Raw genomic sequence first — 55,622 nt, forward strand, 5'->3', positions numbered from 1 at the left:
CCCTGCATGATATGCTGCAAGTCCAGCGGGCAGACGTCGGGGCAATAGCTGTAGCCGAAATAGACCAGCCGGTACTTGCCCTTGAAATCGTCCCACCGCACCTTCTTCCCATCCTGGTCGGTCAGGGTGAAAGGCGCACCGATGCGCGCTCCGGCCAGATCACCGCGCATGCTCTCCGCCTCGCCTGATGCGTTGCCGCCGCCACCCATATTGCAGGCGGCCAGCAGCGCTATGAGCGGCAGGATGAGGGGACGGATCGCTTTGTTCATGGCGCCGCCAGCCATGCCCTGCTATGGGCGCCATTGCAAATGCCAACGGGGCTCAAGGACGATGATGAAGGCTTTTCCGGCTTGGATGGGTGCGGCTCGCGCTGCTGCCCTGGCGCTGACGTTGCTCTCGCCGGTCGCGGCGCAGGCGCAATTTTCGGACGCCTATAATTTTCTGAAGGCGGTGAAGGACGCCGATGGGCAGAAAGTCACCGACCTGATCCAGAAGCCGGGATCGACCGTCATCAACAGCCGCGATGTCACCAGCGGAGAGACCGCGCTGCATCTCGTCATCGCCCGGCGCGATAATACATGGCTGTCCTTCCTCCTCGCTAAGGGCGCCAATCCCAATCTTGCCGACAATCGCGGCAACACGCCGCTCATGAATGCGGTGCAGGCCCGTTTCGAGGATGGCGTCCGCACGCTGCTCGGCAACGGCGCGCAGATCGACAAGACCAATGGCAGCGGCGAAACCCCGCTGATCCGCGCGGTGCAGCTACGCGACATCGGGATGGTCCGCCTGCTCGTCGCGCAGGGAGCGAATGCCGACAAGCGCGACACGATCGCTGGCATGTCCGCGCGTGATTATGCTGAACGGGACGCCCGCACTTCGGGAATCGTCGAAGCACTGGCAGCTGCCAAGCCGAAGGCCACGCCATCGGGTCCGGTCCAGGGTCCGACTTTTTAAAGTTGCCAAGCCCGCGGTCTACAACGGACGCGCTAGTCTAAGTCTCCCGTCCACTTTTCGCCCTGAGCCTGTCGAAAGGTCTTACTTCCTTCAAGAAAGGAAAAGGGCTTCGACAAGCTCAGCCCGAACCGCCTTGTCTCCGGCCCCGCGCCTTCCCATCTTCTCTCCATAATCCTGAAAGCCTGGAGAGGCCGGTCATGGAGCGCAAGAACGATATCGAAAAAGCCTGGGAACAGGCACTCGGCAATATATTCCAGCCCTATACGCATGCCCCCCATGACATGAAGAAGGCGCTGGACTCATTTCATGGCAGCCTGACCAACAGCAGCTACGACATCCGCCGCCACATGGCCCGAACTGCGGCCCGGCAGGGTTCCACTGCGCTCAACCGATTCCTGGCCGACGAATATTGGGGCACGCGCCCTCGATAAGGATGAAGGTGGTGGCGGCTAACGCTCACCACCCCAATTCCGCAGCATGGTCCGGGTCCGCCAGCGCGGTCAGCCGCCGCGCTGCTCGCCGCGCAAAGCGCAGCGTCTCGGCCTTCCGCCGCGCAGCCGCAAGCGGCTCCACCGGCGCAGGCCGCAGCAATTCCGCATCATATTGATCCGCCACGATCAGGCCGGTGCGCGCGGGCCACAGCGCCTCGCTGTCGAAGAGCGACAAGTCGAAGCCGGAAGGCACCGCCCAAAAGAAGCGGTCGCAATAATCGAGATAATCGGGCCATTTCATGTCGCCCAGCAAATCTGCGCGGCTGCATTTGATTTCGACGATGGTGATGCGTCCCGCGCTATCCAGCGCCATGATGTCGGCACGGCGGCCGTTGGGCAGCGGCACTTCCAATATTCCGCTCATGTCGTGCCGAAAGAACAGCCGCAGGGTCCCGCGCGCGACGGCCAAGGCGGTGCCGTCAGTGAGTGGAGAGCAGCCCTCATCAGGCGCGGGCAGGGAAGAAGCCGGACTCATGGCTCAGCTTTTAGAACAGGAAGGGAACAAAAGAAAAGGCCGATTCAGTTTCCTGAACCGGCCCGCTGTCCTTGTGATGTGGGACCCGAGGATCAGCGATAGAAGATATGATTGTCGATCGCGGCGAGCTGGCGCTTGCCCCAGCCCGGCGAAACCCGGCGGGCATGGAAGAACAGGGCGCCTTCCGCCTTGCTGTTCCAGCTGTCCTGCATGGCGATCTGGGCAATCGCAACCGCCTCGCGCCAGCTTTCGCTCGCCATCGGAATGGCGGGCATACCGCGTCCACGCACGAAGCTGAACTGGCCCGGCTGATAGACGACACCGCACAGGCTGCTGGCGAAACGGCCCGACTTCGCCCGGTTGATGATCACGCGAGCGACGGCCAGCTGGCCTTCCAGGCTTTCGCCCTTGGATTCGAAATAGACCGCGCCAGCCAGGCACTTCATGTCACCATCGACGCTTTCGGCTTCGCCGTGCGAGGCGACCAGGGCAGACAGATTGTCGGCGCGCACATCGGCGCTGTCGGAAAGATTGGCCAGCGGCTGAGCGACTTCGCGCGGCGCGGCGAAAACAACAGCGGGCTTGGAAGCCGCCGGAGCTGCATTCAGCTCTTGATTTCCCGGAAGGGAGACGACCGATGGAGCGACTTCGCTAGCGCTCGACATGTCGGCCGCAGTTACCGCGACGGTGGCGGTCAGGGCAAATGCCGCGGCAGTCGCGGCCTTCAAACGAAAACTCATTACAACTCAGAAACATGCGGTTCTTGGCCAGGGACGTCAGGAAAAACCCTACACAACTATCGACGTCAGGCCGCCCCCCGTCTGCGTGTTTACCTCCCCCGCCCCCCACGGGCGAATTTGGCAACCTGCGCGTTAAGCGTTGGGAGGGGCCAGTGCCTTTGACCAGCCGGGGAGTCAACGATTAGCAGATCGTTTCAGCGGCGAACCGTTCCGCATCCGCGATATCGAGTTCGATTACCCACAGATCGGGGTCCGAACGTCTCCGCCTCGCTAGATATTGATTGAGGGAATCGGTTCCCTCTTCCGCCGCAGGCCCGCACCGTTCCATCCTGTACCCGCCGGCAAAGTCTGACACCCGTTCGAACAGCCCCGCAAACTGCCCTTTTTCCGCCGCTTCGATCAGGATCACACCGCTGATCTCGTCGCCCTTGACCAGCACCGTGGCGAAGCCCCCTGCCGCCGCTGCGCGCCTTACCAGCACGCCGATCAGCATCGCGCTGGTCAGCCGGTCAGCCTGCATAACCGGGCAATGACGACAGCGGGATGTGCGACCGCATGAAAGTGCCCGTTCCCCGGCCGACCTCTTCGCCGTCCATATCGACCAGGCTGGCTTCGGCGACGAACACGCGCCGCTTGCCGCTGATCCAACGGCCTTCCGCACGGATTCGCCCTGGTCCGATGGGCCGGGTGAACAACAGGTTGAACGCGGTCGTCAGCAGAAAACGATCGCTGACCAGGCTGTTCGCCGCATAGAAGGCCGCATCGTCCATCATCTTGAAATAGACGGTGCCATGGACAGCGCCTGCCGCATGGAACTGTTCTTCATCGACATCGAATTCGATGATGGAACGGCCGGGTTCGGCAATCGTCAGTTCCGACCGGAACATCCGGTTGATCGGTGCGGAGCGGTAGAGATTCTCCAGCGCACGAAAATGCGCTGTCTCGCCGCTCGGCACATCGGCCATGTCAGGCGGCGTCACGCGCTTCGCCGCCAGCCAGCAGCGCATGCAGCGCCTCGGCCGATTTCGCCCCCCGCAGCCGCGCGACATGTCCCTCGTCACGCAAATAGCGCGACACGCGGGCCAATGTCTTCAGATGCTCCGCCCCGCTGTCCACAGGGGAAAGCAAGGCGAAGACGATGTCCACCGGCGCGTCATCGACCGAATCGAAGGCGAGCGGTGGATTGAGCTGCACCACGACGCCGCTCATCCGTTCCAGGCCGGGAATCTTCGCGTGCGGAATGGCAACGCCGCCGCCAAAGCCAGTCGATCCAAGCCGCTCCCGTTCGAACAGAGCATCCGATACCGCGGCCGCATCCAGCCCGTAAGCGGAAGCGGCGAGTTGCGCGATCTTCTGGAACAGCGGCTTTTTGCCGTTAGCCGAAACGTCCGTTGCAAGTGCTTGTGGCGCGACGATGTCGTTGAAATGAACCATGACCAACCTGGAACAGCCGGGCGCGCGCCACGCCCCTTTTGATCACGCGTGCCCGGGGATATAAAGCCCGGCCCCATAAGCCGCCTGCCGCTTCGGGTCAATGGCGGCCCGGGACCGGGCCCGATGGTCAGGCGCGTGCTTGCTCCCGTGGTTCCACCCAGCCGATCGTTCCATCCTGACGGCGATAGACCATGTTATAGGCCGATGTGCCCGCGTTCAGGAACAGCAGCGCGTTGGTGTTGCGCAGGTCGAGCATCATCACCGCGTCAGAAACGCTCGCTTCGGGAATATCGACCCGCGTTTCCGCCACGATCAACGGTGCGTCAGCCGGTTCCTCTTCCTCTGGCGACGAAGCGAAAATGGTATAGCCCGCGCCATCCAATCCGTTGAGGTCATAGCCATTGGCCCGCTGCGCCTCGGCCGCGACGGCCTGGGGATGACGGTCCTTCAGGCGGCGCATGTAGCGCCGCAGCTGCCGCTCGATCTTTTCTGCCGCCTGGTCGAAGGCCGGATGCGCTTCCTGCGCCTCGCCCGCTCCTTTGAGGATCAGGCCGGTCATCACATGGCAGACAATATCACAGTGGAAAGCCCCGTGGGGCGCAGGCCGGAACGTGACCTGGGCGGAAATCGTGCGCGAAAAATATTTCTCGGCCATCGCCTCCAACCGGGTCGCCACATGCTCTTTTAGAGCGTCGCCCGTATCGACCTGATGCCCGGAAACACGAATATCCATATGCCTTCTCCTTGTTCTTGCCGGGCTGCGGGAGGCAGTCCGGTTGGGCGAAGCGTGAAGGGCAGCATGTCAAACCAGCCTTCAAGCCTCCTCCAGCCAGAGCGGCTTTTCCAGCGTCGCGACAAACGCTGCATGCCTCTCCAGCTCCATCGCGCTGGCCGTGAAAACCCGCGCGGGACGAACAGGGCGAACCGCGATATTGGCCGCAAGTTCCACCCGAATGGCGTCTTTCTCTTCCTCCTGTGCAAGACCAAGGCCGATCTGACGGCCTCCTCTCAATTCGATATAAAGTTGCGCCAGCAATTCGGCGTCCAGCAAGGCGCCATGCTTGACACGATGGCTGCGATCGATGCCGTAGCGGGTGCATAGCGCGTCTAGGCTATGCTTGGCGCCCGGATGCAGCTGCCGCGCGATCGCGACGGTATCGATCATCCGGTGCATGCCGACTTCCGGCAGACCGCAAAGCTTCAGCTCATGGTTGAGGAAGCCGAAATCGAACCGCGCATTGTGCGCGACCAGATGGCTGTCTTCCAGAAAGTCCAGCAACTCCTCCACGCCATGGGCGAAAAGCGGCTTGTCCTTCAGGAATATGTCGGACAGCCCGTGGATCGCCTCAGCGGCGGCGGGCATCAATCGCTGGGGATTGTAATATGCATGGAAGGTGCGGCCTGTGGGCACCCGATTAACGAGTTCGATGCACCCGATTTCCACCATTCGATCCCCGGAAGCGGGGTCAAATCCAGTCGTTTCGGTGTCGAATATGATTTCGCGCATTGACCTCTTCATGCCGACTCTGCGGCTCACCCTGTCGGCCCGTACCTTATCGGCCCGTCTTTGATCCAAGGCAAGCAACCAAGCGCCGCACTTGGCGCTGCGTGGCCGCAAATGTGGTGCCTGTATGGATGATATAGTCTGCCCGCCGCCGCTTTTCAGCATCGGGCGTCTGCAAGTGCAGGATTCTGCGGAATTTCTCCACCGTCATGCCCTTGCGCGCCAGCACGCGCTTGCGCTGCTTCCAGGCTGGCGCCGTCACGACGATGACGCCTGCCAGCTTGCGCTCCATATGCCCTTCGAACAGCAGCGGAATGTCCAGCACGACAAAGGCGCGCGAGCGATGCCGACGCAGAAAAGCCATCCGCTCTTCCTTGACTGCCGGATGGACAATCGCTTCCAACGCCTTGAGTTCCTGGGGATGCCCGAACACCGCCGCCCCGAGTTTCGCCCGGTCGACGCCCGCAGGCCCGGTCGTCCCGGGAAAACGCGCCTCGATCGCCTGTAACAGCCTGCCCGCAGGCCCTTGCAGCCGATGCACCTCCGCATCCGCATCAAAGACTGGCACGCCCTCCCGCCGCAGCATGGCGGCCACGGCCGACTTCCCCATGCCGATCGATCCGGTCAGCCCATAGATTTTCATGGCGCGTCAGGCCGCCAGCAGCAATGCGCGCAATTCCTCGTCCCGCTCGCGGGGGGCCTGCGCGTCGAAAAAGATATCGAACGCCAGCGCCGCCTGCCCGATCAGCATCTCCAGCCCGTCCAAGGCCTTCAATCCGCGCGCCCGCGCTGCCTTGAGCAGTGGAGTCTCCAGCGGCGCATAAACGATGTCATAGACCGTCGCCCCATCGGGCAGCGTGGAAAGATCCAGATCGAGCACCGGCTGACCCACCATGCCGAGCGAACTTGTGTTGACCAGCAGATCCGCCGCCGGAAGCATGTCACCCATGCCGATTACCCGCCCCTTGACCTCCGCCCGGTCGAGCAAGGCCTGCCCCTTCGCCGCATCGCGCGCCATCACGGTGATATCGGCCACGCCCAGGCTGGTGAGCGCAAACAGGATCGCCCGCGCCGCGCCGCCCGCGCCAACCAGCACGGCGCTCTCCCCTTTCCACTTGTCGCGGAGCAGCGGCTGGAGGAATCCCCCCGCATCGGTATTGGTCCCGATCAGCGGCCCGCCGGTTTCGCTGGCGATCGTGTTCATCGCCCCGATCCGCTCGCGCACACCGCCCGGATCGTCGGTATAGTCCATTACCGCGATCTTGTGCGGAATGGTGACATTGCATCCCAGCCAGTCCGGATCCGCCCTGCGCTCCAGAAAATAGGCGGAAAGCCCCTCCGCCGTGACATGCGTCTTGCGATATTCCGCCTCGATCCCCAGGCAATCGAGCCAGAAATTATGAATGAGCGGCGATTTGCTGTGCGCGATCGGATCGCCGATCACTTCTGCATAGGGAAGCGTGTCAGTCATGACGGCAGAACGCCCCGCATGCGCAGAAAGTCAAGCAGCGGCAGCAATGGAAGCCCCTGAATCGCGAACTGACTCCCTTCCACCTTGCTGAACAGTTGCACGCCCGGCCCTTCGATCCGGTAATTGCCAACGCACCAGCGGCACTGCTCCCATTCCTCATCCAGATACTTAGCTATGAAACTATCGGACAAGGGCCGCACCGTCATCCGCACCCGTTCGATGTGCCGCCAGATCGGCTCCCCATTCAGCGCGATGACGGCCGCGCTATGCAGATGATGCACCCGCCCCGACAACAGGCGCAAAATCCGCTCCGCATCCGCGCGATCCACCGCCTTGTCGATCATGCTGCCATCATCGATGCTAAGCGTCTGGTCGCATCCCAGGATCAATCCACCCGGCACCCGGCGTGATATGCGCAGCGCCTTCAACTCCGCCAGTGCATCCGCCAGCGCCCGCGCGTCCAGTCCATCCGCCCGCAGCGCTTCCTTCGCCGCTTCTTCATCGACGCCCGGCGAGAGCGCTTCGAACGGAACGCCCGCCGCCTGCAACAGCGCTCGGCGGCTTGCGCTTTGTGACGCCAGCACGATCATGATTCACTTCCTTCCGCCAACACGCGGTCATTGAACAGATTGATGATCGCAGCCGCCGCTTCCTCAATCGAGCGACGCGTCATGTCAATCACTGGCCAGCCATTGTCGGCAAACATGCGCCGGGCAAAGGCCAGTTCCTCCTGCACCTTTTCCAGATCGACATAGCTGGTTTCGGGCGCCTGGTTCAAAGAGAGCAGCCGGTTGCGGCGGATCTGCACCAGCCGCTCAGGACTGACGGTCAGCCCCACGACCATCGGGTGCCTCAGCGAATAAAGGCTGCGCGGCGGCGGCGATTGCACCACCAGCGGAATGTTCGCCGTCTTGTATCCGCGATTGGCAAGATAAATGGACGTCGGCGTCTTGGACGCGCGCGACACGCCCGCCAATACGATGTCCGCTTCCTCCCAATTTTCATGGCCCACGCCGTCATCATGGGCGATGGTGAACTGGATCGCCTCGATCCGCGCGAAATAGGCTTCGTCGAGGATATGCTTGCGCCCCGGCCGGTTGCGGGTTTCCTGTCCCAATATATTGGACAGCGCGTCGGTCACGCTGTCGAGCGCCGCGACATGGGGCAGGCCCAGCGCCCGACAGCGCGTTTCCAGCCGCCGCCGCAACTGGTGATTGGACAGGGTGAACAGCACGAGGCCCGGATTGGCGGAAATCTCCTCCATGATCCGATCGAGATGGACATCGGACCGCACCATCGGCCAGAAATGCCGCACAGCCTCGACATTTTCAAAGGCGCCGATCGCCGCCTTGGCGATATTTTCCAGTGTCTCGCCGGTGGAGTCAGACAGCAAATGCAGATGGATACGCGACATGACGCATATCTCTGTGTGGAGCCTGTGGATAAAGCAAGGGATAGGTTGCGGACGAAATACCCCTTTTTAGGTAGCTCACATTAGCCGGAATCTTATCCACATGGCTCCCACAGGCCGTCATTTTCATCCACAGCCTGTGGGTAACGTGGATGAACGGACTGACTCGCACCGGAATCCTTGACGTGAAGGAGTCAAGCTGTTGGCAAATCCGGGCACAGCGCATAAACCCCGCTGCCAACGCCTCTACTATCTCCATCATCCTTTTTAAGAATCTAAATAAGAGAGATTATGACGGGACCAGATGCCGGCCTTTCCGCTGGACCTTCCAAGCCGCTGCTTTCCGTCCTGAAGGGGGAAAGCCTGTCCGTGCCGCCCATGTGGCTGATGCGCCAGGCGGGCCGTTATCTGCCGGAATATCGTGCCTTGCGCGCGCAAAAGGGCGGATTTCTCGAACTGGTCTATGACAGTCCGGCGGCCGCTGAAGTCACGCTTCAGCCGCTGCGCCGTTTCGGCTTCGATGGTGCGATCCTCTTTTCAGACATTTTGATCGTTCCTTATGCGATGGGGCAAAATCTCTGGTTCGAAACGGGGGAGGGGCCTCGCCTCGCACCCATCCTCAGCGAAACCGACCTGTCAGCGCTGAAGCCTGACCTCAGCCGCTATGAAGCCGTTTATGAAACAGTGCGGCGGGTGAAAGCGGCGCTGGACCCCTCTGTCACCTTCCTCGGCTTTGCAGGCAGCCCCTGGACCATTTCCACCTATATGGTGGCCGGGCAGGGCAGCAAGGATCAGGGCGCGGCCCGACGTCTCGCCTATCAGGATCCGGAACGGTTCGGCGCGATCATCGATGCCATTATCGAGTCCACCGTCACCTATCTGTCAGGCCAGATCGATGCCGGGGTAGAGGCGGTGCAACTGTTCGACAGTTGGGCAGGCAGCCTGGCGCCGCTTCAGTTCAGCCGCTGGGTGATCGAACCCAATCGCCGCATCGTCGAAAAGCTGAAAAGCCTGCATCCTGGCGTCCCGATCATCGGCTTTCCCAAGGGCGCTGGAGCGAAGCTTGCCGACTATGCGGCAGGGACCGGCGTTGACGCGATCGGTGTCGATGAAACCATCGATCCCCATTGGGCGAACCGGGTGTTGCCGGAGGGCCTGCCTGTGCAAGGTAATCTCGATCCGCTGGCGCTCATCGCCGGGGGCAGGGCGGTCGAGGAATCGGTCGACAACATCCGCGCAGCCTTTGCAGATCGGCCCCACATCCTGAACCTCGGCCATGGCATTCTCCCCGACACGCCGATCGCCCATGTCGAGGCGCTCATCGCCTATGTCCGGCAAGGAAAGAGTAGCTGATGCCTTATCTCGGAGCTGCCTATCTGTGGGTGAAGGCCGCCCATGTCATCTTCGTCATCTTCCTGATGGCGGGACTGTTCATGATGCCGCGCTTCTTCGTCTATCATCATCAATGCGCCGTCGGATCGGATGAGGACCGCAAATGGATCGACCGCGAGCAGCGGCTGCTCAAGATCATTCTCAATCCCTCTCTGATCCTCGTCTGGGTCTTCGGCCTCATGCTGATGGTGGAAATTGGCGCCTGGCATTTCGGCTGGTTCCACTTGAAGCTGCTCTTCGTCCTTGGCCTTTCCGCCTATCATGGCTGGATCGCGGGCTATGCGAAGAAACTCGCCAAAGGCCTGCGCCCGTTAAGCGAAAAGAAGCTGCGCCTGATCAACGAAGTCCCCGGCATCGCCGCCGCAGTCATCGTGGTCGCTGTGATCGTCAAACCTTTTTGAACAGCGTCATCCCAGCGAAAGCTGGGATCTCATGAGGCATCGCTGAACGTCGGCCGATTCAAGCCTCCGCTGGAATGACGAGGTTCAGGAAGGCTCCACCGCAATATTATCGATAAGCCGCGTCCGCCCCAGCTTCGCCGCGCCCAGCAGCCGTGCGGGCCGATCCAGCACCTGCATCGGCTCCAGCGTCACCGCGTCGCACAGCGTCACATAATCGATAGGGTCGAAGCCATGCGCGCTCAGCATCGTGATCGCCTTGGCAACCGCAGCCTCGACACTCGCGCCTTTCTCCATCTGCCGCGCCGCTTCACCCAAAGCGCGGGGCAGGGCGAGTGCTTCCTTGCGCTCCTCGTCGGTCAGGTAGGCGTTGCGCGATGACAGGGCCAGCCCATCCTCGGCCCGCTGCGTCGGCACGCCGATGATCTCGATCCGCATGTCAAGGTCGCGCACCATCTGCCGGATCGTCGCAAGCTGCTGGTAATCCTTTTCGCCGAACAGCGCGACGTCGGGCTGCACCTGATTGAACAGCTTGGTGACGACCGTCGCCACGCCATCGAAATGTCCCGGCCGCGCCGCGCCATCCAGCCCTTCGGTGATGCCCGAAACGGAAATGTTGGTCGCATAGCCCTCCGGATACATGACCTGCGGCGTCGGCGCCCACAGCGCATCGACGCCTGCGGCCTGCAACATCTGTGCGTCCTTGGCCTCGCGCCGGGGGTAGGCGTCCAGATCTTCGTTCGCGCCGAACTGCCGCGGGTTGACGAAGATCGACACGACGACATGCCCGGCATGGCGCCGCGCTTCCTCGACCAGCGCCATATGCCCTTCATGCAGCGCGCCCATCGTCGGCACCAGCGCGACGGGCCGCCCATCGCTTTTCATCGCATCGATCGCGGTTCTTAAGGAAGGAAGGTCACGCAGGGTTTGCACGGGACGAGGGGCTCCGATATGGCAGGGGCACGGGGACTATCCTGCTAAAGGCACGACCCGACAATAGGGTCAAGAATCGTTGCGGCAATAAACGGGGTTATCAATGGGTACGAACACCCAAACGCATCATATCGTCTTCGCCAATGAAAAGGGCGGGACCGGCAAGTCGACCACCGCCGTGCACACCGCCATCGCCTTGACCGCGCTCGGCTACAAGGTCGGCATGATCGATCTCGACCCGCGCCAGCGCACCGTCACGCGCTACATGGAAAATCGCGCCGAAACCGCCCGCCGCCGCAACATCGACCTCCCCGCGCCGGACTTCGCCGTGCTGAAGGGCGACACGATAGAAGCGCTGGAGGAAGAATCCGCCGCGGTTGCCGATGGCAAGGATTTCCTGGTCGTCGACACCCCCGGCCGTGACGACGCTTTTGCACGCCACATGGCCGCCCGCGCCCACACGCTGGTGACGCCGATGAACGACAGCTTCGTGGACTTCGACCTCATCGGCCAGGTCGACGCGGAAACCTTCAAGGTCCGCCGCCTGTCCTTCTATTCCGAGCTCATCTTCGAAGCGCGCAAGACCCGCGCCAAGGCGGATGGTGTCTCGATCGACTGGGTCGTGCTACGCAATCGCGTCCAGCATCATGACGCCCGCAACAAGAAGCGCGTGGGCGACGCCCTGATGGAACTCTCCCGCCGCGTCGGCTTCCGCGTCATTCCCGGCCTCTCCGAGCGCGTCATCTTCCGCGAGCTTTTCCCGTCCGGTCTCACCCTGCTCGACAAGGGGCATCTGGGCGACCTAGGCGTAAGCCACATCGCCGCCCGCCAGGAACTGCGCGAGATGGTCTCCGGCCTTGCCCTTCCCTCGCGTGAGGAAAGGACGCCGGTCGATCTTCTCGGCGCGGCCTGATGGGTCTTTTCGCCTTTCTTCTTCTCGGGCTCGCCGCCTGGCTCATCTGGACGGGACGTTTGCAGCGCATGAGTGTGAAGGATGGCATGGTGTTGGGGGGCGCGCTGGTGGGCGCGGTCATGGCGGCCAAGGGCAAGCCGCTCGCCGGAGCGCCGTTGCTGCTTGGCGCGGCGCTCTTTTTCATGAACCAGTCGCGCCATAAAAAGCGCTCCGCCGCTCCCAAGGCAGCCCCCGAACCGGCCAGCATCGCCAGAGCGCGCGCCCTGCTCGGCGTCCCTGAGGATGCCGACGAAAATATGATCCGCGCAGCCCACCGGCGGCTGATCGCTTCGGTCCACCCCGATCGCGGCGGCACGGAAGCCCTGGCGGCGGAAATCAACGCCGCCCGCGACCTGCTGCTGTCTGAATCGGACAAAAAACAGCAGCCGCCCAGCCGCTAGGGCGATAGAACAGGGCTCATGTCCCACCACTTCCACCCTTCGCTGCTGCGCGAATATGACATGCGCGGCATCGTCGGCAAAACATTGGGCGAGGAAGACGCCTATGCCCTCGGCCGCAGTTTCGGCACGATCGTCAGGCGCAGGGGCGGTTCAGCGGTCGTGCTTGGGCGCGACGGCCGCCTCAGTTCGCCCATGTTGGAACAGGCCGTGGCTGATGGCCTTCAAGCCAGCGGCATCGACGTGCTGCGCGTCGGCATCGGCCCCACGCCAATGCTCTATTATGCCGAAACGCTGCTCGATGTTGATGGCGGCATCCAGGTAACCGGCAGCCATAATCCCGCCGATCACAATGGCTTCAAGCTGGTACTTGCGCATGAAGCCTTTTTTGGGCCCGACATCGCCCGTCTTGGCGCCATCGCCGCTGCTGGCGATTGGGAAGCGGGCAGCGGCAGCAGCTGCGCCATCGACGTCATGGACCGCTATGTCGCGCGGCTCATGGAAGGATTTGACGGCACCGCCTGGCGCATCGGCTGGGACGCGGGCAATGGCGCAGCGGGTCCGGTCGTGGACAAGCTCGTCAAGCTGCTGCCGGGTGAGCATCACACGCTTTTCACCGAAATAGACGGCAATTTTCCCCATCATCACCCCGACCCGACAATCGAGGAGAATCTGCACGACCTTCGGAATCTTGTCCTCGCGAACAAGCTCCATTTCGGACTGGCCTTCGACGGTGACGGCGATCGTGTCGGTGTCGTCGATGCGCAGGGCCGCACCATCTGGGGCGACCAGTTGCTCGCCCTGCTGGCCGGGCCAGTGCTTCAGGAACGGCCGGGCGCCACCATCGTCGCCGACGTGAAATGCAGCCAGATACTGTTCGACCGGATCGCCGCGCTGGGTGGCCAGCCGCTCATGTGGAAAACCGGGCACAGCCATATCAAGTCGAAGATGAAGCAGATCGGCAGCCCCTTGGGCGGCGAAATGACCGGCCACATCGTTTTCGCCGACGATTATCTGGGTTTTGACGACGGCCTGTACGCCGCGCTGCGCGTCATCCGCATGGCAAGCTATGAGGGCAAGACCATCACCGCCCTGCATGACGATCTGCCGCCGCTGGTGAACACCCCCGAACTGCGATTTGCCGTCGAGGAGGACCGCAAATTCGCGATCATGCGGGACATCATCGCCCGGCTGCGGGCGGAGGGCGCAATCCTGAACGACATCGATGGCGCCAGGGTGACGAGGCAAGAGGGCTGGTGGCTATTGCGCGCCTCCAACACCCAGGCGGAATTGGTCGCCAGAATCGAGTCGCACGATCAACCGGGACTCGAGCGTCTTCGGACCGACCTGTGGAGTTATCTGTCACCGCATGTGCCGGGCCTTGATGGGTAAAGAAGCAGAGGAAAGCAAAAAAAAAGCGGCAACCGTCAACGTTCTTGGTTGCATCTTCCGCTACGGCATCAGCCGGTTTCACCGACAGTTGCAATAAACGCAACCGTGTAGTTTTCTTTCGCAGTTGCGAAAAGCAGCGCCGATCTGCACAAGGAACGGGCCTTTCAGGCATCCTCTCCTAAAACTTCCAGGCCGTCCCTTGGGGCGGCTTTTTTTTGCCTCCAGCGGCCACAGCGGATTTTCCGAACGGGAAATTTACCATATCGCTGCCATAGCCGGTGCCACATCTGCGCGCTTCGCGCCGCACGGGTTTGAAGAAGGGGGATCTGCATGTTTCTAAGCCGCCGCGCTGCCACCGCTTGTCTGTCCGCGGGGCTGGTCGCACTGCCACTCCCAGCATTCGCAGGTGGCTTCTATCTTCAGGAACAATCGCCCAAGGAGACCGGTCGGGCGCTTTCCGGTGCGGGCGCGGCAGCCGATGATCCTTCCGCCATCTATTTCAACCCCGCCGCCATGACGGAGCTTCCGGGCGCTCAACTGTCTGCTGGCGTGATTGCCCTGTTCGCGACTGCGAGCCAGCAAAATCAGGGCAGCAATCGCACCGTCCCGGGGCTGCCCGGCGCCACCGTTCCAGTTGCTGGCAATTCCGGCGGCAATCCGTTCGACAAACTCATCCCCGTGCCCAGCTTCTATGTCACGGGGCAGGTCACGGACCGGCTGTGGATCGGTGCGGGCGTCAATGCGCCGTTCGGGCTGAAGCTTGCCTATGATGAGGGCTTTTTCGGTCGCTACGACTCCCTTCACACCGACCTGAAGACCTATAACATGCAGGGATCGGCCGCCTACAAGCTGGACGATCATTTCTCGATCGGCGGCGGCGTGGACGTGCAATATGTGAAAGTCACGCTGACCAACGCCTTGCCGCAGCTCACGCCGCTGATCGCGGCCGATGGTCTTGCGGAGGTGAAGGGGAAGGATTGGAGCGTCGGATGGCACGCTGGCCTTTTCTACACCAACGGCGTGACCAATATCGGCATTTCCTATCGGTCGGGCATCGATCATAGCATGACGGGCACGCAGACCATATCGGGCCTGCAAAGCCTCCTTGCCGCCCAGAATGGCAGCACCGGTGTCAGCGCCCCGCTCAATCTTCCCGACATCGTGACCGCCGGTTTCATGCACCGGCTGACGCCGCGCCTGCGCGCCTTGATCAGCGCCCGCTGGTATAATTGGTCGGTCTTCAAATCGATCGCGATCACGGCCGGTGGCCGCACCTCGATCAAGGAACTGGATTACAGGGACAGCTACAGCGTCAGCCTGGGCGGCGAATATGATGTCAATCCGGCGCTGACCCTGCGCGCGGGCACGATGTTCGATCGCACGCCCACCAATGCGCAGTTCCTGACGACCCGCGTGCCCGATGGCGATCGCGCCTGGCTGTCGGCAGGGGCGACCTATAATGTCTCGCCCAATCTCGCCCTCAATCTCAGCTACGCCCATAATTTCGTGGAAAAGGCGACGATCATCCGTCCCGACACCTATTATGGTGGAAGCCCTGCCGCCACGACCGTCACCACCCTGTCCCGGACCAGCGGCAATGCCGATCAGATTGCCGCATCGGTGACGGCACGCTTCTAACTTGGTCCATGAATCACTATAGGGGCTCCATCAGCACGGAGCCCCCAGTTCATGTCCGACCATAATCCCGGCCTGCGTCCCTGGCGCGACATCGCCCGGCGTCAATGCCGCCAGATCATGGTGGGCAATGTGCCGGTGGGGGGCGGCGCGCCTGTCACCGTGCAGACGATGACGAACACGCCGACCCATGATGTGCGCGCAACGATCGACCAGATTCGCCGCTGCGAGGAAGTCGGCGTCGACATCATCCGCGTGTCCTGCCCGGACGAGGAATCGACTGCCGCATTGAAGCAGATCGTGCGCGCCGCCCGCGTGCCGATCGTCGCCGATATCCATTTTCACTATAAGCGCGCACTCGAAGCGGCCGACGCGGGTGCGGCCTGCCTGCGCATCAATCCCGGCAACATCGGTTCGGAGGCGCGCGTCAAGGAAGTGGTGGACGCCGCCAAGGCGAATGGCTGCGCGATCCGCATCGGCGTCAACGCAGGCTCCCTCGAAAAGGATTTGCTCGAAAAATATGGCGAGCCTTGCCCGGAAGCGCTGGTCGAAAGCGCGCTCGATCATATCAAGCTGCTGCAGGATCAGGACTTCCACGAATATAAGGTCGCGGTGAAGGCGAGCGACGTCTTCCTTGCCGTCGCTGCCTATATGCAACTCGCCGACGCGGTCGATTGCCCCCTGCACCTTGGCATCACCGAAGCGGGCGGCCTGATCGGCGGCACGGTGAAAAGCGCGATCGGGATCGGCAACCTGCTCTGGGCCGGGGTCGGCGACACCATCCGCGTGTCCCTCTCCGCCGAACCGGAGGAGGAAGTGCGGGTCGGCTATGAGATCCTGAAGTCCCTCGGCATCCGCACGCGCGGGGTGAAGGTCATCTCCTGCCCCAGCTGCGCGCGCCAGGGCTTCGACGTCATCCGCACCGTTCAGGCGCTGGAGGAACGGCTCCAGCATATCCACACGCCCTTGTCGCTCTCGGTCCTGGGCTGCGTTGTCAACGGTCCCGGCGAAGCGCGCGAAACCGACATCGGCCTTACCGGCGGCGGCGCAGGCAAGCACATGGTCTATCTCTCCGGCCTCACCGACCACACCATCCAGGACGAAGGCATGATCGACCATATCGTCCAACTGGTCGAAGCCAAGGCAGCGGAGATCGAAGCGGCAAAGATCGAGGCGGAAACAACGGATGCAGGTCGGGCCGAGGCGGCGGAATAGGGGAGGGGGCTTTCTTCTCGATCGCTCGCCAGCCTGCTTGCCTAAGACGGTCCCGCTGAGCTTGACCTCTCCTCTGCGGTTCCGCCCAACCCCCGTTCGGACTGAGCTTGTCGAAGCCTTCTCCTGAGCGTCTGATGCAAGCAGGCAGCCGAAGGCCCTTTCTTAGGCAAACTCCAACCATCCCAACCGATGCCATGACCCCATGACCCAGAGCCGCTCCCTCGCCATCCCCTTCGCGGTATCCTGTCTCGCCGTCCTGCTGTTCGCCATCATGGACGCGACGATGAAAGGCTTGAGCCTCTCGCTCGGCCTTTTTAACGCCCTGTTCTGGCGCGCTCTCGCCGGAACGCTGCTCGGCCTCGCCATCATGCTGCCGACCGGCCACCGCTGGCCCGACAGGGCGGTGCTGCGCCTCCATGTCCTGCGCGGCGTCGTCGTGACGCTGATGGCCAGCCTCTTCTTCTGGGCGCTGATGCGCATGCCGCTTGCCGAAGCCATCGCCCTGTCCTTCATCGCGCCGCTCATCGCCCTTTATCTCGCCGCGCTGCTGCTTGGCGAACGGATCGGGAAGCGCGCCATCAGCGCGTCGCTGCTCGGCCTGGTCGGCGTTGCTGTCATCCTGTCGGGTCGGATGCAGGACAGCTATGATTGGGACGCCCTGCTCGGCGCCATCGCCGTGCTGGTTTCCGCTGTCCTTTTCGCATGGAACCTCATCATCCAGCGTCAGCAGGCGCAGCTCGCCTCGCCGGTGGAGGTCGCCTTCTTCCAGCATGGCATCATGTTCATCCTCTTTAGTCTCTGCGCCATCGCTGCTTGGGCGGCACCCGATCTCGTGCCGCTCCGCCTCGATCTGCCCGTGCCCGCCTCCTTCCTGCTGATCGCCGCCTGCGCGGCGTTCGCCTTCACCTCGCTCGCCGCCTTCGCATGGGCCTATGCGCGGGCGGAGGCGCAGCATCTGATTCCGGTCGAATATACCGCCTTCCTCTGGGCCGCGATCATCGGCTGGCTTGCCTTTGGCGAACGGCTGACCCTCTCCACCATCGCGGGCGCGGCCCTGATCGTCGCGGGCTGCCTCATCGCCATGCGCTCCGGTCCGCCAGCGCAAATGCATGAAGGAATCGCATGACTTGTCGATTTCGACGCCCGCTGAAAAACGCGTTTTTCTCACCACTTTCTTCATGACTTTCCCACGACCAGCCGAAACAGCGGACTCTTGACGCACACTCCCCGCTCGGCGCATTGTGCCGGAACGGAACATTTGGGGGACATTCGAAAGCCATGGCTGTCAGCCGCGGAGCCAAGCGCACGCCGGAATGGCGCGAAATGCTGAAACGCAGCCTCATCCGCAGCGGCGCGCTGATCAGCGCGATCGCGTTGATGCTGGCTACCCTGTTCCTGGCGCTCGCCCTGCTCAGCTTCCGCCTGAGCGACCCATCGATGATGACCGTCGCCGACAATCAGGTCCAGAACATCATGGGCTGGCCCGGCGCTTGGGTCTCCGCCTTCCTCTTCACCCTGCTCGGCGTCCCCGTCGCCCTCGTCCTGCCGCTGCTGGCGATCACCGCCCGCCGCCTTTGGGGCGATCAGGACATGACCGGCTGGAAAGGACAGTTCGGCAAATGCCTGCTCGGCATCGTCCTCATCGGCATGGCGCTTGCGATGTTCCAACCGGACTCGCTCATCGACCTGCCTTCGGGCTGGGGCGGCCTCATCGGCCTCGCCACCGCCAACGGCGTGCGCAGCCTCACCTCCGCCGCACCCGCCGCGCAAGGGTGGATCACTGGCATCCTCGTCATTTTAATGCTGATCGCCGGTTTCTTCACCTGGTATCGCAGTCTTGCGCTGGAAAAGCCGATATTAGCGCTGCGCCGCCCGACCCTGCCGCGTCTCAGCCTGCCCAAGCCCGCGCTTGCCTTCGCAGGCAACGCTCCCGCCGAAGCCGACGATGATGATGAAGGTGCGGAGGAACGCGTCATCGCGCCCCGGCGCGCCGTGTCGAACGAGCCCAAGCCGCCAATCACCATCCAGACTCCCAAACCTGCGCCCGCCCAACGGCAAATGGCGCCGGTGTCTCAGGATGACCTGTTCGGCAACAGCTCGCTTCCCTCGGCCGATCTGCTCAACCCGATTCCGGCTGGCCAGGCGCAGAAGATCGACAAGGCGGCGCTTGAACGCAATGCGCGCCTGCTCGAATCCGTGCTTGATGACTTCCATGTCAAAGGCAACATCGTCGAAGTGCGACCCGGCCCGGTCGTCACCATGTACGAACTGGAACCCGCGCCCGGCATAAAGGCGAGCCGCGTGATCGCGCTGGCTGACGACATCGCCCGCAACATGTCCGCTCTGTCGGCCCGCGTCGCGACCATACCCGGCCGCACGGTCATTGGCATCGAACTGCCCAACGCCAATCGCGAAGGCGTGTCGTTCCGCGAGTTGATCACGTCCGAACAATTTGCGCAGGACGCCACCCTGCCGATCATCCTGGGCAAGAACATATCGGGCGAGCCGATCATCGCCGACCTCGCCCCCATGCCGCACCTGCTGATCGCGGGCACCACCGGCTCGGGTAAGTCGGTCGGCCTCAACGCCATGATTCTGTCGCTGCTCTATCGCATGACGCCGGATCAGCTGCGCCTCATCATGATCGATCCCAAGATGCTGGAACTGTCGACCTATGACGACATCCCCCATCTGCTGTCGCCGGTAGTCACCGAGCCGAGCAAGGCGATCCGGGCCCTGAAATGGGCGGTCGAGCAGATGGAGGACCGCTATCGCATGATGGCGTCGATCTCCGTCCGCAACCTCGCCAATTACAATGAGAAGGTCCGGGCGGCAAAAGCCAAAGGCAAGCCGCTCGGCCGCCGCGTCCAGACCGGCTATGATCCCGAAACCGGCAAGCCGATCTACGAGGAAGAGCAGCTCGACTTCCAGCCGCTGCCACAGATCGTGGTGGTGGTGGACGAACTTGCCGACCTGATGATGACGGCTGGCAAGGAAGTGGAATTCCTGATCCAGCGCCTTGCACAGAAAGCGCGCGCTGCCGGCATCCACCTGATCCTCGCGACGCAGCGCCCATCGGTCGACGTCATCACCGGCGTCATCAAGGCGAACTTGCCGACCCGCATCAGCTTCTTCGTGACCTCGAAGATCGACAGCCGCACGATCCTGGGCGAACAGGGCGCCGAGCAACTGCTGGGCAAGGGCGACATGCTCTACATGCATGGCGGCAAGGGGCTGATGCGCGTCCATGGACCGTTCGTGTCCGACGATGAGGTACGCGTCGTCGCCGATCATTGGCGCGCACAGGGCCAACCCGACTATATCGCCGCCGTAACCGAGGAACCCGAAGAGGGCAGCTTTGCCCTGGATGGGGTGGATCTGGGCGATGACAGCCCCGACGCTCAGCTGTTCCGCAAGGCGTGTCAGCTGGTGTTCGAGAATCAGAAGGCATCGACCAGCTGGCTCCAGCGCCAGCTGCGCATCGGCTATAACTCGGCCGCGCGCCTCATAGAACGGATGGAGGAAGAAGGGCTAGTCGGTGCCCCCAACCATGTCGGACGCCGTGAAGTACTGCGTGACGAAAATGGCAATCCGCTTTGACGATTGCGCAAAACGCAATCGGCGCGATGCTCAACGCATTTGCGAAAATGATCGGGACCGTTCAATAAGGACGGGCCTTTCAGGCATCCTCTCCTAAAACTTTCCAGGCTGGTCTTCGGACCAGCCTTTTTTTTGATCTGTCAGGAATTTACATCCGGCTGCAGAACGGCCTTATTGGCGCGCGTGATCAGGAACGCATCAGTTCACGATGGGTTCAACGCCTGACCCTTACATATTGTTTTCTCAACAAAGCGGAGAAAAATACATGAAGCGCTTGGTTGCGCCCCTCGCCTTGGCTCTGGCCGCCGCGCCCCTGATCATCCCTGCGTCGCCCGCACCAGCGCAGCAGGCGCAGGGCGGCTTGGCGCAGGTAAATGCCTATATCCGTGGCGTCACGACCATGACGGCGGACTTCGTGCAAACCGACCGCGCCGGTCAGACATTGTCGGGCAAGCTCACCATCAGGCAACCGGGCAAGGTGCGGTTCCAATATCAGAAGGGGGTGCCGCTGCTCATCGTCGGGGATGGCAAGGCATTGACCATGATCGACTATGAGGTCCGTCAGGTACAGCGCTGGCCGATCGGCAGCTCGCCGCTCGGCGCCTTGCTCGACCCGAAGAAGGACCTGTCCCGCTTCGGCAAGCTGATCCAGACCGGCGATCCGAAGGTCATCAGTGTACAGGCGCGCGATCCCAAGCGGCCCGAGTTCGGGACCATCACGATGATCTTCCAGAAGGATCCGGCTGGCCCCGCTGGCCTGCAACTCTATGGCTGGGTGGCGCTGGATTCGCAGAATAACCGCACGACGGTTCGCCTGTCGAACCAGCGTTACGGCGTTCCCGTTGCTGATTCTGCGTTCCGCTGGACAGACCCACGGCCGAAAGGGCGTGCTGCGGGCGGATGAAGCGGGTCTGGCGTGAGATGGACGGTGATAGGATAAATCCTGTTCATCTTGGGCTCATATCCGCAGCCCTAATAAGGACTCCACGGCGCGAGACGAAATCCGGGATTTCCCCCCTGTTACTCGGATGTCACTCCCGCCGCAAAGCGCTTCAAGGGCGCGATCGAGACCCCCGTTCCATGCCCCCGGAGCGGGGGTCTTACTGTGTCAGGATCATGCGGCGCGGCGCCCAAGCTTGCGCGGGCCTTCACAGGGTCTTAGGGGATCAGCATGCCGAAGACACTCAGCATCGCCTCCTGGAACATCAACAGCGTCCGCGCCCGAATCGACATCGTCGAACGCTTCCTGACCGAAGAAGCGCCTGACCTTCTTTGCCTTCAGGAAACAAAGGTCGTGAACGAGACATTCCCGACGGAGATGTTCCGGCGCTTGGGTTATGTTCATCAGGTGCTGAACGGACAGCGCATGCACCATGGCGTCGCGATCATGAGCAAGGTGCCGATCCATGAGGATGACCGGTTGGACTGGCAAGCCAATGGGGAAGCGCGCCATGTCGGTATTCGTCTGGACAATGGGGTCCGCATCGAAAATGTCTACGTCCCAGCGGGCGGCGATGTTCCCGACCGGACGGTCAATCCGAAGTTCGGCCAGAAGCTCGACTTCCTTGAGCGAATGATCGAGTGGTCTTCCCAGCTCGAAGACATGCCGACCATCCTGACCGGCGATTTCAATATCGCCCCGATGGAATGCGATGTGTGGAGCCACAAGCAACTGCTGAACGTGGTCAGCCATACGGCGATCGAATGCGAACTGCTCAGCCGGTTGCAGCATTCAAACAATTGGGTGGACATCGGCCGCAAATTCTTTCCCGCACCCCAGCGCCTTTACACCTGGTGGAGCTATCGCGCGCGCGACTGGGCGGAGTCCGACCGGGGACGGCGGCTGGACCATATGTGGATGACGCAGGACGTCGCTGACAAGGCCGTCTCACATCGGGTCGTCGAACCGGCGCGAAGCTGGGTCAAGCCGTCGGATCATATTCCGATCATCACGGAGTTCGCCTTTTGATGAGGCTCTTGTCATGAATGCCCGCGCCGCCGCACGTGCAATAGATGCCCTTCGTCGTGGCTGGGCCATCAGCGTCCATGCAGCGGACGGCGTGGTGCATGTCATGGCTGTAGAAGGCGCGGACGCGGTGACGCTGAAGGCTTTCGATCCTTCGGGCAAGGCTGACATATTGGTCGCGGCGGCCAGAGGCGAGACGTTGAAGCTTGCCAACCAGTTGGCGGCGGCTGATCCCGACATGCCGGTGCTGATCGCCCGCGCCCCCTGGATCGATGGCGATGTGGCGGCTGCAATTGCCGATCCGGTGCTCGACCTCTCATCACCCTTGAAGGGACCATTTGCCGCAAAGCCGCTCGGCGCGCCGGCTGCAGCGAAAGCGACGCTCAGGCTCGCCCGCCTCGCGGGCATTCTTCCCGCCTTCTTCGTTGGATCAGAAGGATCAAGCGAAGCGTCAGTCGATGCAGGCGACATCGACGCTTATGATGATGCGGCGCACCTTGCGATCGCAACGCGCGCCCGGTTGCCGGTCTCTACAAGTGAAACGGCCGAGATCATCGCCTTCCGCAGTCCTGACGAGCCGCGCGAGCATGTTGCGCTGGTCATCGGCACGCGCGATGACTCGCCGCCCGTGGTGCGGCTGCATAGCGAGTGCCTGACGGGCGATGTGCTGGGGAGCCTCAAATGCGATTGCGGCCCGCAACTGCATGAGGCGCTCCACCGGATAGCCGACTCTCGCTGGGGGGTGCTGCTTTATCTCAGGCAGGAGGGGCGCGGCATCGGCCTGATCAACAAGCTGCGCGCCTACGCTTTGCAGGATCAGGGCTTCGACACGGTCGACGCCAATATCCGCCTCGGCTTTGCCATCGATGCGCGGGATTTTTCCGTAGCGGCGCGCATGCTCGAATTGTTGGGCATCGATGAGGTCAGGCTGCTTACCAACAACCCGAAGAAGGTCGAGGGGTTGGAGCAAGCCGGCGTCAAGGTCGCCGAGCGCCTGCCCATCATATTGGCGGCCAATCCCCATAACGAACAATATCTGGCCACCAAGCGCGACCGCACCGGCCACCAGCTATGAGCGTCATCCACGTCGACAGCGCGACAGGCCGGCTGCGGGCCGGAGCGCTGGATATCGCATGCGCGCTGGGCCGCAGCGGCGTTTGCGCGCCGGCCCACAAGCGGGAAGGGGATGGTTGCACTCCTTTGGGCGAATGGCCGCTGCGTGGCGTGTTGCTGCGCCCCGGGAAGATTGATCCCGCCGCTATCCAGCTTTCCTGGCGCTGGGTGAGGGAGGGCGATGGCTGGTCCGATGATCCGGCTGATCCAGCCTATAATCGTCCAGTCCATCTGCCACGGCCTTTTTCAGCCGAGTCGTTGCTGCGCGAAGATGATGCCTATGACGTGATCGTCATCCTTGGCCACAATGACGCGCCGCCGGTGCCAGGGCAGGGGAGTGCCATATTCCTCCACCTCTCCGAAGGTCGTCCGACCGCTGGCTGCATCGCGATCGATCGCGGTGACATGCTGAAGCTGTTGCCGATGCTCGCCCCGGGCGACACGGTGGAGATCGTCTAGCGGCGGCAATCAGGCCTGCTGAAGCGCTTCATCCGCCTGATCGCCCGCAGCCTCCAGCAGCCGCCGTTCCAATGTCTGGATGCGCGCCTTGCTCTCGATCTTTCCGCCCAGAAGGTCCGTCACGTAAAAGGTGTCGACCGCCCGTTCGCCATAGGTCGCGACATGGGCGCTATGCACCGTGACCTTCGACTGGAAGAGCGCGTTGGCGAGGCTGAACAGCAGGGCAGGGCGATCACGGGCATTGACCTCGATCACCGTGAAGCGGTTGGATGCCTTGTTGTCGATCAGCACATTGGGTTCGATGCGGAACGCCTCGGCACGGGTGCGGGACAGGGGGCGCGCTTCCAGCTTCGTGATCATGCGGTGACGGTTGGCCAGCGAATCCTCGATCGCATTGCGGATGCGGGTCAACTGCTCCGGGCTGTGGAAAGCGCCGCCCAACGGGTCTTGCACCAGGAAATTGTCGATCGCGACGCCATCCCGCGTGGTGTGGATGCGCGCGTCGATGATGTTGCCGCCTGCAAGGTGAATCGCACCGGCAATCCGGTAGAACAGGCCGGGATGGTCGGCGGCATAGACGGTGACCAGCGTCGCGCCGCGCTGCGGGTAATATTGCGCAGCGATCGACAGCGGCGCGTCGCCGGACGCCAATATATGCTGCGCATTGTGGATCAGAATGTCTTCTGGCTCGGCGATCCAGTAGGATTCGGGCAGGCGATTGCTGAGCTTCTGGAACTCGGCCTTCGTCATGCCAAGTGCGTTGCGCAGCGATTCCTGCTTGGCGGTGACACGCTCGCTGCGTCCCTTTTGCTTGTGGCCAAGGCGCAATACTTCCTCGGCAGCTTCATACAGGTCGCCCAGAAGCTGCCGCTTCCAGCTGTTCCATACGCCAGGCCCGACGGCGCGGATATCCACGACAGTGAGGCAAAGGAGGAGGCGCAGCCGCTCCGGGCTTTGCACCACCTCCACGAAATCCAGGATCGTCTTGTAATCCGCCAGGTCGCGCTTGAAGGCGGTGGCCGACATCAGCAGATGGTGCCGCACCAGCCAGGCAACGGTCTCGGTTTCCGCAGCGGACAGCCCCAGACGCGGGCAGAGATGTTCCGCGACCTCTGCACCCAATATGCTGTGGTCGCCTCCCCTTCCCTTGGCGATGTCGTGGAGCAGAACCGCGACATAGAGCACCCGGCGCGACAGCAGCCTTCCCATGATCTCGGTGGAAAGGGGATGATCTACTTCCAGATCGCCCTTTTCCACGCGCGCCAGAAGCCCGACAGCGCGGATGGTATGCTCATCGACCGTGTAATGATGGTACATGTCGAACTGCATCTGCGCGACGACGCGGCGAAAATCGGGGATAAAGCGGCCGAAGACGGTCGATTCGTTCATCCAGCGCAGCACCGTTTCCGGATCGCGGCGGGATGTCAGTACATCCATGAAAGCGGCATTGGCACGGGCATCGCGCCGGACCTTGGCTGTGATGAGGCCCGCGTCCCTGCTCGCCGCCCGCATCGCGCTCGGGTGGATGCCAAGCTCGTGCCGATCGGCCACGGCAAAAATTTCTAGCAGCCGCACAGGATCCTGCTGAAAGAAGTCGTCGCTCGGCAATGCCAAGCGGCCACGGTCCAGCACGAAACCATCCAGCTTCTTCGGCCGGCGGAAGAGGGACGGGATATAACGCCGTCCCTTGGCGCCCAACTGGTCATCGAGATGCGCAAGGAACACGGCGGTCAAGTCGCCGACGATCTTCGCGTTCAGGAAATAGTAGCGCATGAAGCGCTCCACACCGGACCGGCCCTGCCGCCCGGTAAAATGCATCCGCGTCGCCGTTTCCAATTGCAGGTCGAACGTCAGCCGGTCCTCCGCCCGCCCGGTGATCATATGCAGATGGCACCGCACAGCCCAGAGGAAATCCTCCGCCTTCTGGAACTGCCGCAGTTCAAGGTCGGTGAGCAGGCCAACATCCACCAGTTCGGCGACGGATTTCACCCGGTTCACATATTTGCCGATCCAGAACAGCGTATGGAGGTCGCGCAGACCCCCCTTGCCTTCCTTGACATTGGGTTCGACGACATAGCGGCTGTCACCCATCCGCTTATGCCGTTCGTCCCGCTCTTCCAGCTTTTCGGTGACAAACGCGCGGGCGGTTCCCTGCATCACTTCGGCATCGAAGCGCCGCGCGGTTTCCTCATATAGCGCGCGGTCACCCCAGACATAGCGGGCCTCCAGCACCGCTGTGCGAACCGTCAGGTCCGCCTTGGCCATGCGCATGGTTTCATCGATCGACCGGCTGGAATGCCCAACCTTCAGCCCCAGGTCCCAAAGCGAATAGAGCATCGATTCGATGACCTGCTCGGTCCACCCGGTGGGCTTCCATGGCGTGATGAAGGCGATATCGACATCGCTGTGGGGCGCCATCTCGCCGCGTCCATAGCCGCCCACCGCCATCAGCGTGATGCGCTCACCGGTACTGCGATTGCTGGCAGGGTAAAGATGATGCGTCGTCGCGTCGTACAACAGCCGCAAAATCTGATCGATCAGGAAAGCGAAGGCCGTCACAGCCTCCCGCCCGCGCGTCGGCTTGGCCTCCAACCGCCTTGCAACGTCCAGGCGCCCGGCATCGAGGGCTGACTTCAATTCCCGGACGATCAGGCCGCGCAGCTTCGCCGGATCACTCCTGTGCTCCCGCGCCAGATCGTGGATACGGTCCGAAATCGCGCGCCGATCGATGATGGACCGGCGGGAGCCGAGGGAGGGGTACTGCATGACCATCGGCTCAATCTAATGTCAGCTGCTGGCCGCGGCCAGTTGTTTCAGGTGATAAAGCTGCTCCAGCGCCTCGCGCGGAGAAAGGGCGTCGGCATCGATCAGGTCGATGGCCGCGCGCAGGGCGTCGACCTTATCTTCCTCCTGCGCGGCGGCAGCGGCAAAGAGGGGAAGGTCGCCAAGCCCCGCCGCAATGCCGCCCGTTTTGGCGCGCCCTGCTTCCAACCTGTTCAGCACATCCTTGGCCCGCTTGAGCACAGCGGGCGGCAATCCCGCCAGCCGCGCGACGGCAAGGCCATAGCTGCGATCGGCTGGCCCAGGTGCCACCTCATGCAACAATATGAGGTCGCCTTTCCATTCCCGCGCGCGGACATGATGCAGGGATAGTGAGGAGAGTGTTTCCGCCAGCCGCGTCAACTCATGATAATGGGTGGCGAAGAGGCAGCGGCAGCGATTGACCTCATGCACCGCTTCAACGACGGCCCACGCAAGAGCCAGCCCGTCATAGGTCGACGTGCCGCGTCCGACTTCGTCCAGGATGACGAAGCTGCGTTCGGTCGCCTGCGCCAGGATGGCGGCGGTTTCGACCATCTCCACCATGAATGTCGATCGTCCGCGCGCGAGATTGTCCGAAGCACCGACCCGGCTGAACAACCGGTCCACCAACGTCAGCGTCGCCGACTGCGCCGGAACATAGCTCCCTGCCTGCGCCAATATCACGATCAGCGCATTTTGCCTCAGGAAGGTCGATTTGCCGCCCATATTTGGCCCGGTAACCAGCCAAAGCCGATCATCTGCACCCAGGCAGCAGTCATTCGCGACAAAGGGCTGCCCTTCCTTGCGCAGCGCGTCCTCGACTACGGGGTGACGGCCGCCGATAATCTGCAGGCACGGTCCTTCGCCATCCTGTGGCAGCAAGTGGGGCCGCTGCCAGCCCCCTTCGGCGGCCCGCTCCGCCAGCGCGGCCGCGACGTCGAGCCTGGCGAGCGCGTCCGCCGCAGACGCGATCTCCGCCTTGCGCGCCAGCGCCGACTCGATCAGATCCTCCAGATGGGCCGCTTCAGCCACCAGTGCATGGGCCCCTGCCTGCGCGACACGCCCTGCCTGCTCATGCAGGTCAACCGAGTTGAACCGCACCACGCCTGCCAGCGTCTGGCGATGCGTGAAGCCGCTGTCCGGTTGCATCAGCGGATCGGCGGATCGGGCGGGCACTTCGACATGATAGCCGAGCACGCCATTATGCCGGATCTTGAGTGACGCGATGCCGGTACGCTCACGATAGCTGGCTTCCAGAGCCGCGATGGCGCGCCTGCCATCGCCTGCCATCCGCCGCAGTTCGTCCAGAGCCGGGTCGTAGCCATCGGCGATATAGCCGCCATTGGCCGTCTCGGTAGGCGGGGTGGGCACCAGCGCGCGAGAAAGACTGCCGACCAGCGCGCCGTGGCCATCCAGCGCTGGCAACAATTGTTGAAGCAGCAGTGGCTGATCAGCCAATCTGCCCAGCCGCTCGCGCAGCATCCGTGCCTCATTAAGGCCGTCACGAAGCTGCCCCAGGTCACGCGGGCTTCCCCGGCCCACCGCGATGCGTCCCAAAGCGCGCCCGATATCCGGAAGGGCCCTCAGCGCAGCACGCAGCTGATCGCGGAGCAGCGGATCGTCATGGAGCAGTTGCACCAGTCCAAGCCGGGCCTCGATCAGCTCTTGGTCCATCAACGGAGTTGACAGGTCCTGTGCGAGCAGACGCGCGCCTGCGCCCGTGACGGTCCTGTCCACCGCCCCCAGCAGGCTCCCGGCCCGGGCGCCGCTCATCGTGGCGGTGATTTCCAGGCTTTCCCGCGTCGCTGCGTCAATCGCGACATGGGCGCCGCTCGTCTTCCGCACGGGTGGAGCCAGGAAGGGCAGGGTGCCCTTGCCCGCATGGTCGAGATAGGCGATCAGCCCGCCCATCGCGGAAAGCTCCGCGCGGCTGAACTGACCGAATCCGTCGAGAGTGGCGACACCAAAGAGCCGCTTGAGCGCTGCCTCCGCCCGGTTGCTCGAAAAGGCTGCACGGTCGAACGGATGTGCCTCGGGCAGATCAAGATCGAACCCATCGGGCAGTACGATCTCACTGGGCCTCAGCCGTGCCAGCTCTGCCGGAAGATCGCTCGACCGCAAGGTCAGCGTCTCGAACCGACCTGTTGAAATGTCGGCGGCGGCAATCCCGATCTCGCCGGTGCCTTCACCGCCTGTCTGGGCAAGCGCAACCAGCATATTGTCGCGCCGGGAATCGAGCAGCGTCTCCTCTGTGAGTGTGCCCGCCGTCACATACCGCACGATAGCGCGGGCGACGAGCGCCTTGCTGCCCCGCGCCTTCGCCTCGGCGGGCGTCTCCGTCTGTTCCGCGATGGCGACCCGGTGCCCTGCCTTGATCAGCCGGGCGAGATAATTTTCCGCGCTGTGCACCGGCACGCCGCACATCGGGATCGGCGCGCCGCCATGCTCCCCCCGGCTGGTGAGCGCGATGTCCAGCGTGGCCGCCGCCGCCTTTGCATCGTCGAAGAAAAGTTCGAAAAAGTCGCCCATGCGATAGAAGAGCAAGCAATCCTGCGCCTCCGCCTTCAGCGCCAGATATTGCGCCATCATCGGCGTCGGCTGGCTCGCTGCGATATCCTTGGGGCTGTGCATGGCCTTTTGGCGATAGCGGCAAGCAGCAGATCAGGAAAGGGTGTGGAAAAAAGGTGGCCGTGCGCTTGCCGACAGGTCCGCCTTGCCGCTAGGGCCTCATCAGTAGGTAAAGAGGGGCGGATGCGTCATGGCAGATAAGTCGAACGTGGAATTTTCCGAGCGCGAGGCGCTGTTTTTCCATTCGACTGGCAGGCCGGGCAAGATCGAGATCATCGCATCGAAGCCGATGGCGACCCAGCGCGACCTCAGCCTCGCCTATTCGCCGGGCGTGGCCGTTCCGGTGCGCGCCATCGCGGCCGATCCACAAACCGCCTATGACTATACCGCCAAGGGCAACCTCGTCGCCGTCATCTCGAACGGCACGGCCATCCTTGGCCTTGGCAATCTGGGCGCGCTCGCGTCCAAGCCGGTGATGGAGGGCAAGGCGGTGCTCTTCAAGCGCTTCGCTGACGTCGACTCGATCGATATCGAACTCAAGACCGAAGATGTCGACAAGTTCATCGACGCGGTCGAGCTGATGGAGCCGAGCTTCGGCGGGATCAACCTTGAGGATATCAAGGCACCCGAATGCTTCATCATCGAACAGACGCTGAAAGAACGGATGAACATCCCCGTCTTTCACGATGACCAGCATGGCACCGCGATCATTGCGGCGGCGGGCGTCATCAACGCGGCGATGCTGACAGGGCGCGATCTCAAGGACATGAAGGTGGTGGTGAACGGGGCGGGGGCCGCCTCCATCTCCTGCACCGAGCTGATCAAGGCGATCGGCGTCGCGCACGACAATGTCATCATGTGCGACAGCAAGGGCGTTATCTACCAGGGCCGCACCGAAGGCATGAACCAGTGGAAGTCGGCGCATGCGGTGAAGACGGATGCACGGACGCTTGGCGAAGCGATCAAGGGTGCGGACGTTTTCCTCGGCCTCTCCGTCGCGGGCGCCGTGTCGCAGGAGATGGTGAAGTCGATGGCGCAAAAGCCGATCATCTTCGCCATGGCCAATCCCGATCCGGAAATCGCCCCGCCCGAGGTTCTGGAAGTTCGGCCCGACGCGATCGTTGCGACCGGGCGCTCGGATTATCCGAACCAGGTCAACAATGTGCTTGGCTTCCCCTTCATCTTCCGCGGCGCCCTGGACGTGCGGGCAACAGGCATCAACGAGCCGATGAAGGTCGCCGCGGCCCAGGCGATCGCGGAACTCGCGCGCGAGCAGGTGCCCGAGGAAGTGGCGAAGGCCTATGGCCGGTCGCACAGTTTCGGCCCCGATTACATCATACCCGCACCGTTCGACCCGCGCCTGATGGAGGTCGTTCCGGCGGCCGTGGCGCAGGCTGCGATGGAAAGCGGCGTTGCGCAAAAGCCCATTTCGGACATGGCCGCCTATCGCCAATCGCTTAAAGGTCGGTTGAATCCCACGACCTCGGTCCTGACAAGCGCCTATGAGGTGGCGAAAGCCAACCCCAAGCGCGTGGTGTTCGCCGAAGCAGAAGAGGAGGTGGTGCTGCGCGCCGCCATCCAGTTCCGCGACCTTGGCTATGGCATCCCCGTGCTGGTCGGGCGGAACGAAGTCTATGACAAGCTGAAGGCGCTGGGCGTCCGCGATCCTGAAAGCTTTGAACTGCACAACAGCGTCAACTCGCCGCTGGTCCCAGAGATGGTGGATGCGCTCTACGGCCGGTTGCAGCGGCGTGGACATCTTCGGCGCGACTGCGAGCGTATGGTCAACCGGGACCGCAATATATTCGGTGCTTTGCTGGTCAGCATGGGCCATGCCGATGCGATGATCACCGGCGTGACGCGGCCGTTCGCGCAGACGCTGCGCGAAGTGAAGCGCGTCATGGATCCGGCGGTGGGCCGCACCGCCTTTGGCATTCATATCATGGTGTCGAAGGATAAGACGGTGTTCCTGGCCGACACCACGGTCAATGAGCGGCCCTCCGCCAGTGAACTTGCCGATATCGCCGAGGGCACAGTCGCCGTCGCGCGGCGCATGGGACATGACCCGCGTGTCGCTTTCCTTTCCTATTCCAACTTCGGCAACCCGCCGGGTGGCCATCTGGAAAATGTCCGTGATGCGCTGAAGGTGCTCGACGGCCGGAATGTCGATTTCGAATATGAGGGCGAGATGACCGCCGACGCGGCGCTCAATCCTACGGTCATGAAGAATTATCCGTTCAGCCGTCTGTCGGGTCCCGCCAATGTGCTGGTCATGCCGGGCCTCCAGTCAGCCAACATCTCGGCCAAGCTGCTGCGCGAACTTGGTGGTACGACGATGATCGGACCTATGCTTGTGGGCATGGAGAAGTCCGTGCAGATCGCCACCATGTCGTCCAATGCGTCTGAACTGCTGACGCTCGCAGTGCTGGCTTCGGCGGGCGTCGCCCTTTAAGGGCCGATGTCAGTGAGCTTGGCTCTGCCGCCAGAACGCGAGTTCTTCCGGCCGGTCGACATCGAGTTCCAGTCCCCGCCGCCGAAGGCTGAGAAAGGGCAGGCCCAGTCGGCCTGCTTCGGCCCGGTGCGCGGCGAAGCTGCCATCGCCATAGTGGAACGCGAACTTGGCGGCCGAGGGGAGGGGGAGCGACACAGCGTTGGTGCCCGTGCCCGCATGGTCGGGCGCGATGGCGACACTCTCCCCCGGCAGGTTCAGCAGGGCGGCGACATCGTCAGCTTTGATCAAAGGCAAGTCTGCCGACACTATCAGCAGCCGACGAACCCCCGCCCCGATAGCCGCATTCCGCGCTCCTTCCAGCGCCACATTGAGCCCCTGTCCAGCGTCGGGAAGCAGCGGGATGTCGCCTGGTAGGTCATGGCGTGACGGGCCGAGTAGCAATACCCGCTGCAGACCGACAATGCTTTGCGCGGCAGATACGGTTTGTGCCAGCATGTCAGCCACCAGCTTTCGACGCTCTCTATCGCCGAGGACAGGCGCAAGCCGCGTCTTGCACCATTCCGGGGCCTTGATCGGTATGACGACCCAGCAGTTCACGATCAGCCAGCGATCCGATCCGCCAACGCCAAAGCAGCGCGCGCGACGCGTTCCCGGTCCGCTAGCGTCTTCATCAGCGTGTCGGTGACGTCATGTGGAATGGTCAGGCCAGACGCATCGTCCCGCTCATCGACCAGCAAGCCGTCGATGACATCGGCATAATGCGCGGCGATACTTTCGTTCGTCACGGCCAATCCCATCTCGCCCATCAGCTTCGCAGTAGGCCCCTTGACTGCTTGCCCGCCCACGATCGGCGACACGGCCACGACCGGTGCATGCGTAACCGCAAGTGCCTCCTTTATGCCGGGCACGGCCAGAATCGGGTCTACGCTGAGCCAGGGATTGGAGGGCGCTATCAGAATGGCCTTGGTGGCTGGATCCGTGATCGCTTCGATCACGCCCGCCGTCGCTGACGCCCGTTCGGCGCCCTCAAACCGGATGGCCTCCACCTCAGGCGCGCAGCGGCATTCGACAAAATAGCGCTGAAACGGCATGTCGCCCTCACTTGTAGTGAGATGAGTGGCCACAGGGTCATCGCTCATCGGCAGAATGGAAAGACCCAACTCCCACGCAGAAGCGAACCGCGCCGTGATAGCGCTTAACGTCTCGCCCTCTGCAAGCAGATGCGACCGCAGTACATGCAGCGCCAGGTCCCCATCGCCCAGCAGGAACCAGTCTTCGCCGCCTAGCGATTTGACGGCATCCATGAAGCTCCAGCTTTCGCCCTCCCGGCCCCAGCCTTGCGTCTTATTGGCCTTGCCGGACAGGGTATACAGCAGCGTGTCGATGTCGGGCGATATGGCAAGCCCCAGGTGCCGGAAATCGTCTCCCGTGTTCACGATGGCGGTGATCTGTTCCGGCGGGCATATCTGCATCAACCCCAGCACCAGCTTGGCTCCGCCCACGCCTCCGGTCAGGGTCACGACCCGGCTCATCGAAACAAATCCTCTTCGATCGGCCGCACAAGCGTGGCGGCTGGAGCATCTCCGGGCGGCAGACGCATTCCACGCATGAGAACAGCCGGTATGCTTTCGGCCCCTTCACCGGTGATCAGGGCGGCGGCGGTCGCAATCTGATCAGCCAGCGCGATCTGCGTCACTTCCAGCCGCCGACCATCCCTGTCCTCTTCGCCCCGCCGATCGACGAGCGCCGGCAGTCCCGCGGCGCCGATCGCCACACCCACGACACCGTGGCGCCAGGGGCGTCCGAAGCTGTCGGAAATGACCACGGCAGGAGCGGCGCCCTCGCTTGCAAGATCATGGCTAAGCGCGGCGGCTGATCCATCGGGGTCCACCGGCAGCAGCAGCGCCCGTTCCGCGCCACCCGGACCGATATTGGATCGATCTATGCCACCATTGGCCATGACATGGCCAAGCCTGTGCCGGGTAATCAATATGTGCGGCACGGCACGTACGATGGCGCTGCTTTCACGAAGCACAAGCTCGACGAGGCGGGGATCTTTCCTCGTCGTTTCCGCCAGTTCCAGCGCTTGCTCGCCAGGCTCGACCTCAGTGAGGTCCACCATGCGGCCTTCCGCCTTGGACAGTATTTTCTGCGTGACGACCAGTATATCGCCTTTTTGCAACGGCCACAGCCCGGCCCGCCCAAGCGCATCGCGCAACAGCATGGCCAAGTCGTCACCTTCACATATTTCTGCCAGGCCGGTTAGCGGATGAATCGAGATCATGAGGCGATGTAGCGCGCGGCTGTCCCTGTTGGTAGCCGCTCCATGGTCCGCGAACAGCATGGGCGTTACGGCTCCTTAACATGGATGAAGTAAGGCGTTGATGATGACCGCCGTCCTGATCACCGTAGACACAGAATTATCGTCGCTGCTTCATGAGCGGGGGATGGGTCTGCAAGACAATGTCCGTTCATCCATCTGGGGAGAAGCCGAGGGCCGAGCCTATGGCATTGGCTGGCAGATGGATGAGCTGGAGAGCCATGGCCTGAAGGGCGTGTTCTTCGTCGACCCGATGCCCGCGCTTTTATATGGGACGGAGTTTCTGAGACCCATCGTCGCGCCGATCGTGGCACGCGGACATGAGGTGCAGCTGCATATCCACAGCGAATGGCTTCGCTGGGCGCGTCACTCTCCTGTGAGCGGGCAACTGGGCCGCAACATCGGCGACTTCAGTCAAGCAGACCAAGCCATATTGCTGCGCCTCGGCAAGGCATGGCTGGAGGAGGCGGGGGCACCGCCGATTACCGCCTTCCGCGCGGGAAATTTCGGCGCCAATGACGATACATTACGGGCGCTTGCTGACGTCGGCCTGGCTTGGGACAGCAGCGTCAATCCGGCCTATCATCGCTATGGCTGCCGGATCAGCGGCGCTCGCGATCAGATCGCTCCTTCTCACCGCTTCGGCGTTGGCGAACTTGCCGTGTCGGGTATCACGGACCGGCGCGGCAGCTTCCGCCCCGCGCAAATCTGCGCGATGTCGGCGGGGGAGATGCGCACGGGACTGCGCCACGCCGTGCGCGAAAGCCATGCGGCTTATGTGGTCGTCACGCACAGTTTCGAAATGCTCAGCCGCGACCGCAAACGTCCCAACCATGCAATCATGCGCCGGTTCACTTCTCTCTGCCGCGCCGCAGCCCGATTACCAGGCCTCACTGTGTGCGGCTTCCACGATCTTCCACCCGACTTGGCGTCGACCGCACCCGCCTCACACAACCGCGTACCGCCAAGCCGCGTGCGAACGGCAAGCCGCATGGCGCAGCAGCTATGGGCCAGCTGGCGCTACGAACGCCGTCTGATACCGGCGTGATTGCCGCAGCTGTGATCTAATATCGGAATGATGGCGGAGACGGAGGGATTCGAACCCTCGGTACCGGATTTACCAGTACGACGGTTTAGCAAACCGTTGGTTTCAGCCACTCACCCACGTCTCCAAACATGGCCTGAACGCCCGCTTGGGGCGGGACAGCGGCTAGGCGAGAAGCGCTATAACGGCGGCTTTCCCGCAAGGCAACGGGCTATGCCATGAAATTCTTACAAACTTCGCTGCCGGATTCGTTCCAGCCCGGAATCGACTCGGGTCGCCGTTCGTTCATTGTCGTTTCAGCTTGGCTTCCGATAATCTGATAGATGGTCGAAGAGCGGCAAAGTCGGGGAGTAGCGGGCATGATCGGGATGGTAAGGCGAGTGTCGGCTCGCGTGGCACGACGTGGCGCATGGACGCTTGCCGTTGCCGGGGTGGCATTCAGTCCGCTCGCGGCGGAGGCGCAGGTGCGCACGGTCGATCCGAACAGCGCGATTGACGCTGATCTCGCGCCCGTGCCGCAGGCGAACAGCACGCCGACCGAACCGGGTGTGGACAATAGCGTTCCGCCAGCGAGCAGTGCGGCACCGGAGTCTTCGGCATCCACGGCAAATAGTACAGCGACGGGAGCTCCCGTCACCGCCAACTCTCCGCCCGCTGCGTTGAGCCCCAGCGAATCCTATCAGGAAGATGACCTGATCGGCGCTGCCGAAGGCGTCTTCGGCAAGGGGGCAGAGGGGCTGGCTGGCATGATCGAAAAGATCCTGAAGGATCAGGGCCGCCCCAACGCCTATATCGCTGGCCGGGAAGCGTCGGGCGCCTTTGTGGTTGGTCTGCGCTATGGATCGGGCACGCTCAACCACAAGGTGGAAGGGCGCCGGGAAGTGTATTGGACCGGGCCGTCGATCGGCTTCGACGTGGGGGGCAACGCCGCCAACACCTTCGTCCTGGTCTATAATCTCTACGACACGCAGGATCTTTACCACCGTTTTCCCGCGGCGGAAGGCACGGCCTATCTGGTTGGCGGCTTTACGGCGAGCTATCTTCGCTGGGGCAGCGTCGTGTTGATCCCCATCCGTCTCGGCGTAGGGTATCGGCTTGGTGTAAACGCCGGTTACATGAAGTTCACGGAAAAGCGGAACTGGCTGCCGTTCTGACCGGTTTTTAAAGAGGGAAGCTGAGCTGCTGACTTTGCTCGACCGGCTCCTCAGCATCGAGATTATGGACACCCAAGCCCAGCAGCCGCGCGCCCATCCGCAGCGGCAACTGGGCGATTAACAGGGCGCGCGCAGTTTCCGCGAGCAGGTCTGGCGAGCGAACCGGCGCGTTCATACTGCGTGACCGGGTGATGATCCGGAAATCAGCGAACTTGATCTTGAGGACGACGGTGCGGCCATAGGCGCCGCTCTTCTCGATCCGGGTCCAGAGGCTTTGCGCGATCCGGTCGATTTCCGCGACCAAGGCGTCCTGAGTGATCAGGTCATCGAAGAACGTGTCTTCGACGCTGACCGATTTCCTTTCCTGCCTTTCATGGACGGGCCGATCATCCTCTCCCCGCGCGGCGCGATAGTAGAAAGGCGCAGCGCTCCCGAAATGCTGCTGCAGGAAACCAAGGTCACGGGCCAGCAAGTCGGCGCCTGTCTCTATTCCCAAAGCTTGCATCCGCCGCGCTGTTACGGGTCCCACACCATGGATTCGCCGGACCGGCATCTGCGCCATGAAGCGCGCTCCTTCGTCCGGCCGCACCACGCAAATACCGTCCGGCTTGTTCTGATCCGACGCGAGCTTGGCGATCAACTTGTTGTAGGAGACGCCGGCTGAGGCAGTGAGGCCGGTTTCGTCCCGGATCATGCGCCGGATCTGCTGCGCGATTGCGGTGGCGGACGATGACCCTGCCTTGTTTTCGGTGACGTCCAGATAGGCTTCATCCAGCGACAGGGGCTGAATGACATCGGTGAAGCGGGCGAAAATCTCACGCACATGAGTCGAAACCGCGCGGTAAACCTCAAATCGGGGTTTCACGAACAGCAGGTCCGGACAGAGCCGCCGCGCTCGCGCGCCCGGCATGGCGGACTTCACGCCAAAAACGCGCGCTTCATAGCTGGCCGTCGCCACCACCCCCCTGGGCCCACCGCCGCCTACCGCGATGGGTTTCCCGCGCAGACTTGGATCGTCGCGCTGCTCCACCGACGCGTAAAAGGCATCCATATCGATATGGATGATCTTGCGCGGCCGAGAGTCCATGAAGGCGGTTTATGCCACAGCAAGCAGGAGAGTGAAACGCGTGGAGGCCGGTCCGTCAGGACTTATTGTCTTTGAGCGACTGCAACACGGCAAAAGGACTTGCTTGCTCTTCCGTCAATACGCCCGCTTCCCGCAGATAAGCATCGGCTTCCGCTGATCGAGGATAAGGCGTCATCGCCAGCGCCATCGTCTCGGCGACCGCTTCCCCCATGTCGATCGTCTGCCCGTCGTAGCCGATCGTGTCGCAATCTTCCGAATCGATCTCCAATTCCTCACCACCATCGGCGCCGCTACCTTCCGGAACGAAGCGCAACAGGAAGTCGGTATCGATGGTCTCCGGCACCGCTACTCCGGTGGCGACGCAGGGTTGAGCCAGTCTTGCGCGTAACCGGCCCCGCGCCTCGATGGCGCCGTCCTGTTCGCTCAACGCATAATCAGCCTCAAGCGAGTCAAGTGATGTCAGGTTGAAGCGTCGCGCCAACGCGTCGCGCTCCCCGGCGTCGGCGGTGATGGTCATGCCCTGCGCGTGCCGCGCGATCTGATCGGTCCGAACGGGTCGGGAAAATTCGGGCGCAGGATTAGTCATCCAATATCTCCCGCCATCAATGCATCGAGCGGCAAGGTGGAAAGGCCGACCCAGCGCGACCTCAGCCGGGATTCGACATGCTTCACGGCGTCTCCAGCAGGCGTCGCCCCACGGTACAGGTTACGCACCAGGGCGTCCCGCAGTTCCGCCCCGCCCAAAAGGGCCGCCTTGTAGGCTGAGAGCCTTCCACCGAGCGCGCTCACCATGCGGCCGACATGTTTGCCTACGACCACGTCGCCTACGCCCTCCTGCCGCAACTGTCCGTCCATGTCGTCGACGAACAATTCGGTGAGCCAGACGCTTTCCTGGGCTGCTCCGAGCGCTTCAAGCCGCATCAGCACCTGCGCCAATATGGCGACGATCATGTCGAACCGGCCATCCATCGTGTCGGGCACCTGGCCTTCCATATACCAGTGCGGCGCGCGGCCTTCGCGAACGACGGCTTGGTAAAGCGGCTGCATCGCATCCTTGGGGTCGGTGCGCGCGAACAGGCGCTGGAAAAGCTTTGGCATGTCGAAACGGTTTCCTGGCTGAGCTGAGCGGAGGCCCCCTTGCCGGGGGGCGCGCAATTCCATATTGATCGGCGGGCCGCGCGATGCAATGGCGGCTTTGGTATTTGGTTTCCGGGTCCCTTCCCGGCAGGAGAAGTTCATGCGTCAGTTCAGCCGACATCTGTTGCTTGCCGTCGGCCTTGGCGCGCTCGTGCTCGGAACCTCGGCTTGTTCGCGCATCCGTACCCATCAGGGATATCAGGTAGACAAGCTGCTGGTCGATTCGATCCAGCCCGGCATCGACAACCGCGCTTCGGTAGAAGGGACGCTGGGCCGCCCCAGCTTTACCGCCCAATTCGGCGATCAGGACTGGTATTATGTGTCGCGCGACATGCGGGCGCTGGCCTTCTCCAATCCCAAGCCGGTGGCGCAGACGGTGCTCCATGTCCGCTTTGACCCCGCGGGCAATGTCGTGGCGGTTGACCGCATGGGCCTTGAGCAGGTCGCCAAGATTTCGCCGTCCGGCGACAAGACGCCCACCCTGGGCCGCCATCGCAGCCTGTTCGACGAAATATTCGGCAATATCGGCGCAGTAGGGGCCGGTGGCATGGGTGGCGGCGGTGGCGGCAGCAATACCGGCGGCGGCCCTAACGGAAGCTGACGGCCGAAGAAGGCGTCATTGAGCTTGAAAACGCCCTGACGTTCGGCACGCCCTTCCTACTGTGACCTGAAATCCTCGCTCTATCGAGTCTCTGCAGGATCTACCCGCAAAGGAGCGCCGCATCCTCGCTTTGGGCGCAGGGCAAGTCTTTGGACTTGTTAGGAAAGATAGTTAACAGCTGAAGTTAACCAATAGAGACTCGCAACCATCGTTCGTCCGGCATATGCTCGAGTCACGTTCTTCGCAGTAAGCCCAAAGTATTACATGGGACGCTGTGCTTAGGACATAACTCCCATGGTTAAGAGCGAAATACACAATCTTACCAATCAGTTAGCGAGTTGTTGAACTAACCCTAAATTTCCATAGGTCAGTTCAGGACTCTAGCGTCGTAAATATGCTAGTCATAACTTATTGAAACGAAAAGAAAGGGTTGCACTGCAGGCATTTGATCACTGGTCTTTCACGCTTCGTTTGGGGCCTGCTAACGAAAGTGGAAGGGATCATGAGGGGACTACCCAATGGCTTACCCAGTCAATGTGCGTCTGTTGTGCGGTAATGCAATCGTAAGAGAAGGTTTGAGCCGGATTCTCACTGAGCGGGACTTCCGGGTTAATCAATATCCAAATATTGCCGCCGCACTCCAAAAGGTGGAGGTGCCGGAGGAAGATACGGGGCCTTCGTTGCTCCTGATAGATAATGGAACCGAAGAGCTGGACGCCGACAGTGTCGCCGTTCTTCAGCGGAAATTCCCTTGCGCCTATCTGGTACTATTATCCGATCGGTTTGACTTCCAAACCATGCTGAAGGCCTTCCGCCTGGGCGCGATGGGTTACATCATCAAGGAAATCAGTTGCGATCGCCTGGTGGCGACATTGCATCTGGTTGCGATGGGTGAGCGGGTCCTGCCGCCGCAACTTGCCGACGAATTGCAGTCGCGGCCGACGCTGACAGATGCGTTGGAGGTGGAACGGCCCGTCGATGCTGCAAGCCTGTCCGATCGTGAGCTGGAAATCCTGCGCTGGCTCATCATGGGATGCCCGAACAAGGTCATTTCCAAGAGGATGGATATCAGCGAGGCGACGGTGAAGGTCCATGTGAAGGCGGTGCTGCGCAAGCTCCGCGTCAAGAACCGCACCCAAGCCGCCATCTGGGCAGCCAATCACGGCATGCGCGGCCGTGTCTCCGAAGTGGAGCCGATTGTACCCGTGGATGTCACGATCCCGCATCCTGCGCAGCTTCCCCAGCTTGAGGTCGCCGCAATGCCTCTCAGCCGTGCCTGACCCACACCGCGGCTTGTGATAGCCGCGGCAAGTATTCTCTAAAGGATCGCTATTGGTGCATGCTGCACTTCGCCTAATGTGGCGAAGTGCAGCAGCGGCATCCTAGCTCAGCGACCGCCGCTCGCATTGGCGGCCCTCGCCTGCCGGTCAGCCGATAGTTTCTTCAAAGATCGCCATGGTGCGTTCGAAACGGGCGAATAGCTCGTCAAGCTCTTCCGCTGTGATGATGAGCGGGGGACAGAAGACGATCGTGTCGCCAAGCGCCCGCACGATCAGGCCCTGGGTGAGCCCGATTTCAACAAGGCGTGCACCCGCCTTTACTGCTGGATCGAAGCTGGTCCGGTTCTCAGGATCGGCATAGAGCTCGATCGCGGCTACCAGGCCTACGCCACGCACTTCGCCGACATATTTGCGGCCCTCATAACTGCGCAGCGCTTTCCAGAATTGCGGCATCAGTGACTGCACATGGCCGACCACATTATCTTCTTCGTAGATCTTCAGGGTTTCGAGCGCGATGGCACAACTCACCGGGTGGCCGGAATAGGTGAAGCCATGGCCAAAGGTTCCGATAGTGCCGCTGTTCCGGGCGATCGGCGCATAGACCTTCTCATTCACCATCACCGCCGAGATGGGTGCATAGGCAGAGGACAGGCCCTTTGCCGTCGTCAGAATGTCAGGCTTCATGCCGAAGGTGGTCGAACCGAACATCTCGCCCGTCCGGCCATAGCCACACACCACTTCGTCCGCGACGAGGAGCACGTCATATTTGGCGAGAACTTTTTGAACCTTCTCGAAATAGGTCGCCGGTGGCGGAATCACCCCGCCCGCGCCCATCACCGGCTCAGCGAAGAAAGCGGCGACGGTGTCAGGACCTTCAGCCAGGATCCGCTTTTCAAGATTGTCGGCCAGGCGAGTGGCGAAATCCTCTTCGCTTTCGCCGGGCTCGGCGTAGCGGAAATAATGCGGGCAATCGACATGCAGGATATTGGCGATCGGCAGGTCAAAATCGCGATGGTTCGTGACGAGACCGCTGAGGCTTGCCGACGCGACAGTCACGCCATGATAGGCATTGAGCCGGGCGATGATCTTCTTCTTTTCCGGCTTGCCGATGGCATTATGATAATACCAAATCATCTTCACAGCGGAGTCGTTGGCTTCAGATCCGCTGTTTGCGAAGAACACCTTCGACATCGGAACAGGCGCGACCGACAGCAGCTTGTTGGCCAGCTCGATCACGGTCGGATTGGAGCGGCCGGTGAAGGTGTGATAATAAGGCAAGCCTCGCAGCGCATCGCTTCCTGCCTTGGCAAGACGCTCATTGCTGAAGCCCAGCGAAGCACACCACAGCGCCGACACCGCCTCAAGATAGCGGTTACCTTTGTCATCTTCCACGAACACGCCATCACCCTTGGTTATGACAAGGGGGCCGACCTCAGGATGGGCCGCCAGGTTCGTGAAGGAATGGAAGTGAGCTGCAATATCAGCCGCGGCATTTTCGCTGGGATCGTACATTATCGTCGTGCTTCCGATCGTTAAGAACAGACTCTCGCGGCCATCCCGTGGACGAGCGTCCGACAGCCGTTATGCGCCAAACATGTGGGTATCGACGTACCTCATTCATGCGCGATCGCACTCGTCGGCGCATCTTGCAGGTAAGCAGCTTGCCCACCTGCGTCATAAGCGATTTTGTGGACAGTTATCAACAGATGATCTGGAAGATTTCTGACCTGTGACGGAGCTTCACCCGTAGCTAGCATGGGTCAGCGTCCCCCCTAACACACTGGGAATGCTGGCAGGGCGAAGAGGAATCAATTCGTATGATGGCTATTGCTTCGCTACGCATACATCAAGATGGTCGCCCTTTGGTGCGGATCTGCATGCGTTGCGCGCATTACCGTTCCGCAAAACGATAAGCCTCCATTGCCAAGAGGTGCCAATATGCGTAAACATGGAGGCAAGGCGCAAAAATAAAGCGCAGACAGTGGGGAGGTAAGAGCTTGGGTTTCGCCGAAGAACTCACCGCAGTCGGCGTTAAGGCACCTATGATCCGAACGATTGCGCGCGGTTTTGCCTTTCCGGAGGGGCCGCGCTGGCATGAAGGGCGTTTGTGGTTCGCCGACCAGCATGGCGGAACCGTGTACGTCCTTGAGCCTGATGGTAGTATTCACGAGCATTTCGATGTGCCGGGCGGGCCATCGGGCATGGGGTGGCTGCCGAATGGCGATCTGCTGGTCGTGTCGATGGACGAGCGCAGACTTTACCGCAGGCGATCGGATGCGCAATTAGTGGTGCATGCCGAATTGGCGGACATTCACTCGGGGCAGAGCAACGACATGGTCGTTGATCATCTGGGCCGCGCCTACGTAGGCAATGTCGGATTTGATTATTTCAATGGTGAAGCGCCCCGGCCAACATGTATCGTTGCGGTTGCGGACGAGGGGATGGTTACAGTCGCGGCGGATCACCTGCATTGCCCGAACGGCAGCGTTATCACACCAGATGGTCGAACATTCATCGTTGCCGAAACATTTGCGTTTCGCCTGACAGCTTTTGACATAGATGCGGAAGGACGGCTCTCCAATCGGCGGATATTTGCTGACTTGGGCGGCTATGCACCAGATGGCATCTGCCTTGATGCGGAAGGCTGCGTCTGGGTGGCAGTTGCCCTTGCGAACTCTGTCGTGCGCGTGCGCGAAGGTGGCGAGATCTTGACGCAAATCCCGATTGAGGGCGCCCGACCATATGCCTGTATGCTGGGCGGAATGGATGGGCGTGACCTGTTCATCTGCTGTGCTTCGGATCATGATCCAGCAGTGACAGTGAAGGTCAGGAGTGGTCGTATCGATGTTGCTCGTGTCGATGTCGGGTCATCGGGGGCAAGACCTTAAATAAGTTGATAACGTATAATGTTCATGTCGGAGAAGTTGTCATAGCTGATGAATGGCCATTGCAGGTCATATATCGTAGTGGTAGGTAGATTAAAATATTCGGAAAGAATAAACAGGTTGGAGAGGGTCGGAGTGGAAACGCTCTGCCATGTCATACGTCTCAGTGAATTCAGCGACCCTGAGGTCGGCATTATGATGGCTGTGCGTTGTTGGCGGCAATCTTCTTTGTTTTCTTCCAATATTCAATGGTTCTCGCACGAGAAGATAAGGGAGAGGATGACATGGGGGCTGAATTCCTAGCGTTTAGACGACATGCGGGTCGGCTGTTACTTGCAGGCGTTGCTGCGGGTGCGGTGATCGCGCCTGATATCGCGGCTGCCCAAACTGCGATCGACGAAATTGTCGTAACCGCCCAGCGGCGTGAGGAACGTGCGCAGGATGTTCCAATCACCATTACAGCGGTTTCAGGTGAAGGGCTGCGGGAGCGCGGCGTAACAAGCCTTCAAGACATGCAGGCATCGGTGCCGTCGTTGGTCATCGCGCCCAATGGTCAGGCGTCGCGCGACGTCATGTCACCTTCCATTCGGGGTCAGTCGGCATCGTTTCAGGGTTCGCCCGCAGTTGTCGTGTACATGAACGAAGTACCGCTGCCATCCGGCTACACACTGTCGAACCAAGGCGGCCCAGGTAACTTCGTCGATCTTCAGAGCGTGCAGGTCTTGTCGGGTGCGCAGGGCACTTTGTTCGGCCGTAACACTACGGGTGGCGCGATCCTGCTTACTCCGGCCAAGCCAACGGATCGGCTTGAGGGCTATATCGGCGGTGGCGTCGGTAACTATAATATGACCGAACTGGAAGCCATGCTCAACGTGCCGGTTACGGACAAGGTGAGCATTCGTCTGGTGGGTGCAACGCGCGATCGTGACGGTTTTACCTACGACGTTAACTGGCGCAAGGATCGCGACGACACGCATTGGCGCATGGCTCGCTTAGGCCTGTTGTTGACCCCGACCGAAACTCTTCAGAACTATACGATGGCTTATTACGGCTATTCCCGAACAAACGGTTCGGGATCAATCGCCAAGGGGTTCAACACGGGCTATTTTCAGGCGCTTGACAGCTTTGTGCCGTCATTCGATTTCTGTCGTTCCGCCGGGAACTGCAATTACTACACCGATCTGATAGCGCAGGCCAATGAGCTTGGCCCCCGGAAGACTGCTCATGGCGTGGATGATTTCGCCAAGACAGTGACATGGGGGATCACGAACACCACTGATTTTGATGCGACTGACAACATAAAAATACGCAACATCATCAGCTATGCTCGTTTTAAATCCTATTACTCGAACGATCAGGACGGCACGATCGCGCCGATCTATAACACTGGCACGACGGTTGAAAGTCGCCGGTCTCCGCGTGATCACTACAAGCTGTTCACGGAAGAACTACAGTTGCAGGGCAATGCCCTGGACAACAAGCTTACTTATACCGTAGGTGGCTTCTACTTCAAACAGTCCCCTGCAGGCTTGATGGAATCCTTTTCCATCAACGTATGTAGTAACAAGACCGAAGCTGGCTGCGCGCTGGGCACCAGCCAAGTTGGGGTGACCAATGAATCAAAGGCGCTCTATGCTCAAGCGAGCCTTGATCTCGGAGCGTTCGTGCCCGCGCTGGATCGTGTTCGGCTGACTGGTGGTTATCGCTATACCTGGGATCATGTGGAGGGCTTTACGGCTTCCTGGTCGGCGATCCCGGTGGGCGGGGGTGCCGTGATCAACCTGTGCTCCTGGAAATCGCAGTTCACAACGACGCCGCTCACTGATTGCCGTTTTTCCGGTAATCTCAAAAGCTCGGCACCGAACTGGACAGTGGGCATCGATTATAGGCCGAATGACGACCTGATGCTCTATGCGAAGGTGACCAAGGGCTACAAGGCAGGCGGCTTCAACGCCTATGCAGTGTTCCCGAACACCCGGACCTTCGGGCCGGAATATCTCACCGACTATGAAGCAGGCTTCAAATCCGACTTCGAGGTCGGCGGTATGGCCACGCGGTTCAACGTCAACGGCTTCTATCTGGATTATTCGAACATTCAGCGCGCTGCGGGTGACCGCAACAACGCCACCGGCGGCAACGGCGCGATCACGCTCAGCACTGCTTCGGCCGTCATCAAGGGTGTGGAAGTGGAGGCCATGATCCGGCCATCTCGCGAAATCGAACTCGGCTTGAACTACAGCCATACCTCTTCCCACTACAAGTCGTTCAAGTTCGACTCGAACTCGGGTGTCTGGGATTGCACGGCTCAGTCCATCACGTCGCCCAAGGTTTTTGCCGGAGCAGACATGACCTGCCGCCCGTTGCAATATCTGTCTCCCAATATTCTCTCGGTCTACGGTCGCTTCACGATCCCGACCTCCGAGAAGTTCGGCAACGTCAGCCTGTTCGTCAGCTATAACTGGACGGACGCGCAGGAAACCGCGCCTTTCTCGACGGAGACATTCCCAGACGGCACCACAAACGAGCCAGGTGTGCGCTTGCCGGCATTCGGCTTGCTCAACGCCACCCTGGACTGGAAGAATGCTCTTGCCAGCGGGCTGGACCTGTCACTGTTTGCGACCAACCTGACGAACAAGCTTTATGCGATCACCAATACCGGCACATACCAGACGATCGGTGCCTGGACGCAGATGTATGGCGAACCGCGAATGTTCGGCCTGCGCGCGCGTTACAAGTTCGGCGGGTCGGACTGATGGCGTGATGACCGGCTTATAACGGTTCTATTGCAGGTGAAAAGTAAGGCTCAGCCGCTAACAGGCGGCGGAGCCTTACTTGCACAAGGAGGCGCTGGTCCGATGATGTTAGGATGAAGGGTCTGTTGATCTGCTGCGATATCCCAACGCATCCTAACAATCAGCCTCCATCTGACGGGCCATTGGCTAACAATGACCCGTCGCGGACTTTTGTCCTGGCCGAATATTGTTCAGAGCGCGTAATCGATCTGCGCCCAGAACTTCTTGGTGTCGGCGTCGCCCGTGAAGCTCGCGATGCCCTTCCGCTCATAGTCCGCATATTTGACGAGAGCGCTCAGATGCTTGTCGATCTTCAAGGTCACCTGGGCGTTATATTCGTCCCCATAATGGATCGAGAGTCGGTCACTGCTGAAGCGGTGATAGATGAAAGATGCGACCAACGGCCCCATCTTGCCGACCTTCGGCATCGTGTAGGCGATGCCGCCATAATAGTCCTGAATGCCAGTCGTCGGCGTCGTCAGGAACTTGTCCGCCCAGCCATTGAATTTGTGCAGCGTCGCGAAAGGCGTCTGGAAGGCGAAACCGCCCGCAACGCCCTTAGCATTGCTGTCGGACCCCAATAGCTCATAACCGGCCGTCAGCTTGAAGGGGGCCACTTCCAACCCCAGTTCCGCCGCGACATAGTCGGCCTTATAGTCCACTGGGTTCTTCTGATAATCGCTCTGCCGCGCGTAGCTGGCGAGGTAGCTCAGCTTCACCTTCTTGGTGAGCGGAACCGCCCCAGCAAAGCGAGCGCCATAGGTTTGACTGCTGCTGCGCAGCAGTGCGGCGACAGGCTCGTCCTCATCGATCAGATAGGCAAAGCCGGTGATCGTGCCCAGCTTGGTTTTGTAGGAGACGTTCACGAAGATGTCGTCGCCGTCAATCTCGGTAGGCCGGTTCACTGATCCGAACTTGCCGCCATCGATCCCCCAGATCGTGCGCGCCGCGATGGCATAGGTCACATCGACCTTCAGAGTCTTGATCCCCATATATTCCACGCGCAGTGCGTCGAAGGTCTGCTCATTCTGGCGCCACGCGACCGAACCGACAAAGCGCTGATCGTCCAGGTTGATGCGCTGCCGCCCCAGCGTGACCACCAGCGGCTTGGTGCGATATTGCAGTTGCAGGCGATTGAGTTCGACGGTCTCAGGATCAGCGACGATGGGATAGAGCGTCTTGCCGTTGACGCCGCTATTATAATCCTCGTCGATGGCCAGCGTCCCTTCCCCTTCGACAAGGAAAGCGAAAGGTCCCTTGGACAGTTCGCCGCCAGCGCGCAGGCGCATGGTGACTGCATCAGCATCACGGCTGCTGGTCAACGGCAGTGGCCCGTCCTGATCGACCGTCTCGTAACGCAGCCGCGCTTCGACGATCGGCTTGAACACGATATCCTGCGCCAAGGCTGGCGTCGCTAACGTCGCCAGCGCGGATGCCGACAGCAACATATTCAATCCACGCATAATTCCCCCTCTATTGCTCCCGATGGCTTTTTGAGGCCTTGCAGGGCATCCCCTCTCAATCCCGATATTCTTGATGCCGCCTCGGTGGGCGACCTGTCTCTCACGCAGCAAGCGTCGCCGGATTGCGGTAGCGCTCGTGCAGGAAATGAATGACCGCGCTGCGGGCCTCTGCATATTCAGGCATGTCGATGGCTTCGAGCCGGTTGCGCGGCCTCGCCAATGCCACGGGCCGGTCCTCGCCGATCCGCGCGGCCGGGCCGTTGGTCATCATGACGACGCGGTCAGCGAGCAGCACGGCCTCGTCCACATCATGGGTGATCATCAGCACCGTGTTGTTGAGCCGCGCCTGCAGATCCATAACGACGTCCTGCAGCGCCGCCCGCGTCAGCGCATCGAGCGCGCCGAAGGGTTCGTCCATCAGTAGGACGCGCGGGTTCATCGCTATCGCGCGGGCGATGCCCACGCGCTGCTTCATGCCCCCGGACAATTCGCCCGGCCTTTTCCCGGCGGCGTGGGCCATCTGCACCAGCTCAAGATTGTGCATGACCCAATCCCTGCGCTCTGCCTTGCTCTTGCCGCGCGCCGTCTTGTCCACCGCCAGGCGCACATTTTCCTCGACGGTCAACCAGGGCAGCAGCGAATGGTCCTGGAACACGAATGCACGGTCCGGTCCCGGTGCATCCACCACTTCCCCGTCCAGGAAGATCGCCCCGCGGGTCGGTTCGACCAGTCCGGCCACGGCGTTGAGCAAGGTTGACTTGCCGCAGCCCGAATGACCGATCAGCGCTACGAACTGTCCCTTGTCCACTTCCAGGTCGATGCGGTCCAACGCGCAGAAACGTCCGGCCTTCGTGGGAAATTCGACGGTGATGCCCTCAAGCGCGAGATAGCTGCGTTGTTTCATGAAACTGCTCTCCCCTTCAGCCTGCCCGGCTGATGACGCGGCCCGCAAAGGCGACGATGCGATCCAGCGTAAATCCGACCAGGCCGATCCAGACGAGTGCGACGATCGTGTCGGTGAGCAACGAGCTGTTGTAGCTGTCCCAGATGAAAAAGCCGACGCCGGTGCCTCCCTGCACCATCTCCGCCGCCACTATCGCCAGCCAACTCATGCCGACGCCGATACGCAGCCCGGTGAACATGTGCGGCACGGTGGCGGGCAGCATGATCCGGACGAAATATTCGACGGGATTGAGCGCGAGCACCTTCGCCACGTTGCGATAGGGCGCCGGAATGGTCTGAACCCCTGCCGCCGTGTTCAGGATGACCGGCCAGATCGCGGTGATGAAGATCAGGAAGATCGCCGATGGCTGCGCTTGCTGAAAGATGGCGAGACTGATCGGCAACCAAGCGAGCGGCGGCACTGTGCGCAGCACCTGGAACAAGGGATCAAGCGCGCGGAAGGCGCAAACGCTCTGACCGATCAGAATACCGAGCGCCACACCGACGATCGCCGCGATGCTGTAGCCGATGAGGACCCGACTGAGGCTGGTCAGAACATGACCGGCAATGCCGACATCGCCGCCATCCTGGATGCTGAAGTGGGTAAAACCGATCTTAACGCCCTTGAACGGGTGAGTGACGACATCATGACTTTCCTGCCAGACTTTCACAGGGCTGGGGAAAGTCGCGTCCGGCGATCCACACAGAAGCTGCCAGAACAGCAACAGCGCCCCGATCATGACGACAGTGGGCAGTATGGCGGCGATTAGCGCACGCCCCTTGCTCACGATCGGATTCACCGGCGCTGCTACGGGCTCGAAACTGCGTCGTGCGATCGCTTCTTCCGGATAGGGCAGGATGACCCCCAGTTCGGTGGTGGTGCCGCCGGACGATACCGGCGGCCCTCCATTCCTGCTCTTTGGCGATAACGGAGCCATGGCTTTTTCCTCCCTCATCAGACCCGCTTGATCGCTAGGCTGGCCAGATAGGCCTTGGGGTTGCTGGGATCGAAGGTCTTGCCGTCGAAGAATTTCTCGACGCCGCGGCTATCGCTGGCTGGCCCCTTGCCTCCCAGCATCGCTGCTGCCTTCCGCCAGATGTCGGAGCGATTGACCTTGCTGATCACCCCCTTGGTATCCAGCGACATGGGCAGCTTGCCCCAGCGCTGATTTTCCGTGAGGAACCACAGGTCGTGGCTCTTGTAGGGGAACGAGGCATACCCGTTGAAGAACTTCATCTTGAACGCCGCGTTCGGGAATTTGCGCCCGTCGCCCATGTTGAAATTGCCCTGCAGGCGGTCGGCAATGTCCGTAACCGGGCACTTCAGATAGTCGCGACCAGCGATCGTACCCGCCAGACGCGCGATATTGCTCGGATTGTCCGCCCAGCGCTGCGCTTCGATAATGGCTGCGGTAATGGCGACTGCGGCGCGCGGGTTCTTCGCCACCCAGTCCGACCGCATGGCGAAGCTCTTTTCGGGATGGTTCATCCACATCTGGCCGGTCGAAACCGCCGTGTAGCCCAGATTTTGCGCCACCAGCTGATCATTCCACGGCTCGCCCACGCAGAAGGCGTCCATCGTGTCGGCCTTCATGTTCGCCACCATCTGCGGCGGCGGGATGGTGATCAGCTCGACATCCTTGTCCGGATCGATGCCACCCGCCGCCAGCCAGTAGCGGATCCACATGTCGTGCGTCCCGCCGGGGAAGGTCATCGCCATCGTGATCTTCTTGCCCGCGCCCTTGCGCTGGGCGATCACGCCCTTCATTTTCGCAGAGCTGATGTCGGCTTTCGCGCCCAGATATTCCTTGGAAACCGAAATGGCCTGACCGTTGACGTTCAGGCGGGCGAGAATGCTCATCGGCGTCGCCTTGCCGATCGAGCCCAGCGTCAGCAGATAGGGCATTGGCGTGAGAATATGCGCGCCGTCGATGCCGCCACCGGCGCTGCCCAAGACTAGATTGTCGCGTGTCGCGCCCCAGCTGGCCTGCTTGGTCACCTGCACATCGGGCAGACCATATTTGGCGAAGAAGCCCAGTTCCTTGGCAATGATCACAGGCGCAGCATCGGTCAGGGCGATGAAGCCCAACTTCGCGCCAGTCACTTCCGGCCCAGCACCTGCGGCGAAGGCGCCCGACGGAAATGCCTGATGCACCGCAGCAAAAAGCGCAGCTGTCCCACCGGCTTTCAACGCGCCACGGCGGCTAACGCCTTTCGGATTGTCCCCCTCTGCCATTCCCCAATGTCCTTCTCTGTCAGATCGTCAGCGCTGCGACAGGCACGCAGCCAGCCATTCGCCGAAGCGCTGCCCGGCGTGTGAAAGATGATGATGAAGGTTCACGGCGCGCGTTCGCGTTCGCGTGAAAAACATAATAAAAAAGCCGCCTGGACGAGGTCTGTTCAGACCAGCCCGGGCGGCGTCATTGCCGATTTCGATACTGTAATCTCGAAGCTGGTTTCTGCCGTCATCGGCGGTGCCAGCCTATGCGTCGAAGCGCCCCTGCCTCGACATGGATTAAGCTGTCACCGATTCGTCCGAGTCGCAAGAAAAATTTTTGCGTTGCACAATTTGCAATCGAAGAGGTGTGTCGCTGCTGAAGTCGCTAAGCTGGCCCACCGTCCGGCATCCATTTGAGTCCCGACCTTTTCAGCCGCCCAGGGGCAAATTTCCGTGCACTAGCTGCGGAGGGAATGTTTATCCGTTCTGGTGCGCCGAGATCAGTCTTGCCGGGGGTTCGAGCGCGATTGGAGGCTTAGCGCGCGGTGAGCTTCGAAAACCGCTTTACGGCATTGCGCGGCATGAAACGCAGCACGTCGATATAGTCGCGACAATGGGCGCGAGCGCGCGATTGTATGGGAACGTCTTTGCCGATGATCGACACGGCAAGCCTACGGCTTGTCTCATAAGCCTCCCGCGTTCGGGCTGACTACGCCTGCATCGGATCGGTCATACTGCTCGTATGTTTCGCCCAGGGTGAGCTTGCTGGCCGGGACGGGCGGCACTGGCTCTGCATCCACCGGAGCCGCATCATGGATCACCTGACGCTTTGCCACGGCATCGTCCGACAACGGTTCGAGCAGCGTCGGGTCGCAGTGAAGACCAGCAGCCCAGCGGCGATGTTCAATCTCTGTCTCGACCCGAGCCATGGCGTTGGGCAACCGGCGCAGGGAGATCTTCAAGCTGTCGGTTTGAAGCGACCGCCATATTTCGGGGTGACCCATGAGCGGTCGAGCATCGTGCGGAATGCGGCGAGTAGCAGTTCTTTGTAGCAGACGCTCTCTGGGGACCGTGTTCTCGACGATCCCCGTGCATTATCAATGCTTTGAGAACAAATGGTGCCCAGAAGAGGACTCGAACCTCCACGACCTTGCGATCGCCAGCACCTGAAGCTGGTGCGTCTACCAATTCCGCCATCTGGGCACGGGGTAGGACGGCGCGATTAGCCGTTGGTCTGCCTAGTGTCAATTCCATCGGAGCTATTATTTTCTTCCTTTCTGGTTTTCCGCGCGCCAGCGTCTATTGGCTTCATGCAAGCCGCATCAAAGGTCGGTGGGAGATAGCCGATGAACCCTATTTCAGCAGTTCCGCTGGCGTCGTTCGCCCGCGCCGATGGCGTGCGCCTCGCCTATCGGCATCGCCCGGGTTCCGGCCCGACCATCGTCTTCCTGCCGGGCTATATGTCCGACATGGAAGGCGGCAAGGCGATCGCCATCGACGCCTGGGCGGCACGGACTGGCCGGGCGATGCTGCGGCTCGACTATGGCGGCAACGGAGCGAGCGAAGGCCGGTTCGAGGATGGTGCGCTTGCCAGTTGGCGTGACGATGCGTTGCTGTTGATCGACGCTTTGACGGACGGGCCGCTGCTGCTGGCGGGATCGTCGATGGGCGGCTGGATCGCCTTGCTCATCGCGCTGGCTCGTCCCGAAAGGATTGCCGGGCTGGTCGGGATCGCCGCGGCGCCGGATTTTACCGAATGGGGCTTCAGCGACGCGGACAAGGCGCTGCTGGCTACGGAGGGCCAGTTGCGCGAGCCCACGCCCTATGGCGACCAGCCGCTTGTGACTACGCTCGCTTTCTGGCAGTCGGGCCAGGCGCTTCGTTTGCTCGACCGGCCAATCCCGATCAGCTGCCCCGTCCGGCTGCTGCAGGGGCAAGAGGACCGCGACGTGCCTTGGCAGACGGCCCTGCGGCTTTCCCAGCGCCTGCATTCATATGATGTGCAGACGCTGCTCGTTAAGGATGGCGATCATCGCCTGTCGCGTGACAGCGACATCACGCTGTTGATCAACACCCTTGGCAGCCTTCTGGATATTCTCTGATGCTTCTTCTCCCGCTGCTGCTCTTGACGCCGCAAGCCTATGATCCCGAAATCGAAGCGGTGATGAACCGGCCCAGAAAGGAGGAGCAGCGGGCGTCCACTCCGCGACCGAGTGGCTCCTCCGCTGCCGATGGCCGCATTCCCGTTCCGGAAAAATATGCCGCGCCATTTCAGGCCTGCCTCGATGAAGCGCTCGCGTCCCCCGACAAAGGTGTAGCATTCGCACAGAAATGGCGGATTGAAGGAGGCTCTTTCTACGCGCGCCATTGCATGGGTTTCGCTTATGCCCGCGCGGAGCGGTGGGCGCCCGCCATGGTCGCCTTCGAGCAGGCCGCTGATGAGGCGGAACGGAGCGGTGAGATGGCGCAAAGCGCCCGCTTGTGGGCGCAGGCGGGGAACGCCGCACTGGCGGCAGGCGATGCCGCAAAGGCGCGCAGCAGTTTCGATGCGGCCTTGGCGCGCGGCTTGCCCGACGGCGTTGAAAAGGGAGAGACCTATCTTGATCGCGCGCGGGCCCTCGTGGCGTTGGGCGACGCCAAGGAAGCGCGGGACTCGCTCGATGTGGCGCTCGCTCAAGTACCGCAGGACCCCCTTGCCTGGCTGTTATCGGCCACACTCGCGCGTCGGTCTGGAGAGTTGAAGCTCGCGCAGGCGCATATTGCGCGCGCGGTGCAGCTTTCCCCCGATGATGCATCCGTCGCGCTGGAGGAGGGCAACATCGCAGTCCTGACCCACCATGACGATGTCGCGCGGTCGGCCTGGCAGCGCGCGATCAAGCTCGGCCCTCAATCCCCCGCTGGAAAGGCCGCTGCCGACAATCTCGCCCGGCTGCCTACAGGCGCTCCGGCTCGCTGAACGGCCAGCGCGCCCTAATTAAGGTAGAAGTCCACGGTCGTGACGACGCGCACCTTCTTGTAGGGCGTGTCACTGGACCCGTCCGCCTCGCCGTCGCGCGGATCGATGGAGAAATAGCCTTGGGTCGCGCTCTTGATCCCGCCTACGCTGGCGCCGCTGTCGCGGGCAAATTGTTCGGCCGCCGCGCGCGCATCGCGGGTCGCGGCGGCAACCATGGGCGGTTTGATGTCATTGAGCTTGGTGAAGCTGTAACGCATGCCCGACCCCTCTTGTAATGTGACGCCCCGGCGGACCAGATCGAACTGTTGCGCGACTGCCTTCTGCGCCTTGGCGATGTCTGTCGTGCGCAACAACATGCGCTGGGTGATGGTGATCGTGTTGAGGCCGTTGTTGATATATTGATTGACGCCAGCGCCAGTGGGCGTGAGCGCCTCCGGCTTGAAGCCCAGGTTTGTGAAATAGGCCTTCAGCTCCCGCGTATTGTTATCGATCTCCGCGCGTACGGCGGGCAGATCAAAGCCCGTCGCAGCATAGCTGATCGACCAGGTAGCGAGATCAGCCGTGACATTGCGCTCCGCCAAGCCGCGGACCGTGACGGACCGATCGGCGGCCTTGGCCCGCTTCAACCCATCACCCAGCAAATAGCCGCCGCTGACCAATCCCAGCGTCAGCAGCCCGGCACAAGCCAGCAGCACCTTGTCGCGATACTCCAGCGCCATTCGCGTCTCCTCTTTCATCGATGCCTGTGCCGCCCTATCTTGGCAGCGACCCTGCCACTGCCGAGATGAACCGTTGCTTGCTGGCGACGAATGGAGCGACTGCTTGACCAAATATCTTCATACCATGATCCGTGTGACCGACATCGATCGCACAGTCGCCTTCTTCAAGCTGTTGGGCCTTGAGGAGCAAAAGCGCTTCGACAATGAAAGCGGCCGCTACACACTCGTTTTTCTCGCCGCGCCGGGGGACGAGGATGCTCAGGTTGAACTGACCTATAACTGGCCAGCGGAAGATGGCACGCCTGCTGAACACTATGGCGAGGGCCGTAATTTCGGCCATCTCGCCTATCGGGTGAGCAACATCTATGACGTCTGCCAGCGTATGATGGATGCGGGCGTTACCATCAACCGGCCGCCGCGCGACGGCCATATGGCTTTCGTCCGCACGCCGGACAATATCTCGATCGAACTGTTGCAGGACGGTCATCTGGAGCCTGCCGAACCCTGGGCGTCCATGCCGAACACGGGCGTCTGGTAATCCCATGCTGAGCGTCGCGCGCGTAGCCGTACTGTCCGACAATTATGTCTGGCTGCTGCATGATGATGCCAGCGGCGAAACGGTCGTGATCGACCCCGCCGTGGCGGAACCCGTGCTGGCTGCGGCGGCGGAGCGGGGATGGGCGATAAGCCAGATATGGAACACGCACTGGCATGGCGATCATGTCGGCGGCAATGCGGCGATCAAGGCCGCGACCGGTTGCCGGATCACCGGACCCGCAGCGGAGGCCGCCAAGATCGGTGCGCTCGACCGGCAGGTGGGCGAGGGCGACGAGGTACGCATCGGCGGCCATGTCGCGACGGTCATGGAGGTGCCCGCCCATACCGCCGGTCACATCGCCTATCATCTCGCCTCCGATCGCATCATATTTGTCGGCGACACGCTGTTCGCGATGGGCTGCGGGCGGCTGTTCGAAGGGACGGCCGACCAGATGTTCGCCAACATGGCCCGCTTCGCCGCCTTGCCCGACGAGACGGCGGTTTATTGCGCGCATGAATATACGCAGGGCAATGGCCGCTTCGCTTTGACGATCGAGCCGGACAATGAAGCGCTGGTGGCGCGTATGGCAGAGGTGGATGAGGCCCGGGCGCGGGGAGAAGCAACCGTGCCCACCACCATCGGCCTTGAGCGCGCGACCAATATCTTCATGCGCGCCAATGATGTGCAGGAACTCGCCCGTCGACGCACGGCCAAGGATACGGCCTGACGG

At 61.7% G+C, this 55,622-nt stretch carries 55 protein-coding genes and 2 tRNA genes (1 of these 57 only partly in view); 27 read left to right on the forward strand and 30 right to left on the reverse strand.

All coding sequences use genetic code 11. The annotated features are described in order from the left end of the window. Window positions 1-284 carry the start of an SCO family protein gene (locus MU848_RS11435; protein ID WP_247232042.1) on the reverse strand. 373 nt of this gene lie to the left of the window's left edge, so the window shows 284 of its 657 coding nt (coding positions 1-284); its start codon is at window positions 282-284; the stop codon falls past the left edge of the window. Window positions 285-330: 46 nt separating this feature from the next. On the opposite strand from MU848_RS11435, the gene MU848_RS11440 reads away from it, so the two are divergent. Both MU848_RS11440 and MU848_RS11445 read left to right on the forward strand, forming a co-directional pair. Further along, window positions 331-954, forward strand: a complete 624-nt coding sequence (locus MU848_RS11440) for an ankyrin repeat domain-containing protein (protein WP_247232044.1) — start codon at window positions 331-333, stop codon at window positions 952-954. A gap of 197 nt (window positions 955-1,151) precedes the next feature. After that, complete coding sequence (locus MU848_RS11445; protein ID WP_201515422.1) at window positions 1,152-1,385, forward strand: hypothetical protein; 234 nt, start codon at window positions 1,152-1,154, stop codon at window positions 1,383-1,385. A gap of 25 nt (window positions 1,386-1,410) precedes the next feature. Here the strand turns inward: MU848_RS11445 and MU848_RS11450 are convergent, their stop codons facing one another. The 11 genes from MU848_RS11450 to MU848_RS11500 form a co-directional block, all read right to left on the reverse strand. Further along, window positions 1,411-1,920, reverse strand: a complete 510-nt coding sequence (locus MU848_RS11450) for an MmcB family DNA repair protein (protein WP_097090554.1) — start codon at window positions 1,918-1,920, stop codon at window positions 1,411-1,413. 92 nt (window positions 1,921-2,012) lie between these two features. Further along, window positions 2,013-2,660 (reverse strand): cell wall hydrolase, encoded by a 648-nt coding sequence (locus tag MU848_RS11455; protein ID WP_247232052.1) that lies wholly within the window; start codon window positions 2,658-2,660, stop codon window positions 2,013-2,015. A 181-nt stretch (window positions 2,661-2,841) separates the two neighbouring features. Then, the gene (locus tag MU848_RS11460; RefSeq protein WP_247232061.1) at window positions 2,842-3,180 is read right to left on the reverse strand and encodes a DUF1491 family protein; all 339 of its coding nucleotides are present in this window, start codon (window positions 3,178-3,180) and stop codon (window positions 2,842-2,844) included. Continuing rightward, a complete protein-coding gene (locus tag MU848_RS11465; protein ID WP_201515419.1) occupies window positions 3,170-3,667 on the reverse strand; it encodes a PaaI family thioesterase in 498 nt (165 codons plus the stop codon). Before MU848_RS11465 ends, MU848_RS11460 begins: the two co-directional genes overlap by 11 nt. Continuing rightward, entirely contained in the window at window positions 3,627-4,094 is a 468-nt protein-coding gene (locus tag MU848_RS11470; RefSeq protein ID WP_201515418.1) for a PTS sugar transporter subunit IIA, read from the reverse strand. Before MU848_RS11470 ends, MU848_RS11465 begins: the two co-directional genes overlap by 41 nt. A gap of 127 nt (window positions 4,095-4,221) precedes the next feature. Beyond that, complete coding sequence (hpf, locus tag MU848_RS11475; protein WP_097090558.1) at window positions 4,222-4,827, reverse strand: ribosome hibernation-promoting factor, HPF/YfiA family; 606 nt, start codon at window positions 4,825-4,827, stop codon at window positions 4,222-4,224. 81 nt (window positions 4,828-4,908) lie between these two features. Next, a complete protein-coding gene (gene dnaQ, locus MU848_RS11480) occupies window positions 4,909-5,601 on the reverse strand; it encodes a DNA polymerase III subunit epsilon (RefSeq protein WP_247232068.1) in 693 nt (230 codons plus the stop codon). 46 nt (window positions 5,602-5,647) lie between these two features. Then, window positions 5,648-6,241 carry a dephospho-CoA kinase gene (gene coaE, locus MU848_RS11485; RefSeq protein ID WP_247232070.1) on the reverse strand — a complete coding sequence of 198 codons (594 nt, stop codon included), beginning with the start codon at window positions 6,239-6,241 and terminating at the stop codon, window positions 5,648-5,650. A 6-nt stretch (window positions 6,242-6,247) separates the two neighbouring features. Next, window positions 6,248-7,069, reverse strand: a complete 822-nt coding sequence (gene aroE / locus MU848_RS11490; RefSeq protein WP_247232072.1) for a shikimate dehydrogenase — start codon at window positions 7,067-7,069, stop codon at window positions 6,248-6,250. Next, window positions 7,066-7,659 (reverse strand): Maf family protein, encoded by a 594-nt coding sequence (locus MU848_RS11495; RefSeq protein ID WP_247232088.1) that lies wholly within the window; start codon window positions 7,657-7,659, stop codon window positions 7,066-7,068. Before MU848_RS11495 ends, aroE begins: the two co-directional genes overlap by 4 nt. Then, a complete protein-coding gene (locus tag MU848_RS11500) occupies window positions 7,656-8,483 on the reverse strand; it encodes a pyruvate, water dikinase regulatory protein (protein WP_097090563.1) in 828 nt (275 codons plus the stop codon). Before MU848_RS11500 ends, MU848_RS11495 begins: the two co-directional genes overlap by 4 nt. Before the next feature lie 288 nt (window positions 8,484-8,771). On the opposite strand from MU848_RS11500, the gene hemE reads away from it, so the two are divergent. Then, window positions 8,772-9,833, forward strand: coding sequence for a uroporphyrinogen decarboxylase (gene hemE / locus MU848_RS11505; protein WP_247232090.1), 1,062 nt, complete (start codon window positions 8,772-8,774; stop codon window positions 9,831-9,833). Next, window positions 9,833-10,273: a CopD family protein gene (locus MU848_RS11510; RefSeq protein ID WP_201515412.1), complete on the forward strand. Its 441-nt coding sequence runs from the start codon at window positions 9,833-9,835 to the stop codon at window positions 10,271-10,273. Before hemE ends, MU848_RS11510 begins: the two co-directional genes overlap by 1 nt. Window positions 10,274-10,357: 84 nt before the next feature. Here the strand turns inward: MU848_RS11510 and panC are convergent, their stop codons facing one another. After that, window positions 10,358-11,203: a pantoate--beta-alanine ligase gene (gene panC / locus MU848_RS11515; RefSeq protein WP_247232100.1), complete on the reverse strand. Its 846-nt coding sequence runs from the start codon at window positions 11,201-11,203 to the stop codon at window positions 10,358-10,360. 103 nt (window positions 11,204-11,306) lie between these two features. Here panC and MU848_RS11520 point away from each other — a divergent pair, with 103 nt between their 5' ends. From MU848_RS11520 to MU848_RS11570, 11 genes are all read left to right on the forward strand, one after another. Further along, entirely contained in the window at window positions 11,307-12,116 is an 810-nt protein-coding gene (locus MU848_RS11520; protein ID WP_247232103.1) for a division plane positioning ATPase MipZ, read from the forward strand. Continuing rightward, window positions 12,116-12,556: a J domain-containing protein gene (locus MU848_RS11525; protein ID WP_247232105.1), complete on the forward strand. Its 441-nt coding sequence runs from the start codon at window positions 12,116-12,118 to the stop codon at window positions 12,554-12,556. The genes MU848_RS11520 and MU848_RS11525 overlap by 1 nt, the downstream gene beginning before the upstream one ends. Before the next feature lie 18 nt (window positions 12,557-12,574). Continuing rightward, window positions 12,575-13,945 carry a phosphoglucomutase/phosphomannomutase PgmG gene (pgmG, locus tag MU848_RS11530; protein ID WP_247232107.1) on the forward strand — a complete coding sequence of 457 codons (1,371 nt, stop codon included), beginning with the start codon at window positions 12,575-12,577 and terminating at the stop codon, window positions 13,943-13,945. A gap of 330 nt (window positions 13,946-14,275) precedes the next feature. After that, window positions 14,276-15,583, forward strand: a complete 1,308-nt coding sequence (locus tag MU848_RS11535) for an OmpP1/FadL family transporter (protein ID WP_247232110.1) — start codon at window positions 14,276-14,278, stop codon at window positions 15,581-15,583. 51 nt (window positions 15,584-15,634) lie between these two features. Then, window positions 15,635-16,795 (forward strand): flavodoxin-dependent (E)-4-hydroxy-3-methylbut-2-enyl-diphosphate synthase, encoded by a 1,161-nt coding sequence (gene ispG, locus MU848_RS11540; RefSeq protein ID WP_201515406.1) that lies wholly within the window; start codon window positions 15,635-15,637, stop codon window positions 16,793-16,795. A gap of 202 nt (window positions 16,796-16,997) precedes the next feature. After that, window positions 16,998-17,921 carry a DMT family transporter gene (locus MU848_RS11545; protein ID WP_247232114.1) on the forward strand — a complete coding sequence of 308 codons (924 nt, stop codon included), beginning with the start codon at window positions 16,998-17,000 and terminating at the stop codon, window positions 17,919-17,921. A 152-nt stretch (window positions 17,922-18,073) separates the two neighbouring features. Further along, complete coding sequence (locus MU848_RS11550; RefSeq protein ID WP_097090573.1) at window positions 18,074-20,395, forward strand: FtsK/SpoIIIE family DNA translocase; 2,322 nt, start codon at window positions 18,074-18,076, stop codon at window positions 20,393-20,395. Window positions 20,396-20,660: 265 nt separating this feature from the next. Beyond that, a complete protein-coding gene (locus MU848_RS11555) occupies window positions 20,661-21,299 on the forward strand; it encodes a LolA family protein (protein WP_097090574.1) in 639 nt (212 codons plus the stop codon). Between the two features lie 267 nt (window positions 21,300-21,566). Next, entirely contained in the window at window positions 21,567-22,364 is a 798-nt protein-coding gene (xth, locus tag MU848_RS11560) for an exodeoxyribonuclease III (RefSeq protein ID WP_247232116.1), read from the forward strand. 13 nt (window positions 22,365-22,377) lie between these two features. Continuing rightward, complete coding sequence (gene ribA, locus MU848_RS11565) at window positions 22,378-23,436, forward strand: GTP cyclohydrolase II (protein ID WP_247232118.1); 1,059 nt, start codon at window positions 22,378-22,380, stop codon at window positions 23,434-23,436. After that, complete coding sequence (locus MU848_RS11570; RefSeq protein ID WP_247232128.1) at window positions 23,433-23,933, forward strand: L,D-transpeptidase family protein; 501 nt, start codon at window positions 23,433-23,435, stop codon at window positions 23,931-23,933. The genes ribA and MU848_RS11570 overlap by 4 nt, the downstream gene beginning before the upstream one ends. Before the next feature lie 9 nt (window positions 23,934-23,942). On the opposite strand, the gene MU848_RS11575 is transcribed toward MU848_RS11570, so the two are convergent. Together MU848_RS11575 and mutS are read right to left on the reverse strand one after the other, a co-directional pair. Beyond that, a complete protein-coding gene (locus tag MU848_RS11575) occupies window positions 23,943-26,705 on the reverse strand; it encodes a [protein-PII] uridylyltransferase (protein WP_247232138.1) in 2,763 nt (920 codons plus the stop codon). A 15-nt stretch (window positions 26,706-26,720) separates the two neighbouring features. Next, on the reverse strand, window positions 26,721-29,366 hold the full coding sequence (gene mutS, locus MU848_RS11580; protein ID WP_247232140.1) for a DNA mismatch repair protein MutS: 2,646 nt from the start codon (window positions 29,364-29,366) through the stop codon (window positions 26,721-26,723). Window positions 29,367-29,493: 127 nt separating this feature from the next. Between mutS and MU848_RS11585 the strand changes: the two genes are divergently transcribed. Beyond that, window positions 29,494-31,755 carry an NADP-dependent malic enzyme gene (locus MU848_RS11585; RefSeq protein WP_097090580.1) on the forward strand — a complete coding sequence of 754 codons (2,262 nt, stop codon included), beginning with the start codon at window positions 29,494-29,496 and terminating at the stop codon, window positions 31,753-31,755. Between the two features lie 9 nt (window positions 31,756-31,764). On the opposite strand, the gene cofC is transcribed toward MU848_RS11585, so the two are convergent. Genes cofC through cofE form a run of 3 tightly spaced genes read right to left on the reverse strand, consistent with a single transcriptional unit; the run spans window position 31,765 to window position 34,039 of the window. Next, window positions 31,765-32,352 (reverse strand): 2-phospho-L-lactate guanylyltransferase, encoded by a 588-nt coding sequence (gene cofC, locus MU848_RS11590; protein ID WP_247232149.1) that lies wholly within the window; start codon window positions 32,350-32,352, stop codon window positions 31,765-31,767. A 2-nt stretch (window positions 32,353-32,354) separates the two neighbouring features. Further along, window positions 32,355-33,287 (reverse strand): 2-phospho-L-lactate transferase, encoded by a 933-nt coding sequence (cofD, locus tag MU848_RS11595; RefSeq protein ID WP_247232152.1) that lies wholly within the window; start codon window positions 33,285-33,287, stop codon window positions 32,355-32,357. After that, window positions 33,284-34,039, reverse strand: a complete 756-nt coding sequence (gene cofE / locus MU848_RS11600; RefSeq protein ID WP_201515519.1) for a coenzyme F420-0:L-glutamate ligase — start codon at window positions 34,037-34,039, stop codon at window positions 33,284-33,286. Before cofE ends, cofD begins: the two co-directional genes overlap by 4 nt. A gap of 103 nt (window positions 34,040-34,142) precedes the next feature. Between cofE and MU848_RS11605 the strand changes: the two genes are divergently transcribed. Next, window positions 34,143-35,123: a polysaccharide deacetylase family protein gene (locus tag MU848_RS11605; protein ID WP_247232154.1), complete on the forward strand. Its 981-nt coding sequence runs from the start codon at window positions 34,143-34,145 to the stop codon at window positions 35,121-35,123. Window positions 35,124-35,154: 31 nt separating this feature from the next. On the opposite strand, the gene MU848_RS11610 is transcribed toward MU848_RS11605, so the two are convergent. Continuing rightward, a tRNA-Ser gene (locus tag MU848_RS11610) sits at window positions 35,155-35,247 on the reverse strand. 232 nt (window positions 35,248-35,479) lie between these two features. Here MU848_RS11610 and MU848_RS11615 point away from each other — a divergent pair. Next, complete coding sequence (locus tag MU848_RS11615) at window positions 35,480-36,274, forward strand: DUF1134 domain-containing protein (RefSeq protein ID WP_201515396.1); 795 nt, start codon at window positions 35,480-35,482, stop codon at window positions 36,272-36,274. Window positions 36,275-36,281: 7 nt separating this feature from the next. Here the strand turns inward: MU848_RS11615 and dinB are convergent, their stop codons facing one another. From dinB to MU848_RS11630, 3 genes are read right to left on the reverse strand one after another with little or no spacing between them, the layout of a single operon-like run. Then, entirely contained in the window at window positions 36,282-37,361 is a 1,080-nt protein-coding gene (gene dinB, locus MU848_RS11620) for a DNA polymerase IV (RefSeq protein ID WP_201515395.1), read from the reverse strand. A gap of 55 nt (window positions 37,362-37,416) precedes the next feature. After that, complete coding sequence (locus tag MU848_RS11625; protein WP_247232156.1) at window positions 37,417-37,947, reverse strand: YceD family protein; 531 nt, start codon at window positions 37,945-37,947, stop codon at window positions 37,417-37,419. After that, window positions 37,944-38,459 (reverse strand): ubiquinol-cytochrome C chaperone family protein, encoded by a 516-nt coding sequence (locus tag MU848_RS11630; protein WP_247232158.1) that lies wholly within the window; start codon window positions 38,457-38,459, stop codon window positions 37,944-37,946. The genes MU848_RS11625 and MU848_RS11630 overlap by 4 nt, the downstream gene beginning before the upstream one ends. A gap of 88 nt (window positions 38,460-38,547) precedes the next feature. Here MU848_RS11630 and MU848_RS11635 point away from each other — a divergent pair, with 88 nt between their 5' ends. Both MU848_RS11635 and MU848_RS11640 read left to right on the forward strand, forming a co-directional pair. After that, a complete protein-coding gene (locus MU848_RS11635) occupies window positions 38,548-39,099 on the forward strand; it encodes an outer membrane protein assembly factor BamE (RefSeq protein WP_201515392.1) in 552 nt (183 codons plus the stop codon). Between the two features lie 575 nt (window positions 39,100-39,674). Continuing rightward, entirely contained in the window at window positions 39,675-40,379 is a 705-nt protein-coding gene (locus MU848_RS11640) for a LuxR C-terminal-related transcriptional regulator (RefSeq protein ID WP_247232168.1), read from the forward strand. Between the two features lie 147 nt (window positions 40,380-40,526). On the opposite strand, the gene MU848_RS11645 is transcribed toward MU848_RS11640, so the two are convergent. After that, entirely contained in the window at window positions 40,527-41,891 is a 1,365-nt protein-coding gene (locus MU848_RS11645; protein ID WP_247232170.1) for an aspartate aminotransferase family protein, read from the reverse strand. Between the two features lie 530 nt (window positions 41,892-42,421). Here MU848_RS11645 and MU848_RS11650 point away from each other — a divergent pair. Together MU848_RS11650 and MU848_RS11655 are read left to right on the forward strand one after the other, a co-directional pair. Next, entirely contained in the window at window positions 42,422-43,267 is an 846-nt protein-coding gene (locus MU848_RS11650; RefSeq protein WP_097090597.1) for an SMP-30/gluconolactonase/LRE family protein, read from the forward strand. A gap of 281 nt (window positions 43,268-43,548) precedes the next feature. After that, window positions 43,549-46,017 (forward strand): TonB-dependent receptor, encoded by a 2,469-nt coding sequence (locus tag MU848_RS11655; RefSeq protein ID WP_247232172.1) that lies wholly within the window; start codon window positions 43,549-43,551, stop codon window positions 46,015-46,017. Between the two features lie 230 nt (window positions 46,018-46,247). Here the strand turns inward: MU848_RS11655 and MU848_RS11660 are convergent, their stop codons facing one another. The 4 genes from MU848_RS11660 to MU848_RS11675 all read right to left on the reverse strand — a co-directional run bounded on the left by MU848_RS11660 (window position 46,248) and on the right by MU848_RS11675 (window position 50,697). After that, on the reverse strand, window positions 46,248-47,519 hold the full coding sequence (locus MU848_RS11660) for an alginate export family protein (protein WP_247232174.1): 1,272 nt from the start codon (window positions 47,517-47,519) through the stop codon (window positions 46,248-46,250). Between the two features lie 100 nt (window positions 47,520-47,619). Continuing rightward, the gene (locus MU848_RS11665) at window positions 47,620-48,423 is read right to left on the reverse strand and encodes an ABC transporter ATP-binding protein (RefSeq protein WP_247232176.1); all 804 of its coding nucleotides are present in this window, start codon (window positions 48,421-48,423) and stop codon (window positions 47,620-47,622) included. A gap of 16 nt (window positions 48,424-48,439) precedes the next feature. Further along, window positions 48,440-49,399, reverse strand: a complete 960-nt coding sequence (gene ntrB, locus MU848_RS11670; RefSeq protein ID WP_247232178.1) for a nitrate ABC transporter permease — start codon at window positions 49,397-49,399, stop codon at window positions 48,440-48,442. 17 nt (window positions 49,400-49,416) lie between these two features. Further along, complete coding sequence (locus tag MU848_RS11675; RefSeq protein WP_247232180.1) at window positions 49,417-50,697, reverse strand: CmpA/NrtA family ABC transporter substrate-binding protein; 1,281 nt, start codon at window positions 50,695-50,697, stop codon at window positions 49,417-49,419. Window positions 50,698-50,784: 87 nt separating this feature from the next. On the opposite strand from MU848_RS11675, the gene MU848_RS11680 reads away from it, so the two are divergent. Continuing rightward, window positions 50,785-51,096, forward strand: coding sequence for a hypothetical protein (locus MU848_RS11680; protein ID WP_247232182.1), 312 nt, complete (start codon window positions 50,785-50,787; stop codon window positions 51,094-51,096). A 266-nt stretch (window positions 51,097-51,362) separates the two neighbouring features. On the opposite strand, the gene MU848_RS11685 is transcribed toward MU848_RS11680, so the two are convergent. Together MU848_RS11685 and MU848_RS11690 are read right to left on the reverse strand one after the other, a co-directional pair. Continuing rightward, window positions 51,363-51,764 (reverse strand): DUF6538 domain-containing protein, encoded by a 402-nt coding sequence (locus tag MU848_RS11685; protein ID WP_380800784.1) that lies wholly within the window; start codon window positions 51,762-51,764, stop codon window positions 51,363-51,365. A gap of 31 nt (window positions 51,765-51,795) precedes the next feature. After that, window positions 51,796-51,882, reverse strand: a tRNA-Leu gene (locus MU848_RS11690). 143 nt (window positions 51,883-52,025) lie between these two features. Here MU848_RS11690 and MU848_RS11695 point away from each other — a divergent pair. Both MU848_RS11695 and MU848_RS11700 read left to right on the forward strand, forming a co-directional pair. Continuing rightward, window positions 52,026-52,781, forward strand: coding sequence for an alpha/beta fold hydrolase (locus MU848_RS11695; protein WP_247232192.1), 756 nt, complete (start codon window positions 52,026-52,028; stop codon window positions 52,779-52,781). Further along, on the forward strand, window positions 52,778-53,635 hold the full coding sequence (locus MU848_RS11700; protein WP_247232597.1) for a tetratricopeptide repeat protein: 858 nt from the start codon (window positions 52,778-52,780) through the stop codon (window positions 53,633-53,635). Before MU848_RS11695 ends, MU848_RS11700 begins: the two co-directional genes overlap by 4 nt. Before the next feature lie 14 nt (window positions 53,636-53,649). On the opposite strand, the gene MU848_RS11705 is transcribed toward MU848_RS11700, so the two are convergent. Further along, entirely contained in the window at window positions 53,650-54,354 is a 705-nt protein-coding gene (locus tag MU848_RS11705) for an SIMPL domain-containing protein (protein WP_247232204.1), read from the reverse strand. Window positions 54,355-54,457: 103 nt separating this feature from the next. Here MU848_RS11705 and MU848_RS11710 point away from each other — a divergent pair, with 103 nt between their 5' ends. Beyond that, window positions 54,458-54,892 (forward strand): VOC family protein, encoded by a 435-nt coding sequence (locus MU848_RS11710; protein WP_247232207.1) that lies wholly within the window; start codon window positions 54,458-54,460, stop codon window positions 54,890-54,892. Between the two features lie 4 nt (window positions 54,893-54,896). After that, window positions 54,897-55,619, forward strand: coding sequence for a hydroxyacylglutathione hydrolase (gene gloB, locus MU848_RS11715; RefSeq protein ID WP_247232216.1), 723 nt, complete (start codon window positions 54,897-54,899; stop codon window positions 55,617-55,619). Window positions 55,620-55,622 lie beyond the last annotated feature (3 nt).

Source organism: Sphingobium agri, from assembly GCF_023051225.1.
GTDB classification, from domain to species: domain Bacteria; phylum Pseudomonadota; class Alphaproteobacteria; order Sphingomonadales; family Sphingomonadaceae; genus Sphingobium; species Sphingobium agri.

What these genes read in the sequence shown, in the direction of transcription:
- MU848_RS11440 (WP_247232044.1), top strand. Translation starts at nt 331, where the DNA reads ATGATGAAGGCTTTTCCGGCTTGGATGGGTGCGGCTCGCGCTGCTGCC.
- MU848_RS11445 (WP_201515422.1), top strand. Translation starts at nt 1,152, where the DNA reads ATGGAGCGCAAGAACGATATCGAAAAAGCCTGGGAACAGGCACTCGGC.
- MU848_RS11450 (WP_097090554.1), bottom strand. Translation starts at nt 1,920, where the DNA reads ATGAGTCCGGCTTCTTCCCTGCCCGCGCCTGATGAGGGCTGCTCTCCA.
- MU848_RS11455 (WP_247232052.1), bottom strand. Translation starts at nt 2,660, where the DNA reads ATGAGTTTTCGTTTGAAGGCCGCGACTGCCGCGGCATTTGCCCTGACC.
- MU848_RS11460 (WP_247232061.1), bottom strand. Translation starts at nt 3,180, where the DNA reads ATGCAGGCTGACCGGCTGACCAGCGCGATGCTGATCGGCGTGCTGGTA.
- MU848_RS11465 (WP_201515419.1), bottom strand. Translation starts at nt 3,667, where the DNA reads ATGCGCTGCTGGCTGGCGGCGAAGCGCGTGACGCCGCCTGACATGGCC.
- MU848_RS11470 (WP_201515418.1), bottom strand. Translation starts at nt 4,094, where the DNA reads ATGGTTCATTTCAACGACATCGTCGCGCCACAAGCACTTGCAACGGAC.
- hpf (WP_097090558.1), bottom strand. Translation starts at nt 4,827, where the DNA reads ATGGATATTCGTGTTTCCGGGCATCAGGTCGATACGGGCGACGCTCTA.
- dnaQ (WP_247232068.1), bottom strand. Translation starts at nt 5,601, where the DNA reads ATGCGCGAAATCATATTCGACACCGAAACGACTGGATTTGACCCCGCT.
- coaE (WP_247232070.1), bottom strand. Translation starts at nt 6,241, where the DNA reads ATGAAAATCTATGGGCTGACCGGATCGATCGGCATGGGGAAGTCGGCC.
- aroE (WP_247232072.1), bottom strand. Translation starts at nt 7,069, where the DNA reads ATGACTGACACGCTTCCCTATGCAGAAGTGATCGGCGATCCGATCGCG.
- MU848_RS11495 (WP_247232088.1), bottom strand. Translation starts at nt 7,659, where the DNA reads ATGATCGTGCTGGCGTCACAAAGCGCAAGCCGCCGAGCGCTGTTGCAG.
- MU848_RS11500 (WP_097090563.1), bottom strand. Translation starts at nt 8,483, where the DNA reads ATGTCGCGTATCCATCTGCATTTGCTGTCTGACTCCACCGGCGAGACA.
- hemE (WP_247232090.1), top strand. Translation starts at nt 8,772, where the DNA reads ATGACGGGACCAGATGCCGGCCTTTCCGCTGGACCTTCCAAGCCGCTG.
- MU848_RS11510 (WP_201515412.1), top strand. Translation starts at nt 9,833, where the DNA reads ATGCCTTATCTCGGAGCTGCCTATCTGTGGGTGAAGGCCGCCCATGTC.
- MU848_RS11520 (WP_247232103.1), top strand. Translation starts at nt 11,307, where the DNA reads ATGGGTACGAACACCCAAACGCATCATATCGTCTTCGCCAATGAAAAG.
- MU848_RS11525 (WP_247232105.1), top strand. Translation starts at nt 12,116, where the DNA reads ATGGGTCTTTTCGCCTTTCTTCTTCTCGGGCTCGCCGCCTGGCTCATC.
- pgmG (WP_247232107.1), top strand. Translation starts at nt 12,575, where the DNA reads ATGTCCCACCACTTCCACCCTTCGCTGCTGCGCGAATATGACATGCGC.
- MU848_RS11535 (WP_247232110.1), top strand. Translation starts at nt 14,276, where the DNA reads ATGTTTCTAAGCCGCCGCGCTGCCACCGCTTGTCTGTCCGCGGGGCTG.
- ispG (WP_201515406.1), top strand. Translation starts at nt 15,635, where the DNA reads ATGTCCGACCATAATCCCGGCCTGCGTCCCTGGCGCGACATCGCCCGG.
- MU848_RS11545 (WP_247232114.1), top strand. Translation starts at nt 16,998, where the DNA reads ATGACCCAGAGCCGCTCCCTCGCCATCCCCTTCGCGGTATCCTGTCTC.
- MU848_RS11550 (WP_097090573.1), top strand. Translation starts at nt 18,074, where the DNA reads ATGGCTGTCAGCCGCGGAGCCAAGCGCACGCCGGAATGGCGCGAAATG.
- MU848_RS11555 (WP_097090574.1), top strand. Translation starts at nt 20,661, where the DNA reads ATGAAGCGCTTGGTTGCGCCCCTCGCCTTGGCTCTGGCCGCCGCGCCC.
- xth (WP_247232116.1), top strand. Translation starts at nt 21,567, where the DNA reads ATGCCGAAGACACTCAGCATCGCCTCCTGGAACATCAACAGCGTCCGC.
- ribA (WP_247232118.1), top strand. Translation starts at nt 22,378, where the DNA reads ATGAATGCCCGCGCCGCCGCACGTGCAATAGATGCCCTTCGTCGTGGC.
- MU848_RS11570 (WP_247232128.1), top strand. Translation starts at nt 23,433, where the DNA reads ATGAGCGTCATCCACGTCGACAGCGCGACAGGCCGGCTGCGGGCCGGA.
- MU848_RS11575 (WP_247232138.1), bottom strand. Translation starts at nt 26,705, where the DNA reads ATGGTCATGCAGTACCCCTCCCTCGGCTCCCGCCGGTCCATCATCGAT.
- mutS (WP_247232140.1), bottom strand. Translation starts at nt 29,366, where the DNA reads ATGCACAGCCCCAAGGATATCGCAGCGAGCCAGCCGACGCCGATGATG.
- MU848_RS11585 (WP_097090580.1), top strand. Translation starts at nt 29,494, where the DNA reads ATGGCAGATAAGTCGAACGTGGAATTTTCCGAGCGCGAGGCGCTGTTT.
- cofD (WP_247232152.1), bottom strand. Translation starts at nt 33,287, where the DNA reads ATGAGCCGGGTCGTGACCCTGACCGGAGGCGTGGGCGGAGCCAAGCTG.
- cofE (WP_201515519.1), bottom strand. Translation starts at nt 34,039, where the DNA reads ATGATCTCGATTCATCCGCTAACCGGCCTGGCAGAAATATGTGAAGGT.
- MU848_RS11605 (WP_247232154.1), top strand. Translation starts at nt 34,143, where the DNA reads ATGACCGCCGTCCTGATCACCGTAGACACAGAATTATCGTCGCTGCTT.
- MU848_RS11615 (WP_201515396.1), top strand. Translation starts at nt 35,480, where the DNA reads ATGATCGGGATGGTAAGGCGAGTGTCGGCTCGCGTGGCACGACGTGGC.
- dinB (WP_201515395.1), bottom strand. Translation starts at nt 37,361, where the DNA reads ATGGACTCTCGGCCGCGCAAGATCATCCATATCGATATGGATGCCTTT.
- MU848_RS11625 (WP_247232156.1), bottom strand. Translation starts at nt 37,947, where the DNA reads ATGACTAATCCTGCGCCCGAATTTTCCCGACCCGTTCGGACCGATCAG.
- MU848_RS11630 (WP_247232158.1), bottom strand. Translation starts at nt 38,459, where the DNA reads ATGCCAAAGCTTTTCCAGCGCCTGTTCGCGCGCACCGACCCCAAGGAT.
- MU848_RS11635 (WP_201515392.1), top strand. Translation starts at nt 38,548, where the DNA reads ATGGCGGCTTTGGTATTTGGTTTCCGGGTCCCTTCCCGGCAGGAGAAG.
- MU848_RS11645 (WP_247232170.1), bottom strand. Translation starts at nt 41,891, where the DNA reads ATGTACGATCCCAGCGAAAATGCCGCGGCTGATATTGCAGCTCACTTC.
- MU848_RS11650 (WP_097090597.1), top strand. Translation starts at nt 42,422, where the DNA reads ATGATCCGAACGATTGCGCGCGGTTTTGCCTTTCCGGAGGGGCCGCGC.
- MU848_RS11655 (WP_247232172.1), top strand. Translation starts at nt 43,549, where the DNA reads ATGGGGGCTGAATTCCTAGCGTTTAGACGACATGCGGGTCGGCTGTTA.
- MU848_RS11660 (WP_247232174.1), bottom strand. Translation starts at nt 47,519, where the DNA reads ATGCGTGGATTGAATATGTTGCTGTCGGCATCCGCGCTGGCGACGTTA.
- MU848_RS11665 (WP_247232176.1), bottom strand. Translation starts at nt 48,423, where the DNA reads ATGAAACAACGCAGCTATCTCGCGCTTGAGGGCATCACCGTCGAATTT.
- ntrB (WP_247232178.1), bottom strand. Translation starts at nt 49,399, where the DNA reads ATGGCTCCGTTATCGCCAAAGAGCAGGAATGGAGGGCCGCCGGTATCG.
- MU848_RS11675 (WP_247232180.1), bottom strand. Translation starts at nt 50,697, where the DNA reads ATGGCAGAGGGGGACAATCCGAAAGGCGTTAGCCGCCGTGGCGCGTTG.
- MU848_RS11680 (WP_247232182.1), top strand. Translation starts at nt 50,785, where the DNA reads ATGATGATGAAGGTTCACGGCGCGCGTTCGCGTTCGCGTGAAAAACAT.
- MU848_RS11695 (WP_247232192.1), top strand. Translation starts at nt 52,026, where the DNA reads ATGAACCCTATTTCAGCAGTTCCGCTGGCGTCGTTCGCCCGCGCCGAT.
- MU848_RS11705 (WP_247232204.1), bottom strand. Translation starts at nt 54,354, where the DNA reads ATGGCGCTGGAGTATCGCGACAAGGTGCTGCTGGCTTGTGCCGGGCTG.
- gloB (WP_247232216.1), top strand. Translation starts at nt 54,897, where the DNA reads ATGCTGAGCGTCGCGCGCGTAGCCGTACTGTCCGACAATTATGTCTGG.